This window comes from Streptomyces sp. NPDC002104, assembly GCF_053593795.1.
Map to the genome: position 1 here is coordinate 55,387 of NZ_JBSFDF010000029.1, position 48,609 is coordinate 103,995.

Sequence of the window (48,609 nt, forward strand, 5' to 3'; positions counted from 1 at the left end):
AGCACCTGGGAAGGCCTGGCCACCGGCCGCAGCGGAGTGGGGCGGCTGACCACCTTCGACGCCTCCGGATTCCCGGTGCGCATCGCCGCACAGGTCAAGGACTTCGACGCGGCGGCCGCCATCCCGGCCAAGGTCGGGCGCAAGCACCTCTCGCGCGTCGGCCAGTTCGGCGTCGCGGCCGCCTGGGAGGCGGTGCGCTCCGCCGGGGTCGACGAGCTCTCCGAGGAGGTGTACGCCGCCGACGAGCGCGGCGTCGCCATGGGGGCCAGCGTCGGCCGGCCCGAGCTCCAGGCGCTGCTCGACATCGGGCACCTGCGGGCCACCACCGGCCAGGCGGACGCCTTCATCTGCCAGCCCCCCGCCCTCACCCTGACCGACGACCAGAACGTGCCCCTGGCCGCCATGGCCCGGATGGTCGGCGGCACCGGCCCGATGCTGGGCATCAGCACCGCCTGCGCCGGATCCGGGCACGCCATCGGGGAGGCGTACCGCGCCATTCAGGAGGGCGACGCGAAGCTGATGATCGCCGGCGGCTACGACTCGCTGACGACCTGGCTCGACCTGCTCGGCTTCAGCCTCCTGGGAGCCCTGACGGACCAGTACAACGACGACCCCGAGCACGCCTCGCGCCCCTTCGACGCGGACCGCAGCGGCTTCGTGGTCGGCGAGGGGGCCGTCGCCGTCATCCTGGAGGACATGGACGCGGCCCGCGAACGCGGCGCCACCATCCTCGCCGAGGTCCTCGGCTACAGCTCCACCCTCAACGCCTACCGCATCACCGACTCCCCGCCGGACGGCTCCGGAGCCATCCAGGCCATGGAGGGTGCCATCGCCGAATCCGGCCTGGGCACCGAAGGCATCGACTACGTCGTGGCGCACGGCACCAGCACCCACGGCAACGACCAGTCCGAGACCACCGCCATCAAGAAGGTGTTCGGCGCCGAGGCCCAGCGGATCGTGGTCAGCGCCCCCAAGTCCATGGCCGGACACCTGACCTCGGCCAGCCTCGGACTCGGCGTGCTCGCGGCCGTCAACGCGATGCAGCACTCCCTGGTACCGCCCACCCTCAACCTCGACCGGCCCGACCGCGGCCTCGACCTGGACTACGTACCGCACACCGCGCGCCCCATGCCGGTGTCGGGAGTCCTCATCAACGCCTTCGCGTTCGGCGGCAGCAACACCAGCATCGTCATAGGCGCCCCGCAGGAGGAGGCGTGAGCACCGCGACGCAGGCGGGCCCCCCGGCCACCGCGACCACGCCGCCCGAGGTCCCCCACGGCTTCGACCGGCTCGTCGAGCTCGTCCCCGGCGAACGGGCGGTCGCCGTACGCAACATCCCCGCCACCCTGCCCGTCTTCGACCACCACTTCCCCCGCCACCCCATCCTCCCGGGCGTACTGCTCCTGGAGAGCATGGCCGACCTGGCCAAGGCCGTGGCGGGCGGCGACCCGGCCGGATGGCGGCTCGCCTCCGTACGGGGCGTGCGCTGGAAGCACTTCGTGGCCCCCGGCGACCAGGTCGAGATCACCGTCGAGGTGACGGGCCGCACGCAGCAGACGACCGATGTACGGACCACCGCCCGCGTCGAGGGCCGTGTGGTTGCCGCCGCTCGCCTCCTCGCCCTGGTGAGCGCCGAGAAGCCCAGGGAGGGCACAGCATGAGCGACGACAGGCGGCGCGTGATGGTGACCGGCATCGGTCTGATGACCGCGATCGGCCAAGGCGCCGCACCCACCTGGGAGAACCTCCTCGAAGGCCGCAGCGGGATCGGCCCGCTGCGCGCCTACGACCCGGCGCCGCTGCGCACCGGCATCGGCGCCGAGATCCCCGACTTCGACCCCCGGCAATGGGCCGGCCGGCGCACCCTGCGCATGCTGTGCCGCGGCGACCAGCTGGCCCTGGCGGGCGCCACCCTGGCACTGCGCGACGCCGGCCTGGACGGCGAGAGCGACCTCGGCCAGCGCACCGGGCTGTTCCTCGGCAGCAACAAGGAAATGCCCCGCATGGACGAGCTGATCGCCCAGCTCCAGGCGGTCCGCGCCGAGGACGGCACCCCCGACCTGTACAAGCTGGGCCAGACCGCCTCCTCGGTGATCGCCCCGCTGTTCTTCGTCGAGGGGCTGCAGCCCGCGGCCGGCTTCCACATCTCCGAGAAGTACGGCATCCGCGGCGCCAACGCCTACTTCGCGGGCACCGCCGACGCCGGCGCCATGGCCATCGGCCGCGGCATGCGCACCGTGCGCCGCGGCGAGGCCGACATCGTGCTCGCGGGCGGGTACGACGACGCCACCGGCTGGTGGGCCATGTCCAAGATGGACGGCCTCGGCGTGCTGTCCACCCGCACCGACCTCGGCCAGGAGGCCTTCCGGCCCTTCGACCGGGACCGCAGCGGCTCCGTGTTCGGCGAGGGCGCCGCCCTCCTCGTCCTGGAGGAGCGCGAACACGCCCTGGCGCGCGGCGCCCACTGCTACGCCGAGGTCACCGGCTACGGCGCGGGCAACGACTGCGTCCGCCCGCCCAGCCCGCAGGCCAGGGCCCGCGGCCTGTCCCGGGCCATCGTCCGCGCGCTGGACGACGCGGGCGGCGTCTTCCACGACGGCGGCTACATCGCCGCGCACGGCTGCGCCACCGTCCAGGGCGACGCCAGCGAGACCCTCGCCCTGCACGACGCGCTCGGCACGTCCGCCAAGGCGGCGCAGATCAGCAGCGTCAAACCGCAGACCGGTCACCTGGTCGGCGGAGCCGGGGCACTGAACGCGGCCGTCACCGCGCTCGCCCTGAACTCCGGCGTCGTCCCCGCCACCCAGAACCTGCGCAACCAGGCCGACGAGTGCGACCTGGACTACGTACCGCTCACCCCGCGCGAAACGCGGCCCGACAGCGCACTGGCCCTCGCCCGCGGCCTGGAAGGCCAGGCGGTGGCCATCGCCATGGGGCGGGCCTCATGACGGACATACGGACACCCCCGGACGGAGAGCGGACATGACCGACGACGTGTACGAGCACGACACCGCGCCGGACGGCACGGGCGGCCGGACCCGGACCGTGGTGGTCTGCGGGGTCGGTGCCGTGACCGCCCAGGGAGCCACCGCCACGGCGCTGTGGGAGGGCGTACGGGCCGGCTACTCGGCCATCGGACCGGTGCGCGGCATGCCCATGGACGGCTACGGCACCGACATCGGCGGCGAGGTCCAGAGCGAGCTCGCCCCCGGCTACGACTACCTGGCCGCCTTCGGCGGACGCGAACGCGAACCCGCCGTCGACTTCGCGCTGGCGGCGGCCCAGGAGGCGCTGGAACAGGCGGAGCTCGGCGCGGTGCCCGCCGCCCGCTGGGGCGTCTCCTTCGGCTCCTGCAACGGAGGGCTGCGCAGCGCCGAGAAGCTCGCCCGCCGCGCCCGGGCCGGCGGCGCGCCCGAGGACGACGGCCGGCACTACCTGCTGGTGCCGCCGCAGGCCATCGCCGAGGCGCTCAGCAGCGCCTTCGGCCTCAAGGGGCCGTCCCTGTCGGTGAACACGGCGTGCGCCTCGGGCGCCCACGCCATCGCCCACGCCGTCGAGTCGATCCGCTCGGGACACTCCGACGCCATGCTCGTCGGCGGCAGCGACGCCTTCACCGAGACGGCATGGGCCGGCTTCACCAGCCTCCAGTCCCTGTCCAGCAAGCCGGCCGCCCCGTACTCCAAGGACCGCGACGGCCTCTCGCTGGGCGAGGGCGCGGGCATGCTCGTGCTGGCCGAGGAGTCGGTGGCCCGCGCCGCGGGCGCCCCGATCCTCGCCGAGGTGCTGGGCTACGGGCTCTCCGCCGACGGCTACCACGCCACCGCCCCGCACCCCAAGGGCGAGGGCGCGGCCCGCGCGATCCGCGGCGCGCTGCGCTCCTCCGGGCTCACACCCGAGGACGTCGGCTACATCAACGGCCACGGCACCGGCACGCCGAAGAACGACTCCGCCGAGAGCAACGCGGTCCGCGCCGCGCTCGGCGAGGCCGCCGAGAAGACCCCGCTGAGCAGCTCCAAGTCGATGATCGGGCACCTGCTGGGCGCCGCCGGGGCGGTCGAGGCCATCGTCACCGTCCAGGCGCTGGTCGAGCAGATCGCCCCGCCGACCGCCAACTTCACCGGCGTGGACCCCAAGTGCGGCCTGGACGCGGTGCCCGACGCCGGGCGCCCGCACGCCATGGACGCCGCGCTGTCGAACAACTTCGCCTTCGCCGGGGCCAACGCCTGCGTCGCCTTCGGCCGTCCCGACGGCCGGCGCTTCACCGCCGAGGTCCCGCCCGCCGCGGAGAAGGTGGTCGTCACCGGCTTCGCCGCGATCACCGCGGCCGGTACCGGCGCCGACGCCCTGTGGCGGGCCTGGAGCGAAGGCAGCCCGCTGGGCGCCGACGAGGACGGACTGCGCGTGGCGCGCGCCGACTTCGACCCGGCGGCGCACACCACGCCCGCCGAGCGGCGCCGCGTGGACCGCCTCGGCCAGCTCGCCGTGGCCTCCTGCCGCGTCGCCCTGGAGCACGCCGGGCTCACCGCCGACGAGCGGGTCGGCGTCGTCCTGGGCACCGGGCTGGGCCCGATGCGCAGCATCGAGGACTTCCTGCAGCCCGTCCTCGACATCTGCCCCTCCTACGGCAGCCCCGCGGTGTTCCCCAACACCGTCTTCAACGCCGCCGCCGGCCAGGTCGCCATGAACGTCGGCGCCAAGGGCCCCACCTCCACGGTGACGACCGGGCACGCGGCCGGCGCCTCGGCCCTGACCGTCGCCTACGACCTGCTGCTCCAGGGCCGCGCGGACGCGGTGCTGTGCCCGGCGGTGGAGGACCTCTCGCCGGGCGTACTGGAGGCCTACCGCGGCCTGCCCCTCTTCCTCGACGGTGGCTACACCCTCTCCGAAGGGGGCATCGCCCTGGTCCTGGAGCGCGAATCGACCGCCCTGGCCCGCGGGGCCCGGGTCCTGGCCGAGTTCGCGGGGCACACCACCACCTGCGACGCCCAGGGCATCGGCCGCTGGGACGCCGACGGCGAGGGCGTGGAGCGGGCCATGCGCGGGGCCCTGGCCCACGCGGGCGTCCAGCCGGGCGAGCTGGCCGGGATCTGGGCCAACGCGGCCGGCCTGGAACGCGCCGACGGCCCCGAGGAGCTGGCCGCCGGCCGGCTCGAAGGGGCGGGCTCCGTCCCCGTCCACACCCCCAAGCGGACGCTCGGCGAGCCGGCGGGCGCGGGTGCGCAGCTGGCGGCCGTCCTCGCCCTCACGGGCTGGGACAACGGCCTGGACAGAGGGCCGGTCCTCATCAACAGCTCCTCGCTCGGGGGGACCCACATCAGCCTCGTCCTGCGTCCCGCTACGGAGAACTGACCATGTCACCCAGCACCGACCGCCACGTATCGATCCTCGCCACCGGCGCCCACCTGCCGGGCGATCCCCTCGACAACGACGCCCTGGCCCGCGTCGCCGGGCCGCTGCCCGACGACGTCCTGGAGGGCATCCAGGTCAAACGCCGCCACTGGATGGTGGACCCGGTCACCGGTGAACACCGTACGACCACCTCCGCCATGGCCACCGCCGCCGCCAGACAGGCCCTGGAGCGGGCCGGCGTGGAAGCGGCCGAGGTCGACCTGATCGTGCTCTCCACCGCCAGCCCGGACTACCTCCTGCCGGTCGCGGCGACCTATGTCCAGGAGCAGCTCGGCCTGGCGGACTGCGCGGTGATCGAGGTCCGCGCCGGCTGCGTGGGCGCCGTGCAGGCCTTCGACATCGCCCGGCGCCTGCTGGCCGACGGCACCTACCGCACCGCCCTGGTCATCGGCGCCGAATCGGTCTCGCCGCTGCTCGCCCCGGTCTTCCTCGGCGTCGACCCGCACAAGGTGCGGATGCGCGACCGGCTCACCGTCTACACCTTCGGCGACGGCGCCGGGGCCGTGGTGCTGCGCGGCGGCGAGGAGGGCTCGGCCCACGAGGGCAGCCGCCAGGTGTTCGCCACGCGGTCCATGGGCGGCGCCCGCAAGCCCGGCATGCTCATCGTCGGCGGCGGCACCGACGCCCCGCTGCACGAACAGCAGCAGCGCAAGCGGCTGATGGACATCAAGCTCGACATCCCCGGCACCGCGCAGTTCGGCCCCAGGGTCTTCGTGGAGGGCATCCACGACATGCTGCGCCGCTCCGGGCTCGCCCTCTCGGACATCGACGCGTGCGTGCTGCCCGAGGGCAACGCCGAGTACTTCGCCAGCGAGTACGGCACCGCCGGACTGTCCGCCGAGGACCAGGTCACCCTCAGCAAGATCATCGTGGAGAACCTCACCGACGTGGGAGCCACCGGCTCCGCCGCGGTCCCCCTCGCGCTGGACGCCGGCTGGACCGAGGGCCGCATCCGGCCCGGGGACACCGTGCTGCTCCTCGCGATCGAGGCCAGCCGCTACCTGTACGCGGGACTCACCCTCACCTGGGAAGCGCCCTTCCCCACCAGTTAAGGACGGAACGTGTCGATACAAGAGACGGTGCGCAGCGCGGTGAGCGTGGAGGAGCGCAACAAGGAGACCATCCGTGCGGTCTTCGACATCTTCGTGAACCGGGGCGACTTCTCCATCGTCGAGAAGATCTACAGCCCCGGCATGATCGACCACCAGCCGCTGCCGGGCGCGCCCGAGGGGCTGGAGGGCGTCAAGTACACCATCGCGGGACTCCGCGAGGGCTTCCCCGACCTGCACGTGACCATCGAGGACATGAGCGCCCACGGCGATCACGTCGTCATCCACAACACCTGGCGCGGCACGCACCGGGGCGAGTTCCTCGGCATGCCGCCCACCGGGCGCTACATCGAGTTCCAGGGCGTGGTGGTCTGGCGGCTCCTGGACGACGGCCTCATCGCCGAACGCTGGGGCATCGGCGTCGAGTCCAACATGCTCTCCGTGCTCGGCATGCGCCGCCTGGCCCCCGCCTCGCGCACCGCCGCCCGCGCGTCGGCGCGCCGGAGCGTCGAGCCCGCCACCGTACTGCTGCCGCTGCCCGAGGGCGGCGCCGCGCGCTGGAAGGACGTACAGGCGGAGTTCTCCGGGCCGCGCCTGAGGGAGTACGAGGCCTCGCGGCGCAGGGCCGGCATCCTCCAGGAGTCCTTCGGGATCCAGCGGCTCGGCGACCGGGACGTGCTGGTGCACCGGGTGGAGGCGCGCGATCCGGCGGGAGCCGCGAAGCGGCTGTCGCAGTCGGGCGACGCCTTCGACGTGTGGCTGCGCGGGGCCGCGGCCGGGGCGCTCGGCGCCGACCCCTGGGTGGCGTTCGCCGCGGAGCACGCCGGGAACACGGCGGAGCGGGAGCACACCTGGTCCTCCGTCACGAGCGAACTGACCTCCGCCGTCTGACCACGGCACCAACGGGTTGCCGCCCTCCTGCGCCTCGGCCTCGAGGGCGGCTCCAGCAGCTCTCCAGTCTAGCTACGCTAGTATTACTAGTGTCGATAACTACCGCGGAAGGTGCATGATGATGCGGCAACGAAAGCTCGGCAGCCAGGGCCTGGTGGTGTCCGAGCAGGGTCTCGGATGCATGGGCATGACCTTCGCCTACGGTCCGGCCGACGACCAGGAGGCCCTGCGCACGGCCCACCGGGCCTTCGAACTCGGCGTGAACCTCCTCGACACCTCGGACTTCTACGGTCCGCACACCAACGAGGAGTTCGTCGCCAAGGCCATCGCGGGGCGGCGCGACCAGGTCGTCGTCGCCTCCAAGGTCGGCAACGAGGTCACCCCCGACGGGACGATCACCGGCAAGCAGAACGGCCGCCCCGAGTACATCCGCGCCTCCGTCGAAGGCAGCCTGCGCCGCCTCGGCACCGACCGGATCGACCTCTACTACCTGCACCGCGTCGACCCCGGCGTCCCCGTCGAGGAGACCTTCGGCGCCCTGGCCGAGCTGGTGGCCGCCGGCAAGGTCCGCCACCTCGGCATCTCCGAGGCGGCCGCCCCGACCATCCGCCGCGCCCACGCCGTCCACCCGCTCACCGCCGTGCAGACGGAGTACTCCCTGTCCACCCGCGACGTCGAGGTCAACGGCGTCCTGGCGACGGTCCGCGAGCTCGGCATCGGCTTCGTCGGCTACAGCCCGCTCGGCCGGGGCCTGCTGACCGGAGCCATCCGCAACCTCGACCACCTGGCCGCCCACGACTTCCGCCGGATCGCCCCCCGCTTCCAGGAGGGCAACCTCGACGCCAACCTGCACGTCGTCGAACAGCTGGAGGCCCTGGCCGCGGCCAAGGGGATCACCACCGGACAGCTCGCGCTGGCCTGGGTACTGGCCCAGGGCGACGACGTCGTCGCCATCCCCGGCACCAAGCGGGTCAGGTACCTGGAGGAGAACGCGGCCGCCAGTGCCGTCGCGCTGAGCGCCGACGACCTCGCGGCCCTCGACCGGATCGCCCCCCACGGCAGCACGGTGGGCGACCGCTACCCCGCCGGCGCCATGGCCACCCTCGACGGCTGAACCCGTCCATCCCACACGTGAGTGAGTGAATGACCATGGCGAACATCACGATCATCGGCGGCGGCCTGGCCGGCCTGGCCGCGGCGATCACCGCCGCGGAGAAGGGCGCCCGCGTCACCGTCCACGAGGCCCACTCGCACCTCGGCGGGCGCGCCCGCTCGGCCTCCGCGCCCTACGTCACCAACGACGGCCCGCACACCATCATGGACAACGGGCCCGTCTGGCACTGGCTGCTCCAGCGCGGCCTGGCCGGCCGCTACGTACGGCTGTCGTTCCACGAGTGGACCCGGATGCGCTTCCGCCACCAGGGCAGACTCCGGATGACCCTGCCGAACGGCTACATGAAGATGTGCTGGCTCCACCGGGACATCGAGGTCCCGATCGACCGCTCCTTCCAGGACTGGGCGAGCGAGCGCTTCGAGCAGCAGACCGTCAACGAGGCCCTCGGCTTCCTCGGCCCCATCCTCTTCGACGGGGACCCGGGCCGGCTGTCCGCAGCCTTCGTCTGGGAGCGGCTGCTGCGCGTGGGCACCCCCCGCTTCCCGCTGCCCAGCCGGTACTTCATCGGCGGCTGGGGCACCGTCGTCGAGCGCATGGAGCGGGTGGCCAAGCGGCACGGCGTCGTCATCGAGACCGGCTCGCGCCTCACCGAACTGCCCACCGACGGACCGGTGATCGTCGCCACCTCCCTGGCCTCCGCCCGCAGCCTGCTCGGCGACAGCTCGCTGGACTGGCCCAGCGGCACCTCCGCCCTGCTGGACATGGCCGTGACCCGCTCCAAGAAGGACGGCAACGTCTCCTTCGACATGGACGAGGGCGGCTTCACCTCCCAGTACTCCGACCACGACCCCTCGCTCGCCCCGAAGGGCGAGGCCCTCTTCCAGGGAGCCATGCCGCTGCGGCCCGGCGAGTCCAAGAACGAGGCGCTGGCCCGGCTGGAGAAGCTCTTCGACCTGACGACCCCGGGCTGGCAGGACCGCATCCTGTGGCGCCGCGACGGAGTCTCCCGCGGCCGCACCGGAGCCCTCGACCTGCCCGGCCTGAGCTGGCGCGACCGCCCCGCCGTCGACCGCGGGGACGGCGTCTACCTGATCGGCGACGCCGTCGCCGCCCCCGGCATCCTCGCCGAGACCTCGATCAACAGCGCCGTGCACGCCGCCGGACTCGCCGTCGCCGCCAAGCCGGTGACCCGGCGCACCGCCGTCGGCAGCCTGCGCTGACCACCCACCCGCTGACCACCCCACCTCTCCTCCCACTCCACCCTCCAAAAGGGGCGGCACATGAGAATCACGCTTTCCGAGCGCGGCACTCCCGACTGGCTGGTCGCCGCAGACCTGTCCCAGAAGGTGTTCGCCAAGCAGTACCAGGCCAGCATCGCTCCCGACCCGGACAGCTTCCTCGCCTTCTTCGAGGACTCCGAGGACGGCACCGAGGAAGCCCTCGCCTGCGCGGGCCTGACCTTCCCCGAAGGGGAGGGGAGCACCATCCTGCTGGAGCGCTATCTCGACGCCCCCGTCGAGGAGGTCATCAGCGCCTCCGTCGAGGCGCCGGTCAAGCGCTCCCAGGTGATGCAGGTCGGCAACATCTCCTCGGTCCGGGCCACCGCCGGCGCCGAGATCATCAAGGCCATCCCGCTGGTCATGGCCTGCCTGGGCCGGCCCTACGCGGTGATGACGATGACCCACCGGCTCGCCGCCCTGATGAAGCGACTCGGCGTGGTCTTCCACCCCCTCGCCGACGCCTCGCCCGACCGGCTCTCCACCGAGGAGGCCGCCACCTGGGGCTCGTACTACGAAACCCGGCCGATGGTCGGGTACGCCATAGCCGCCGAGCAGAGCACGCTGCTGCTCGCCGCGATCGGCCGCTACTGCTTCGAGACGATCGACATGCGGTTCGTCAGCAACCGCCCGGAGGCGAAGGTGCTGACCCGTGCCGCGTGACACACCCCGGGTGTCCCTCGCCGGGGGACTGCTGGAACAGGCCGGCAGCGACGCCGTGATGGTGCGCGTGCTCGCCTCCGCCGGACCGGACGGCGCCCCCGCCCGGCCCGCCGCCACCTGGAGCTACCGCGAGATCATCGGCGCGGGCCTCGTCTGGGCCGCACGCCTGGAGCAGTGGGCCGCGGAGCACGGCCGCCCCGCCCGGGTGGGACTGCTCGCCGAGAACTCCCCCGAGTGGGTCGTCGCCGACCTCGCCCTGCTGTTCGGCGGAGCCGTGGAGATCCCCGTCCCCACCGCCTTCACCGCCGAACAGGCCGCCTCCCTCCTGGAGAGCGCCGACCTCTGCCTCGTCGACGACAGCGGCGCCCGCGCCCTGGAGCGCTGGACGGCGGACACCACGGCGGACACGACGACCGCCGTCCTGCCGGCCGGCTGCCCCGTGACCCCCGTCGACCTGCCGGCCCTGCTGGCCGGGCCGCCCGCCCCGGGGCCCCGCCCCGAAGTCCCCGAGCAGGACGCCGTCGTCAAGGTCATCCACACCTCCGGCACCACCTCCGCCCCCAAGGGCGTACGGATCCGCCGGCACGGCCTGGACGAACTGCTGACCTCCCTGCGGGCGCGGGCCAGGCCCGCCCTCTTCGAGAGCTACCTCTCGATCGTGCCCCTGAGCCTGCTCATCGAGCAGGTCGCCGGGCTCTACATGCCCTTCCTCGCGGGCGGTTCGGTCTCCTTCCTTCCGCCCGGCACCGCCCTCGTCGGCACCGCCGCCGACGCCGGCCCCCGGATGCTCACCCTGCTGCGCCAGGCCCGGCCCACCGCCCTGGTCGTACCGCCCACGGTCGCCGCCCTGTTCCTCGCGCTGTGCGAGGAACAGCCCCGGGAGACCGTCCGCGAGCGGCACCAGCGGATCTTCGGCCACGACGGCCCGGTCTTCATCGCCTGCGGCGGAGCCCCCGTGCCCGCGGAGGTCCTGGAGCGCCTGGACGCGTACGGACTCACCGTCCACGAGGGCTACGGGCTCAGCGAGAACTCCTCGGTGGTCTCCTGGAACTTCCCCGGCGAGGTCCGCTTCGGCACCGTGGGACGCCCGCTGGACCACGTGAAGGCCGAACTGGCCGAGGACGGCGAGCTGCTGATCCACAGCACCTCCCTGTTCGCCGGGTACACCCGGGAGGACCCCTCCAGCGTGGTCGTGGACGAACAGGGGCGGCTGCACACCGGCGACCTCGCCGAGATCGACGAGGACGGCTACCTGCGGATCACCGGGCGCAAGAAGAGCATGGTGATCACCGCGAGCGGACGCAACGTCTCTCCGGAGTGGGTCGAGTCGCGCTACAGGGAACTCGGATTCATCCGCGAGGCCGCGATCGTCGCCGACGGGCTCGAACAGGTCCACGGCCTCTTCGTCGTCGAAGCCGGCCTGGACCCGGACACCGCACGGCGCCGGATCGAGGAGTTCGGCCGCGAGCGGCTCTCCGCCATCGAACGCGCCGCCGTCGTCCACCTCATGCCCGAGGACGACCCCGGGTACGCCACCTGCTTCACCGTCACCGGCCGCCCGCGGCGCGACGTCGTACGGGCCCACGTACTGCACCACCACACCGCACCGGACCGCACCGCATCAGACCGCACCGCATCAGACCGCACCGCGCCGGACCACACCGCACCGGACCACACCGAGAAGAACCTGGAGCACGCATGACCCCCGCGCTCACCACGACCGCCGTCGCGACAACCGCTGTCAGAACCACGCCCTACGGCACCGGCACCGGACTGCTCGTGGAGCCCGCCGAGGGCGGCAACCTCGCGGACATCGACCCGAAGGCCCTGCGCGACCTGCTGGCGCAGGCGGGCTTCCTGCTGCTCCGCGGCTTCACCGGCTCCGACATGGCCGGCTTCACCGCCCTGGTGCAGTCCACCTCCACCTCCACCACCCTCGACCCCGCCCGCGACTTCTACTCCGAGGTCGCGCAGAAGGTGGACGCCGGCTTCGACGAGGTCGGCCTGCACACCGAGAACGGCAACAGCCCCTTCCGCTCCCACCTGGCCTGGTTCTTCTGCCAGAAGGCCGCGTCCTCCGGCTCCCAGACCACCGTCTGCGACGGCTACCGCGTCTGGGACGCCCTCAGCCCCGCCGCGCGCGAGGCCTTCGCCGCGCAGGACATCGTCTACAGCCGCTACGTCGGCGAGGCGCAGTGGCGGGCCATGGCCCACCACCTGCTCGGCGGCACCACGCCCGCCGAGGAGATCGACGTCGCGGACCTCGTCGCGCTCGGCGACCGGACCCCCGGCACCAGGATCGTGGCCCAGGAGGACGGCGGGGTCCGCTACTCCTTCCGGACCCCCGCCGCCGGCCCCACCGTCTTCGCCGAGCGCCCCTCCTTCGCCAACAGCATCCTCGGCCCCTCCTTCAACTACGAGAAGCCGAGGATCACCTTCGCCGACGGCACCGAACTGTCCGCGCAGCTGCTGGCCGAGGTCGAATCGGTGACCGCCCGCCTCACGGAGAACCTCGACTGGCAGGACGGCGACGCCGCCCTCATCGACAACACCCGGGTCATGCACGGCCGCCGGGCCATCACCGACCCGAACCGCACGATCTTCAACGCCCTCAGCTACATCGAGGCCCCCGCAGCCTGACCCTCCGGACCGATGGGAGAAACATCCGATGGCACGCTCCGGAGACACCCTGCACATGGGGGCCGACCGGCTCACCTTCCTGGCCACCGCGGCCGACACGGACGGCGCCTACCTCGAAGTGGAGGTGGACTACGCGAGCGCCGCCCACATGCCGCCCGCGCACTACCACCCGAAGCAGACCGAGCTCTTCCGCGTCCAGAGCGGGCAGATCAACGTCCGGCTCGACGGCACCCTGCACACCTACGGCGCGGGAGCCGAGTTCCACATCCCGCCGGGCGTGGCCCACTCGATGTGGAACGACGGCCCGGAGCGGGCCCGGATGACCTGGCGCGTCACCCCCGCCTACCGGACCGAGCAGCTCTTCGAAACCCTGTGGGGCCTCGCCGGCGAAGGCCGCCTGCGCCCCGACGGCACCCCCTTCCTGCAGATGCCGCTGCTCGCCCTGGGCTTCCGCGACGAGTACCGGGCCGTCACCGGCCGCCCCCACGCGGTCGACATGGCCCTGTCCACCCTGCTCGCACCGGTCGGCCTGGCCTGCGGCTACCGCCCCACCTACCGTCCGCCGCAGCGCTCCGAGCAGAGCCGGACCGCGGCCTGACCGACCCGCACGTCCGCCCGTACATCCGCCCGTACGTCCGCCCGCACGAACCGGCATTCGAGCGGGACGCGAGGGCGCGCCGAGGCGCGCCTCCTAGCGTCAGCCGCATCAGAAGACGGTCAATGCGTGGAGGAATGTCATGGCCATGGAGCACGAGTTCATCCTGCCCGGTGCGGATCTGCCCCAGCCCGATGCCGACCTGCGCAAGAAGCGCGAAGCGGTCATCCTGGAGCACACGGTCGCCGAGATCGCCTGGGACATCGACGGTGTGCTCGCCACCTTCCCGCGCGGCGGCATCTACCGCATCCAGGCCTTCGAGGAGGGCCCGCTGATCGGCGCGGAGGCCATCAAGAAGGGCTACTTCGCCGAGCTCCAGGCCGCGTTCCCCAACCTGGAGCACGAGCTGCACCACGTGCACCACACCCCCACCGCGGTCATCCTCGAAGCGCAGGCGCGCGGCAAGCAGGAGGCGGACTGGCGGGGCATACCCAACCTCGGCAAGTCCATCGACGCCCCGGTCGCCGTCTTCTTCCACTTCGACGGCGACGTGCTGGTCGACGAGACCCTCTACTTCGACATCGCCACGTTCCAGCGTCAGCTCGGCTGACCCGGTACGCCCTTCGCGCTGACGCGGGGCCCCGTACCGAAGCCGGTACGGGGCCCCGCAGCGTTGCGGCGCCCGACCGGAACTCAAGTTGAACTTGAGGTTCCGTCCGTAGCGTCATGAGCGCCGGCTCGGCCTGTGTCACCCTCCAGAAAGGAAGCTCTGAATGAGCGCCGTCAACCCCCCAGCCTCGGGCGGTGGGAACAAGAAGGTGGTCTTATGGGCCATCCTCACCACCAGTGTCGCCTCCTTCATGGCGGGGCTCGATCAGCTAGTGATCATCACTGCGCTGCCGACCATCAAGGACAAACTCGGCGGCAGCCTTTCGGATCTGGAATGGACGGTCAACGCCTACACGCTGTCCTTCGCGGTGCTGATGATGTTCGGCGCCGCACTGGGTGACCGCTTCGGCCGGCGCAAGGTCTTCGTCCTGGGCCTGCTGCTGTTCACGGCCGCCTCGGCCGCCGGGGCGCTCGCCCCGGGCATCTCGGAACTGATCGCGGCGCGCGCCGTCCAGGGCGCGGGCGCGGCGATGATCATGCCGCTCTCGGTGACCCTGCTGACCGCCGCGGTACCCGCGGAGAAGCGCGGTACGGCCCTCGGTATCTGGGGCGCCGTCAACGGACTCTCGGTCGCCGCCGGACCGCTCGTCGGCGGTGCCATCGTCGAGCACCTCTCCTGGCAGTGGATCTTCTGGCTGAACGTGCCGATCGGTCTGATCCTCGCGCCGGTCTCGCTGCGCATGCTGGGGGAGAGCAAGATCTCCGGCTCCCGTCTCGACGTGGTCGGCACCATCCTCGGCGGCATCGGCCTGTTCGGCATCGTCCTCGGCATCGTCAAGGGCAACATCGACGGCTGGACCTCGCCGCTGGTGCTCGGCTCCCTGATCGGCGGAGTCGTCGTCATGGTCTTCTTCGTCCTGTGGGAGAACCACACCGAGCACCCGATGGTGCCGATGCGGCTGTTCCGGACCAAGGCGTTCACCGCGATCAACCTGGCCGGCACCCTGATGTCGGTCGGCATGTTCGGCGCGATCTTCCTGATGACCCAGTTCTTCCAGAGCATCCAGGGCTACAGCGCCATGGAGACCGGCGTGCGGCTGCTCGCCTGGACCGCCATGCCGATGGTCGTCGCCCCGCTCGGCGGCATGGTCTCCGACCGCATCGGCGGCAAGCCGGTGGTCACCGTCGGCCTCGCCATGATGACGGCCGGCATGGTCTGGTGGGCCTTCGTCCTCGAACCGGGCACCTCCTACGTCGCCCAGCTGCCCTCCCTGATGATCTGCGGCGCCGGTATGGCGCTGTTCTACGCGCCGCTGATGAACCTGACGATGACCTCGGTCAAGGAGCACGAGCAGGGCATCGCCTCGGGCGTCACCGCCGCCACCCGCGAGGTCGGCGCCGCCCTCGGCGTGGCCCTGCTGGCCTCGATCTTCAGCGCCAACGGCGGCTACGCCTCGGCGGAGAACTTCGTCGACGGCCTCGTCCCCGCCATGTGGGTCGGCGCCGCCGCGGTGGCCGCCGCGACCCTGTCCATGCTGATCGCCCCCGGCCGCAAGGCGGCCGGCCCGCCCGTGGCGCAGTCCGCGTCCCCGTCCGTCTCCCAGTCCGCCCCGGCGCCGGCCCCGGCCGCTCCGGTCGCCGCCGAGGAGTCCGCACCGGCCGCGGTGCGCTAGCCCGCAGCCCCGTACCCCGCAGCCCCGTACCCCGTAAGCACGTCGACGTCGACGGCCTCCGCGCCCGCGCGCGGAGGCCGTCGCCATGTCCGCTCCAGCCCGCTCCGAGCGGCGCCGGAGCCGGCCGTCACAGACTCTGACCGGCCCGCAGTCCACGACCCACGACAACGAACCGAGGAATCATGCCCATTGAGGAGATGAAGATCCAGGACGCCTTCCGGATCACGCCGTCACCGCTCTCGGACAACCGCGGCAGGTTCTTCGAGGCCTGGCGCATCGGCGAGCTGACGGAGCTGACCGGCCAGCCGTTCACCGTGCGGCAGGTCAACTTCTCGGTCTCCCACCGCAATACGCTCCGCGGCATCCACGGCACGCTGCTGCCGCCGGGCCAGGCGAAGCTGGTGACCTGCGTACGGGGCGCGGCCCTGGACGTGGTCGTGGACCTCAGGGTCGGCTCGCCCACCTTCGGGATGTTCGACACCACCCTCCAGGAGGCCGACTCGGGCATCGGCGTCTACCTCGCGGACGGCCTCGGCCACGCCTTCCTCGCCCTCACCGAGGACACCTGCATGAACTACCTCTGCTCCGAGGAGTACGTGCCGGGCACCATGGTGGACATCCAGGCGCTCGACCCGGAGATCGGCATACCGTGGAACAGCTCGGAGCCGTTCATCAGGTCCGAGAAGGACGCCGCCGCGCCGGGCCTCTCCGAGGCCGCCGCCCTCGGACTGCTCCCGACCTACCAGCAGGCCGTCGCGTCCTACGGGGCCTCCCACGCGCACCGCTCCACCGGCTGATCCGGGCGTACGAAGAGACGCGGCGGGCACGTACATCGCCCGCCGCGTCTCTTCGTCCCCGCGTACGTCCCCGCGTACGCCCGCCCGCCCGCCGGTCAGGTCAGGGCGGCCCGCTGCTGCAGCGGTTCCCACCAGGCGCGGTTGTCCCGGTACCAGGCGAAGGTCTCCGCGAGCCCCTCCGCGAAGTCCTTGCGCGGCCGGTAGCCCAGCTCGGCCGAGATCTTCGAGCAGTCCACCGAGTAGCGCAGGTCGTGCCCCAGCCGGTCGGCCACGTGCTCGACGCTGTCCCAGCCCGCACCGGCCAGGTCCAGGAGCAGGGTGGTGAGCTCCTTGTTGCTGAGCTCCGTGCCGCCGCCGATGTTGTACACCTCGCCGGGCCGGCCGCCGGCGCGCACCAGCTCCAGGCCCTGGACGTGGTCGTCGATGTGCAGCCAGTCCCGGACGTTGAGCCCCTCCCCGTACAGCGGGACGCGCAGCCCGTCGAGGAGCCGGGTGGCGAACAGCGGGATGACCTTCTCGGGGAAGTGGTGGTGCCCGTAGTTGTTCGAGCAGCGCGTGACCCGTACGTCCAGGCCGTGCGTGCGGTGGTAGGACAGGGCGACGAGGTCGGAGGAGGCCTTGGAGGCCGCGTACGGGGAGTTGGGCTTCAGCGGATCGGTCTCCGGCCAGGAGCCCTCGGACACCGAGCCGTACACCTCGTCCGTGGAGACGTGCAGGAACCGGGCGCCGCCGCCGGGGCGGCGCAGTGCCGCGTCCAGCAGGGTCTGGGTGCCGAGCACGTTCGTGGTGATGAACTCGCCGGCACCGAGGATGGAGCGGTCCACGTGGGACTCGGCGGCGAAGTGCACGATCTGCTCGTGCCCGGCGACCAGCTCCCGCACCAGTTCGGTGTCGCAGATGTCGCCCCGCACGAAGCGGAAGCCGGCGTGCCCGCGGACCGGGTCGAGGTTGGCGGGGTTGCCCGCGTAGGTGAGCTTGTCCAGCACCGTGATCTCGACGTCGCCCGGCCCCTGGGGGCCCAGCAGCGTACGGACGTAGTGGGAGCCGATGAACCCGGCTCCGCCGGTCACCAGGATGCGTGTCGTCGTCATGAGGATATCTGCACCTTGCTGTGGTCTCCGAGGACGAGCCGGTGGGCGGCGGGCACCGGCGGGGCCGGGGTCACCTCCGCGTGGCGTCCGATGATCGAGGCCTCCACACGGCTGACGCCGCGGACCGAGGCCCCGTCCAGGACGATGGAGAACTCGATCTCGCTGTCGACGATCCGGCAGTCGCGCGAGACGGAGGTGAACGGGCCGATGTAGGAGCCCGAGACCACCGTGCCCTGCCCGATCACGGCGGGCCCCACGATGCGCGAACCGGTCACCCGGGCGCCCTCGTCGATCTGGACCCGCCCGATGATCTCGCTCGCCTCGTCGACCTCGCCGAGGGTGTGCGGTTCGGCGAGTTCGAGGACGGAGCGGTTGACCTCCAGCATGTCGGCGACGTTCCCGGTGTCCTTCCAGTACCCGGAGATCGTCGTGGAGCGGACGTCCTCGTCCGTGTCGATCAGCCACTGCAGTGCGTGGGTGATCTCCAGCTCGCCGCGCCAGGAGGGTTCGATGGCCCGCACGGCCCGGTGCACGGCATCGGTGAAGAGGTAGACCCCGACCAGGGCGAGATTGCTCTTGGGGATCTCCGGCTTCTCCTCCAGGCCCACGACCCGGCCGTCGGGGCCCAGCTCGGCCACCCCGAAGGCCCGGGGGTCCGAGACCTCCGTGAGCAGGATCTGCGCGGCCGGCCGCTCCGCCTGGAAGGCCGCGACGAGGTCGCGGATGCCGCCGACGATGAAGTTGTCCCCGAGGTACATGACGAAGTCGTCGTCGCCGAGGAACTCGCGGGCGATCACCACGGCATGGGCCAGGCCCAGCGGCGCGGCCTGCGGGATGTAGGTGACCTGGAGCCCGAACTTCGACCCGTCGCCTACGGCTTCCCGGATCTCCTCGGCGGTGTCCCCGACGACGATCCCGACCTCGGTGATGCCGGCGTCGGCTATCGCCTCCAGGCCGTAGAAGAGCACCGGCTTGTTGGCCACGGGAACGAGCTGCTTGGCTGATGTGTGGGTGAGGGGGCGCAGGCGGGTTCCGGCCCCGCCGGAGAGCACGAGAGCTTTCATGGCACCGAAGGCTAGGAGCGGGCACTTGAGCCGGGATGGGGGACCGGCCGGGCGCACGTCACCCGGGCGCACGTCACCCGGACGCGGCGATGAGTTTTCCCGGTCCGCACGGTCTGGTCTCAGTACGGTCGTCGAAAACCCAGGAGGAACACGTGGCTCAGCTGCTGAGGGTCCAGAACTTCAACGTCTCCAGTGACGGGATCGGTGCCGGCGAGGACCAGACCCTGGAGAGGCCGTTCGGCCACGTCGATCCGGGCCGGCTGTTCGCGTGGGCCGGCGCCACGGCGAGCTGGCCCATGCGCACCGATCCCGGCGGGAGCCGCGGCCTGGACGACTACTTCACCCGGGACTACGACCGCAACATCGGCGCCGAGATCATGGGCCGCAACAAATTCGGTCCCCAGCGCGGGCCCTGGCAGGACCACGAGTGGCAGGGCTGGTGGGGTGAGGAGCCCCCGTTCCGCACCCCGGTGTTCGTCCTGACGCACCACGCGCGCCCGTCGATCACGCTGTCCGACACCACGTTCCACTTCGTCGAGGGCGAACCCGCCGAGATCCTCCGGCAGGCCCGGGAGGCCGCGGGCGGCAAGGACGTCCGGCTCGGCGGCGGGGCCACCACCATCCGCCAGTTCCTCGACGCCGACCTCGTCGACACCCTGCACGTGGTGGTCTCCCCGCTGAAGCTCGGCTCCGGCGTGCGTCTCTGGGATTCCCCCGACGAACTGCTCGACCGCTTCCACCAGGACGTGGTCCCCAGCCCGAGCGGGGTGACGCACCACCTCTTCTGGCGGAAGTGACGGCCCGGGCGGCGGGCCAGGCGTCCTCCAGAACGGCTCGACCGGGCTTGTGGATCCTCGGAGCGCCGACCATCCACCGGCCACCGGCGACGAGAGCCCGAGAGAGGCACCCCGATATGTCTGACAACCACCGCGAACTCATCCAGCGCTTCGTGGACATGATCAACAGTCACGACGTGAGCACCATGGCCGAGCACACCGCTCCCGGACACATCGACCACAACCCGATCGTCGCGGACGGCATCGAGGCGAACACGGCCTTCTTCCAGCAGATCTTCGACGCCTTCCCGGACGTCAAGATCATCGTGCACGACCTGATCGCGGAGGGCGACCGGATCGTCGGCCGCTTCGAGTACTCGGGCACCCACCAGGGCGTCTTCTTCGGCATACCGGCCACCGGCCGCACCCTGACCTTCCAGACGATCGACATCTGGCGCGTCGAGGACGGCCTGCTGGCCGAGCACTGGGACCAGCTCGACGTGGCGGGCATGTTCCACCAGCTCGGCGCCGACTTCTACGCGGGCCAGGGCGAGTAGTCGTCCACGGACGGGTGATGGCCGATGGGCCGGTGCGTGCGGTGAGGTCCACCGCACACGCCGGCCCATCGGCCGTTGCGCCCGTCAGAACGAGGCGGCGCGCTCCACCTCGTCCACGAGCCGGGCGTGGGCCAGGATCGCCTCCGTGTGCGGGGTGAAGTCCTCCCCGCACAGCACGGCCCGGGCGAACACGCCGGCGATGTTCGTGAAGTGCCGGTCCGGCCGGAGCGGCATCTCCGTGACGGTGCCCCCGCGCTCGACCCGGAGCACCGGCGTGAGCTCGTCCGGCGTGCTGAAGGCGCGCTCCAGACGCAGCCGTCCCTCGCTGCCCCACAGCCCGTAGCCGCTGAGGTACCCGTGCTCGACCCCGTAGGCGAGCTGGGCCGCCACCCCCGACGGCGCGACGAGCAGCGCGCTGCCCGCGGGCCGAGGGCCGTACGGGCCGTCCGGGCGCACCTGCGCACCCGCGACCCGCAGTCCGTCACCGAGGAAGAGCCGGGCGGCCCGGATCGGATAGGCGGCGACCTCCGGCAGGGTGCTCGCGCGCCGCGGCAGCCCGCCGGGCCCCGCGTCGGGGCGCAGCGGGATGCCGAACTCCGAGCTGAAGAGCTGCACCTCGCCGATCAAGCCGTCGGCCACCAGGCGGCGCACCTCCGCGTGCTGGGAGTGGTGGAGGAACATGAAGTTCTCCATCAGCAGCAGGCCGCTCTCCCGGGCGAAGGACACGGCCTTCTCCGCGTCGGCCAGGCTGGTGGCGAACGGCTTCTCGCACAGCACGTGCTTGCCGGCGGCCAGCGCCCGCAGGGTCCACTCCACGTGCAGCTCGGGCGGCAGCGGCACGTACACCGCGTCCACGTCGTCCCGCTCCAGCAGCCGCTCGTACCCGGCCACGGCGGCGCCGCCGAACCGCTCGGCGAAGTGCCGCGCCCGCTCGATCCCGCGGCTGGCCACGGCCGTCACCTCGACGAGCGGCTGCGCCAGCATCGAGGGCAGCATGCGGCGCTCGGCGATGTCCGCGCACCCCAGCACGCCGATCCGCAGCCTCCCGGCCCCGGGCCCCGCACCGCCTGCGTTCCCGCTCACAGGCCGTACTCCCCGTCCAGCGCCCGGGTCGCGCGCAGGCTGGTCAGCAGCGTCCTGGCCTCGATGTTCAGGTAGTTGCTGTGCCGCAGCAGGCCCGCGAGCTGGCCCGGGGTCACCCAGAGGAAGTCGTCGGGCACGTCGAGGGGGAAATCGTCCCCCACCTCGACGAGCACGTACCGGTTGCCCGCGTGGTGGAAACGGCCGCCCTCCTCGGACTGCACGGTGTCGTACAGCAGCCGGCCGTGACCCCGCAGGACCAGTTCGAGGTAGCGCGGCCGCTGCTCCGGGGGCAGGGTCAGCGCCCGGGCCGGCTGGCACTGGACGGTCGGGCCCAGCTCCGCCACGTCCAGTACGCCCGCCTCGGACCTGGCCTGCGCCAGCAGATGGGTCACTCCGCCGATCCGGCGGACCAGGAAGGCGGCGAGCCCCTGCTCGGCGGGGGCGATCAGCGGCTGGGTCCAGCTCTTCACCTCGCGGTTCGCGGCCTCCACGGAGGCCGCGATCACGCTGAAGTGCTGGCCCGTCTCGTGCTGGATCGCGTACTCCGTGCGCTGCCACCGCTGTACGTCCGACAGCGGCATGGTGGTCTGCACGAGCTCCCGGAGCGCCTTGATCTCGGTGAGCCGGTTCAGCAGGGTTTCCGTGCTGTGCAGCGGAGTGCCCTCACTGGCGAACGAGGGGATCAGCGACAGCACCGTACGGGCGTCCATGTTGACCACGTTGGACTCGTTCAGCAGCTGGTGGATCTGGCCGAGCGTCAGCCACATGAAGTCCTCGTGCTCCGGCACGTCGCCGATGGCCTCCACGACCATGTTCCGGTTGCGCTTGCGCAGGAACCAGGAACCCTGCTCGGACTGGAGCGAGTCGTAGAGCACCCGCGAGCCCACCCGCGGCGGCCGGAAGTACTCGATGTAGTTGACGGCCGCGCCCTTGTGCACACCGGTGTAGTTGCTCCGGGTGGCCTGCACGGTGGGGGACAGCTGCACCGTCTCGATGTTCCCGGGCTCCATCTTGGCCTGCATCAGGCAGTGCAGGACGCCGTCGAACTCCTTGACGACGATGCCCAGGATCCCGATCTCGGGCTGGTTGATGATCGGCTGCGACCAGGACGCGCCGTAGCCGTTCCACTCGGAGCGCACGTCCAGGCCCACGACGGAGAAGAACCGTCCGCTGTCGTGGACGAGGTTCCCCGTGGAGTCCTCGAAGTGCCAGCCGACCAGCTCGGAGAAGGGGATGCGCCGCACGTCGTAGCGGTTGGTGCGCCGCTGCTCCGCGAACCACGCGCGGAACACCGCGTTGGGCGTCACCGTGCTGTCGAGGGTCTGGGCCGACAGCGTGAACCGTCGCCCGAGACTCGGAACGAGGCCCGCGGGCACCGTCTGGGCTGTGATCATCAATGGCTCCTTCGGCTTGTTCCGCATGCCCAGGGGCAGGCGGCCGCATCGCGAGGATGGGGGAGCCCGATCGGCCGCCACTGGAGCGAGCCTCGACAGAAAATAGACCGACGATAAAATTTCTAGCAGCACTAGACATGCTCCGAAGGTGTCCCTACGCTGAGGCCTCATGAGAATCCTCTTTGCCAGCGTGGGCAATTTCGGGCACGTCTTCCCCTTGCTTCCCTTGGCGAGGGCCGCACGGGCGGCCGGCCACCAGGTCGCGTTCGCCACGGGTGAGCAGTTCCACCAGACCCTCCGTGAGGCGGGGTTCGAACCGGTGACGGCAGGCCGGTCCGTGCCCGAGGCATTCATCGAAGCAGCGGGCGGTCAAGCCTTCCTCGAGGCGCACGGCGGCGAGGTGGGCGCTCAGGACGTTCCGGCGTCGGTCCTCGCGGACCTGCACATCAAGGTGTTCGGCTCCGTCCTGCCCCGGTGGATCGCCGCCGACCTGGCCACGGCCTTCGCCTCCTACCGCCCCGACCTGGTGGTCCACGAGGTGCTCAACCCGGGCGCCGGCTTCGCCGCGCGGCTCGCCGGCATCCCCGCCGTCGCGCACGACGTGGGCCTGCTCGCGCAGGACCACGAGGCCGACCGGCTCCGCCAGGAGATCCTCGCCACCGCGGCCGACCTCGGCGTCGACGTTCCCGCCGACCGGGTCAGCACCCTGGGCAACACCCTCATCGACATCTGCCCGCCCTCCATCCAGGACCGGGGCGTCCTGGAGTCCGGCCACCCGCGCATCGAGCTGCGCCCCGTCCCGTACGCGGAGCAGGGCGAGATCCCCGGCGGACTGGGCGCCTCCGGCGACCCGTTCGTGTACCTCACGCTGGGCACCGCGCTGGGCTCCGCCGAGAACCTGCGCACCGTCATCGACGGACTGCGCCCGCTGGGCGTACCGGTACTGGTGGCCACCGGCTTCCGGATCCAGCTCGCCGAGCTCGGCGAACTGCCGCCCCACGTGATCGCCGCGCCGTGGGTTCCGCAGTCCGAGGTCCTGGCGCGCGCCTCGCTGGTGGTCCAGCACGGTGGCAGCGGTACGACCCTGGCCGCGCTCTCGGCCGGACTGCCCCAGCTGATCATCCCGCAGGGCGCGGACGGCCCGGCCAACGGCCAGGCCCTGTACGCCGCCGGCGCGGGCGAGTTCGTCTCCGACCTCGCGGACGACGCCGTGACGGACAAGGCCCGCCTCATCCTGGCCGACGAGAGCTACCGGGACGCGGCCCGCAAGGTCGCGGCGGAGATCGCCGCGATGCCGTCCCCGGACGAGGTCGCCGCCCGCCTCCCCGGCCTCGCCGGCTGACACCGGACTCCCGGACGTCCATCCCCCGTCGTCCGGGCCCACGGCATCCGGTGTGCGCGGACCATCCCCCGTCGCGCGCACACCGGATGTACTGTGGCCCGCCGTCAGACCAGGGGCGTGGCCCGGGGAGCGTCCTCCCGGCCGGGCCGGGCGGCACCGGCCCGGGCCGCCCCGGCGCCGGCGGCGGCCGGCAGTTCCTCCACGGGATCCTGCGGGTCCGCGCCCGTCAGCGCCTCCAGGCAGTGCCGCAGCTCGCCGGCCAGCCCCGCCGCCTCGGCCCGGGTGAACACCCCGGAGGCGAACTCCAGGCTCAGCAGCGGATCCTCTCCCCACCGCAGCACCCGCAGCGCGGCGTCCGCGGTGGTGCCGCCCAGGTGCCCGTGGTGGAAGCGCGAGGTGAGCGCTCCCGCCTCCAGGGTCTCGGGCAGCAGTTCGTCGCAGGCCGCGAAGACCACCTGCGTCAGGGCGGGCCGGGACCGGTCCCCCGGGACTCCCAGCTCGCGCGCCAGGGCCGCCGTATCGAGGTCCGCGTACCCGAGGGCCTCACCGAACGCGCAGGCGACACCCCGCAGGAAGTAGTCGACCCCGCCCTCCAGCTCGCAGCACACCGGCACCGTCGCCGAGCACGGCGCGACCGTGCCCAGCAGCTCGGCCGTGGGGCGCCGCGGCATCTCGGTGCCCACCAGCAGCCGTTCGTGCCCGGAGCGCCGCCCCGCGGTCAGCGCCCACGCGGAGAGCAGGACCACCGCGTGCGGTACCCCGGCCCGCGCGGCCGCCGCGTCGACCGCCTCGCGCAGCCCCGGGCCGAGGCCGAACAGCACCCGGTCGCCGCGGAAGTCGAACACCGCCGGCCGCCGGCCCGGTTCCGTCAGGTCCACGACGGCGGGGAAGTCGCGCAGCCGCTCCACCCGTTGGGCCGCCAGCGCGCGCAGGGCCCCGGACCGGTCGAGCCCTTCGGCCCGCCGCAGGACCGCGTCCCCGCCGGAGCGCTCGCTCCGGTCGAGCGGCCGGCTCCGTACGGCGCGCCCGTAGTCGGCGAGCAGCTCCCGCCAGACCAGCGAGACGGACCAGCAGTCCACGGCGGCCTCGTGGTAGAGGAAGGTCAGCAGGTGCCGGCCGGCCGCCAGCCGGGTCAGGGCGAAGGCGAGCGGCGGCCGCTCCGGATGCCCGGCCAGGTGTTCCACGTCCACCGCCAGCCGTGCGTGCGCCGCGGCCACCGGGTCCCCGCCGAGGCCGGCGGGCACCTTCGGCATGACGACCAGCGGCAGCGTGTACGCGTCGAGCACCCGCCGTACGGGGCCTCGCGGCGAGGACCCGAACGCGGTGCGCAGCCCTTCGTGGCGCGAGCCCAGGGCGTCCAGGGCCGTGCGCAGGGCGCCCAGGTCGAGCGGCCCGGTGAGCTCGGCGCTGAGCATGCGGTGCACCGCGGCGGCGCCGGTGTACTGCTGCGCGGTGAGGGTCGCCAGCTGCCCGGGCAGCAGGGCCCGCGGCCCGGAGTCCGCCGCCCGGGGCGCGGCGGCGCGCGGGACGGCGACGGCCCGCGCGAGGACGTCGGCGAGGGGGACGGGGCCGAGCAGCTGCGGTATGTCCAGCGAGAGTTCCAGCTGTTCGCCGGCCAGGGCCTGCAGCCGCATGGCCTGCCCGAGGCCACCGCCGAGGGTCATGAACGGCGATCCCGAGGCCCGCGCGGGCAGGGTCCGCCGGTCGTGACCCAGCAGGTCCGCCGCCAGGTCGAGCAGCTGCTCCAGGGGAGTCGGGGTCTGCATGGGGGTGGCCTCTCCGTGGGCGGTCTTGCCCCGCATGCTGCCGACCGCACCTAGAGACGCACTGGACGACCGCTGCCGGCACCGGCCGAAAAGAGCCCCCGTACAAAGACAGAAACCCTATCACTGACAACTAGAATTTCACCGACAGTGCTACCGTAGTTCCCATGACCCTGAAAGAGCGCCGAGTCCGCGAACAGGCCCAGCGCCGCCAGCTGATCCTCACCACGGCCCGCGAGATGGCCGAGGCGGAGGGCTGGGACTTCGTCACCACGCGACGGCTGGCGGAGCGCATCGAGTACAGCCAGCCCGTGCTCTACCAGCACTTCAAGAACAAGGACGCCATCGTCAACGCGGTGGCCCTCGAAGGCTTCACCGAGCTGGCCGCGGCGCTGCACTCGGCCCGAGTCTCCTCGCAGGACCCGCACACGGCCCTGGACGCCGTCGCGCGCGCCTACGCCGACTTCGCGGCCCGCGGCCCGGTCCTCTACGAGGCCATGCTCACCCTCGACGTCGGCCTGGAGCAGGCCGGAACCGAAACTCCGCAGCCGCTCCAGGCGGCCTTCGCCGAGATCCGGCAGGCCGCCCTGCCCGTCGCGGCGGACCGCGACCCCGACCTCGTCGCCGAGGTCCTGTGGAGCGCCTGGCACGGCCTGGCCACCCTCACCTGGGGCCGCCGCCTGCGCCCGGACCTCGCGCGGGAACGCCTGGCCGCCCTGACCGGCATCCTGACCGGGCCGGCGGCCTGACCGGCCCGGCATTCTGACCGGGCCGGCGGCCGGCGCACCGTAAGGCGGCCTTCAGACGGAGCTGTTCACCGTCTCGGACCGCTCTTCGCCCTGTCCGCCCTGCCCGGGCAGGGCGCCCTCGTGCTCCTTGATCCGCTTGCCCAGCAGGATGAAGAGCAGGACGAGCCCCACCGTCAGGATGATGTGGCCCAAGCCGCCCACCAGGGCGAAGAGTTCGGGAACCTCGTTGCCGAGCACGGTCTGGGTGCCCCGGTAGAGCATGCTGAGGCAGGTGATCGAGAGGCCGGCGTTGTAGAACCAGAAGAAGTACGTGAACTGCTTCGTCCCGGAGAGCCCGAACACCTTGTCGAGGCCGAGGACTATCAGGAAGACGAGCATGCCCAGGGCGAGCAAGTGGGTGTGCAGGACGCCGAGCTGCGTCTCGCCCTCGAAATCGTTGATCTTGGTCAGCTCGCGGTAGTACAACCCGGAGATCACTCCGACGATCATGTAAACATGCGCCGCGACATACGACTTACGCATCCCCGTGCCCGCTCCCTGCTGATCCGATCGAGCCCCTGACGGTCGCCATTGAAGCATCTCGCTTCGTCTGTTCGGCGGAATCGGAAGGATCACTCGAGCCCGATTCGAGTGACATTCCACGCCCCCTGTAGCGCCACCGCGCGTGCGTGGCGTAGAGGTCCGCCATTTCCGGCCACGCACCGGGGCCCGTCGCCCGCCGACCGCACCCCGCCCGCCGGAGGTCCGGGCGGGACGGGGGGTTCCGTCATGCCCGCAGGAAGGCGAGGACCGCCAGGACCCTGCGGTGGCCCTCGGTGTCCACCGGCAGGTCCAGCTTGGCGAAGATGTTGCCGATGTGCTTGTTCACGGCCGCCTCGCTGATGAACAGGTGCGCGGCGAGACTGGCGTTGGTCCGGCCCTCCGCGACCAGCCCGAGCACCTCGCGCTCACGCGGGCTGAGCCGCTCCAAGGGGTCCTTCTGCAGCCTCACGAGCTGGTGGATCACCTCGGGGTCCACCACGGTCCCGCCGGCGGCGACCCGCTCGATCGCCGACGTGAAATCGGCCACCGCGCTCACCCGTTCCTTGAGCAGGTAGCCCACCCCGGCCCCGCCGCCCGAGTCCAGCAGGCCCAGCGCGTAGGAGCGTTCCACGTACTGGCTGAGGACGAGCACGGGCAGCCCGGGGAACTCCTCGCGCAGCCCCACCGCCGCCCGCAGGCCGTCGTCGCTCATCGACGGCGGCATCCGCACGTCGGTGACGATCAGGTCCGGCCGGCCGGCGCGTACGGCACGGACCAGGGCGCCGGCGTCACCGACCGCCGCCACCACCTCGTGGCCGACCCGTTGCAACAGCCCGACCAGGCCCTCGCGCAACAGGACGGCGTCCTCGGCCACGATCAGGCGAAGTGACACGGAACCTCCACGTGCAGCAGGGTCGGACCACCGGCCGGGCTCGACACCCGCATCCGGCCGTCGAGCGCCGTGACCCGGTCGGCGAGCCCGGTCACCCCGCCGCCCGCCTCCGGATCGACACCGCCACGGCCGTCGTCCGAGATGTCGAAGATCAACAGATCGGCATGGTAGCGACCCCGCACCTCCGCGGTCGTGGCCCCACTGTGCTTGGCGATGTTCGTCATGGCCTCGTTGATCAGGTAGTACATGGTCGTCTCCAGCTTCCTGGGCAGCCGTTCGGGCAGCCGCAGGTCCACCGTGACCGGTATCGGGAACCGGCCGGCGTAGTCCTCGATCGCCGCGACCAGCCCGTGATCGGCCAGCACCGGCGGATTGAGCCCCCGGATCAGGGCCCGCAACTCCTGGTGGGCGGTGGAGAGCTGGCCCTCCGCCTGGGTGAGCAGCTCGGCCTGGGGGGACCCGTCCGGGGTGTCCAGCCGCAGCATCGCCAGGGTCATCCCCAGGGAGACCAGCCGCTGCTGCGCCCCGTCGTGCAGATCGCGTTCGATCCGCACCCGCTCGGCGTCGAAGGAGTCCAGCAGGCGGGACTGCGAGGCGCGGACCTCGCGCAGTTCCTCGCCGAGCTCCCGGTCGCGCGGGGCCAGGAAGGTGCGCGCCATGGCGGCCCGCGCCCCCGCCCACGAGGTCACGGTGTAGGGCGAGGCGAGCAGCACGATCCCGCCGAAGACCGTCCAGGGCCAGGTGTCGCCGTCCACCGAGGCGATGGTCACGGCGGGCACCCCGAAGGAGAAGCCCAGCACGAGCAGGTCCAGCCACCACAGCGCGGCCGCCGAGACCAGCGTGAACACCAGCTCGCGCCAGGTCACCGGCTCCTTGAGCCGGGTGGCCACCCAGTCCCGCACCCCCCGCCCGTCGGGCCGGCGGTGCGGATCGGGCAGGTGGCCGAGGTCCACCAGCCGCAGCCTTCGGCGTTCCACCGAGGCCACCACGGTGGAGGCCAGGACCAGCCCCACCAGGGGCGCGATCCCGATCAGCACCACCAGCAGGACGAGCCCCGCGGCCAGACCGGCCGCGAAGACCGCGACGGCGGCCGAGCCGACCAGGACGCCCCCGGTCAGATAGGCCAGGGACCGCCATGGCCAGGTCGAGGTCAGGAAGCTCACAGGGCGCTGAGCCATGGCCTGCCAGGCCGTCGTGGGACGCATGGGCCCCACCGTAGCCCGGCCCTTCCGACCTGCGCGGTAGAGCTGCCTCTACCTCGGGAGTAGAGGCTGGATCAGTGCCCGGACACCCCCTCGTGGCATGGAATCGACCCATGACGACGACGAGCCGAACCCCCGTGCAGGACGCGGTCGAACTCCACGCGGTACGCAAGGTCCACGGCACCGGTGACCGCTCCGTGACCGCCCTGGACGGCGTCTCCACCGGCTTCCCGCGCGGCACCTTCACCGCGATCATGGGCCCTTCCGGCTCCGGGAAGTCCACCCTGCTGCACTGCGCGGCGGGGCTGGAGCAGCCGACCGACGGGCGGATCGTCCTCGCGGGCGTGGACATCGGCCGGCAGACCGAGAGGGAGCGCACCAGGCTCCGCCGCGACCACATCGGCTTCGTCTTCCAGGCCTTCAACCTCGTCGAGTCGCTGACGGCGGCCCAGAACGTCGAACTGCCGTCCCGGTTCGCCGGCCGCCGGGCCGCCCGCGAGCAGGTCGCGCACGCGCTCGCCGCGGTCGGCCTCGCCGACCGCGCCGGCCACCGCCCCAGCGAGCTCTCCGGCGGCCAGCAGCAGCGCGTCGCCCTCGCCCGCGCCCTGGTCACCCGGCCCGACGTGCTCTTCGCGGACGAGCCCACCGGCGCCCTGGACACGGTCACCTCCCAAGAGGTGCTGCGGATGATGCGGATGCTGGTCGACGAGGAGGGCCAGACCACCCTGATGGTCACCCACGACCCGGTCGCGGCGGCCGTGGCCGACGTCGTCGTCTTCCTCAAGGACGGCCGCATCGCCGACCGCGTACCGCTGAGCCGGGCTCCGGGCAGCGCCAACGCCGCCGCGATCGCCTCCCACATGGCCGGACTGGAGGCGTGATGCTGATCCTCGCGAACGTCCGCGCACGCCGGTCCGGATTCCTCGGCGCCTTCATCGCCGTCCTGGCCGGCGTGGCCCTCATCACCACCACCCTGGTCCTCTACGACTCCTCCCGCCCCACCGTCCAGCCCCGGTACGCCGGCGCCGCCGCGCTGGCCCTGCCCGAGCAGGCCCTCGACGCCGACGGAAGCCCCGGGGACCGGATCCCGTGGAGCAAGGAGGAGGCCGCGCCCCTCCTGGCCGGACTCGACGCGGTTCCCGCAGTGGCCTCCGTCGTGGTGGACCGCTCCTTCTATGCCCAGGCGATCGTCGGCGACGAGCCCGTCACCGACGAGGGGGCCCTGGAATCCGGTCACGGCTGGGGCAGCGCCCGGATGGCGCCCTACGAGCTGGTCTCCGGCCGGGCCCCGCGCGGCGACCGCGAGGTCGTGGTCGACCGGGCCCTGGACGCGGCCGTCGGCAGCGAACTCACCGTCAACATCACCCGGGGCCGCGAGCGGTTCACCGTCGTCGGCACCGTCGACGGCCCCGGCTTCTACTTCAGCGAGGCGTTCGCCGCCGGACAGCAGCCCGGCGTCCGCGCCATCGCCCTGATCGCCGACCAGGGCGCCGCCGCCTCCTCCGCCGCCTCCGCGATCGCCGCCGGAGCCCGCGAGGTCCTCGACGGCCGGGGCACCGTGGTCACCGGGGAGGGCCGCTCCGCACTCCAGCCCGCGAACATCGAGCACAAGCGCTTCCTCGGCGTCCAGCTCATCGGCGCCATGGCCATCCTCGGCCTGTTCACCACGGTCTTCGTCGTCGCCTCCATGCTGGTCCTGGCGACCGGCATGCGCCGCCGCGAGATCGGCCTGCTGCGGACCATCGGCGCCGGACCCGATCAGATCCGCCGCATGATCCTCGGCGAGGCCGCCGTGGTCGGCGCCCTCGGTTCGATCGCGGGATGCCTGGCCGGGATCGCCGCCACGCCACTGCTGCGGGGCCTCCTGAACGACCTCGACGTGATCCCGCCGGACATGGACATCACCGTCTCCGCCTGGCCGCTGCTCACCGCCGCCGTGATCGGTGTCGGGGTCAGCGTCATCGGGGCCTGGGCCGCGGGCCGCAAGGCCGCGCGGGTGGCCCCGATCGAGGCCCTGCTCGACAGCCGGTCCGCCAACAACGGCATGGGGCGCGGCCGCTGGATCGCCGGCCTGGCACTCCTGGGCGCCGGTGTGGTCCTCGCCATCGGCACCGCCACCACCGCTGCCGACAGCCGGATCAACACGGCGATCTTCGCCACCATGACGCTCATCGTCGCGGCGGCCCTGCTCACCCCCGTCGTCATGGGCCCGATCGGCCGCGCCCTGACCGCGCCGTTCCAGCACGGGGGATCGGCCGGTCCGGTTCTGATCCGGGCCGAACTCGTGGCCAACTCCCGCCGCGCCGCCTCCCTGGTGGCCCCCGTGATCGCCGCCGTCGGGTTCGCGGTCCTGCTCAGCGGCATCGTGGAGACGATGCGGGTGGCCTACCCGGCGGGCGAGGCCCTCAAGGTCGCGGGCCAGACGATCGTCACCCCGGCCGGCACCCCCGGCAACACCGACGAGGCCGTCGCCGCCAACCCGGTGGGCAAGGCCGCCCTGCCGACCCGCGCCTTCGTCTCCACGGCCGCCGACCGGCCGACCGTCCTGGACGTCCTGGGCACCCGCGACCAGCGGTGGAACCAGCCGGGCGAGGCCGTCCTCGGCGAGCGGACCGCCAAGGAGCTGGGCCTGAAGCAGGGCGCGAGCGTCCCGGTCCGGTTCGCCGACGGCGCGAGCGTCACCCTGACGGTCGGCGCGGTCCTGCCCGACGACCCGGCCCGCGGCGACTTCGTGGTCGCCCGAGACCTGGTCCGGGCCCACGACCCGGCCGCGCTCACCGACGACATCTTCGTCCCGGCCGGCGCCGAGGCGTCCGGCGCCGTCCCCGGCACCGCCCTGCACGACGCCACGCGGTACGCCCTCGCGGACTACGACACCGACTCCAAGCTCACCGACAGCCTGGCCGGCCTGCTCATCTTCATCGCCGTCGGCTACAGCGTGATCGCCGTCGCCAACAGCATGGCCATGGCGGCCCACGGCCGGCGCCGCGACGTCGCGGTCATGAAATCCGCCGGCGGCACCGTCCGCCAACTGCTCCTCCTGTCCGTCGGCGAGAGCGCGACGGTCGTCATCGCCGGCGCCGCCCTCGGCATCCTGGTGACCCTGCCCCCGCTCGCGGGCATGGCCTCCGGCCTCTCCCAGGCCACCTCCTCCGACGTGGGCCTGACCCTGAACACCGGAGCCATCACCTGGGCGGTCATCGCCACCCTGCTCGCGGCGATCACCGCCGGGGTCACGGTCACCTGGCAGATGATGAGGAGCACGACCCCATAGACCCTCCGCACGCCCGCGCGGGCGGCCCCGGGGACATCCTCCCGGGGCCGCCGCCGGTGTGCGCGCGACCGGATCAACCGTAGGAAACATCCGCTGTGACCCAGGTCATGCGGCCCGGCCTGTCACACGGGCCGGGGGACCGGTGTCTTGTGCCCAGAACCCCTCGAGGCGATGGAGACACGAGATGAACCAGAACGTGAACACCGCAGTGGTCGTCATCGGTGGCGGATACGCGGGCGTCATGGCCGCGAACCGTCTGACGCAGCGCGGCGATGTGACGGTGACGCTGGTCAATCCGCGTGCGGACTTCGTTCACCGGGTCCGTCTGCACCAGCTGGTCGGCGGATCGGACGCCGCGGTCATCGCCTACGAGGACGTCCTCGCCGAAGGGGTCACCCTGGTCGTCGACGCGGTGGAGCGGATCGACGCGGAGGACCGCGGCCTGGCCCTGGCCTCGGGCGCCGCGCTCGCCTACGACTACCTCGTCTACGCGGTGGGCAGCGGCAGCGCCGACCTGGGGGTGCCGGGAGCGGCCGAGTTCGCGTACCCGATCGCGACGCTGGAGGACGCCCAGCGCCTGCGCCCGGCCCTGGAAGCGGCCCCGCGGGATGCGGTGGTGACGGTGGTGGGGGCGGGGCCGACGGGTATCGAGACGGCTGCCGAGCTGGCCGAGCAGGGCAGGGCCGTGACCCTGGTCTGCGGCGGGGTCCTCGGCCCGTACCTCCACGCGCGGGGCCGGCGTTCGGTCGCCGCACGGCTCGCCCGCCTCGGCGTGGAGGTCGTGGACGGCCCCGGCAGCAAGGTGACGGCGGTGACCCGCGAGGCCGTGCGCCTTGCGGACGGCCGGGAGCTGCCGGGCACGGTGACGATCTGGACGGCCGGGTTCAGCGTGCCGGACCTGGCGGTGCGCAGCGGTCTGACCACGGACCTGCTGGGGCGCCTCCTGACGGACGAGACGCTGACCAGCGTGGACGACGTACGGATCGTGGCGGCCGGGGACTCGGCGGCTCCGTCGGGGGCGCCGCTGCGGATGAGCTGCCAGGCCGCGATGCCGATGGGTGCCCGCGCGGCCGACACGGTCTTGAGCCGGATCGCGGACGAGGCGCCGGCGACCCTCAACCGGCCGTTCGCCGCCCAGTGCATCAGCCTGGGCCGGGGCGCGGGCATCTTCCAGTTCGCCAACCGGGCGGACGTGGCCGTGTGGTTCAACATCGACGGCCGTCCGGGCGCGAAGCTGAAGGAGCTCGTCTGCAAGGTGATCCCCAAGCACCTGGCCGACGAGGCGGGCAAGCCCGGTTCGTACAGCCTGCACCTCACGTCGGGCGGCGAGGCACGCCGGCGCCAGCTGGAGAGGGAGAGCCCTGCAAGAAGTCCGCAGGTAGTGACGGGTGGTGCGGCCGGGGCAGATTCACCCTCGTGTTGAAACTGCAACCATCTGGGGGGTTTCATCCCCGTACCGGAATTTGGCACCATGATCCAGTCCTGCATCGGCAGGACCTGATTCTGGGGGGAATCCCGATGTCCCGCATGCACCTTCTCGCCGCGCCCGTCCTGGCCGCCGGCCTGGCATTCGTCGCCGCCCCGAGCGCGAGCGCTGCCACCACCGCCACCATCAGCAAGGCCGAGTACGACCTGATCAAGCTCGGCACCACCACGTCCACCATGCACAGCATCGCCGACAGCGGCGCTTGTAAGCTCAAGAGCAGCGACAACTCCGGTGGCGTGTCCTACCGCCACTACGAGTGCAAGGGCAACAAGTCCTACAGCAGCGCTTCGTTCGACTTCGTCAACGGCAAGCTGGAGATCAAGGGCCAGTTCGGCCTGGACGGCCTGACGTCCAACGGCAAGATGACGAAGACCAAGTACGGCAAGATCAAGGTCGGCTCCACGATCACCCAGATGCACGAGATCGCCGGCAAGGGCACCTGCGTCCGCACCGCCCAGTCCCAGAGCCGCACCGACAGCATCTCGATCTACGACTGCGAGCAGTCCAGCACCTTCGGCGTCGCGAGCTTCCTCTTCGAGAACGGCAAGCTCACCACGCGCAGCCAGGCGGGCCTGCGCTGACGCGCCACGCCCTGAGATGACATGAGGGGGTGGTGGCGCCGCGGCGCCGCCACCCCCTCACGCACACCCGCGGCCCGCCCCCGGCAGGACCCGGGCCCGCCCGGCGCAGTCGTCGTCGAGCCACGCGCCGACGCGCGGCCGGTCAGTCCGCGTCGACGACCTTGACCGTGACCGGGGTTCCGGCCTCCACGGTGCGGCTCACCGTGCAGAGCTTGTCGTGGGAGGTCTTCACGGCGCGGGGCAGGATCGCACGGGCCCGGTCGCCGCCCTCGCCCGCGGGGAAGCCGACGCTGAAGGCGGCTTCCAGATCCGTCATGAGGTTGCCGCCCGCGTCCTCGGCCTTGTGCCCCTGCACGGCGACGGAGAACCCGGTGGGTTCGGCGTGCCGGCTGGTGGCCACGTCCACATCGGCCGCGGAACAGCCGCCGATCGCGGCGAGGAAGAGCTCGACGGGGGTGAAGCCCCCGCCGGACCCGGTACCGAAGGTGATCGTGTCACCCCGGGAGTTGGTCGCGGTGAACAGGCCCGGACCGGTCCGCTCGACGGTGACGGAGCGCAGGGAATCAGCAGTCATGAACCCGACGGTAGCCCCGCGGCCCCCCATGCGCCGCACCACACGGCGGAGCGCCTCCCGGTGCCGTGTCACACGCCTGTGACACGGACCGGACCATTCCACCCGCACAAGATCACTAATTTTCTTCTTGCAGCCAGCAGCCCGAACTCAACGGCCTCCACCGGAAGAGACCACGGCATACGGCTCTCCTTCACCCACAGCAAAGCTCCAAGGAGTCGTCATGCGCACCACCCTCCGCGCCGCCACCGCCACCCTCGCCCTCCTCGGCGCGGCGCTCGCCGTCCCCGCCACGGCGTTCGCGTCCTCTTCCCCGGCCCAGCAGGCTTCTCCCGCGCGCACCGAGGTGATCGCCGAGAACTGCGTCACGACCAAGGTGATCCCGTCCCTGTTCGCCGGCCTGACGGTCAAGCTGACCAACAGCGCCCACACCGGTGCCACGGCGCAGCTGCGCGACGAAGACGGCAAGGTGCTGGGCACGGTCGACCAGTCCAAGCCGCTCGACCTCTCCTCCGGCCTGCGGATCGACGGCGTGCTGTCCACCGCGCCCGTCTTCAAGCAGCGCACCCAGGGCGGCGACACGCCGTGGACCGCCACCGCGTTCCCGAAGCTCCCCAAGGAGTGCTTCGCCTCCGGCAGCCTCCACTCCACGAAGAAGTACGGCAGCCTGACCGTCAAGACGTACAAGTCCGGCCCGCAGGCCTTCAGCTCGTACATCATCGAGAACGGCAAGCGCGTGGGCTTCCTGCACCCGGCGCCCAACCGGTACCAGGACGTCCGCAAGGTCGGCGACCGCTACGTCCGCCTCACCATCGACGGCGGAACCCAGAGCTGGACCGGCGCCACCACCGCCTCCCCCAAGCTCGGCGTCTACAAGCTCGCGGGCGGCGAGAAGGTCCGCCTGGTCAAGAAGGACGGCCTGTACGGCGTCCGGATGACCTCGCACGGCGAATGGTTCAACGAGACCACCTACGCCAAGGGCAAGTCCGTCATCCTCCAGGACAACAACACCATCCTCGTCCTGAACGCGAACGGCACCCTCTCCAACTACATCTACGGCGTGGCCCGTCAGACCGCCCCGGTCTGGATCCAGGCCTGATCATCGCCAGAAGGGCCCTGCCGAACCGGCAGGGCCCTTCTCGATCTTGTCGACGCCGAGCAGGTCGGCTTCCTTGCCCCCGCCGGGCCTCAGACGACGTGCCGTCCCCCGTCGCCGACGTACGGCAGCGAGGCCAACTGCCTGGTCCGCAGCGGAGCCCGCCAGTCGCCGGTGCCCCCGTAGAGGTATCCGCCGGCCGGGCCGAGCGCCACCAGGTCGGGGCGGCCGTCGCGGTCCCCGTCTCCGATGGCGACGAGGTGCTGGTACTGGCCCCAGCCGGCGCCGACCCGCGTCGGCGCCGTGAACGTACCGTCGCCCTTGCCCAGGTACAGCCACAGGACCCCGGCCTTGTCCCGGGCCAGCAGATCGCCCGCCGGGCCGCCCGCGACGTTCCCGACGGCCGTCAGCTCGTTGAAGTTCTGCCAGCCGCCGCCGATCTTCCGACGGGCGGCGAAGGGGGCGGCGGCCGAGCCGGTGCCCTTGTAGTACCAGAGCACACCGGCCTTGTCGGCGGCGAGCAGGTCGGGGCGCCCGTCCCCGTTCAGGTCGCTGCCCGCCGCGATCCGCTCGTACGTGTTCCAGCCGCCGCCGATCTTCGTCCGCGCCGCGAACCCGCCCCGCCCGTTGCCCTGGTAGAGCCACAGCACACCGGTCTTGTCCCGGGCCACGAGATCGCCGACCGCCGTCCCGCCGACGTTCCCCGTCGCCTCGATCCGGTCGTACGCGTTCCAGCCCGAGCCGATCAGCCGGCGCGACTGGGCCGTCAGCTGGCCGTACTCCTTGTAGTACGCGGTGTCGCTCAGCCACAGCCGGCCGGCGGAGTCCCGGTCGATCACGTCCGGGCTGCCGTTGTCGTCGAAGTCGTGCGGCACGGCCTTGCGGGCCACCTGGAAGGTGCCCGACGCGGAGGTCGACGGACCGATCCCGTTGAGCGGCGCCGCCGTCATCTCCCACGTGTACGCACCGTTGTACGCGCTGGTGAAGTCCGCCCCGATCGTGCCGTCCCAGGCGAACGTCACCGTCGGGCTGTGCGGGTGGGTGACGCCGAACTCCCGCGTCTTCCCGGTCCGGATGTGCCGCAGGGTGACCTTCACGTCCACGCTGTGCCGGGAGAGCTGCCAGGTGAGGTCCGCCTTCCCGCCGTTCTCGTCCAGGTTGACGACGGCGGGGACGCTGTTGCCCTCGATGACGACACGGGTCGGCTCGCCGGTGCCCGCCGCCATGCGGACGACGGGAGCGGCGCCGCCCGCGCCGGGCGCGAGCTCGTACAGCCCCTCGCCGAGGCCGACGGTCCCGCCGCGCACGTACAGGCTGTCGGGGGCCGCCGCGAGCGAGGTGAGGTGGTCGAGCAGTTTCACCGTCTTCTTCGTCGCCGGATCGTAGGCGCTGACGGCGTACAGCGGATTGCTGTCACCGTTGTCGATGCCGCCCGCCTCGCCGTACACCACCCACCCGCCGACCAGCCCGATCTTCAGGTTGCCGGCCCACGCCTTCGGGAGCGGGACCCGCTCCACCGCCCCCGTGGACCGGTCCAGCAGGAACAGCGCCGGACTGTCCGTCCCGCCCGGCTCCGTCTCCGTCCAGGCGACGTGCGTCCGCGAAACGGCCATGGCGCCATCGAAGGCCCGCGCCGTCCGCGTGCGGATCCCGCTGACGGCGCCGGTGGTGAGGTCGACCAGCCCCCACCTCGCCGCCGCGCCGGCCTTGAACGTCACCAGGGCGTCCTCGGGGGTACCGGGGGAGAAGTCGACGGCGCTCGCACCGGCCGGCAGCCCGGTGACGGCCACCGTGCCACCCTCCGTGGCGTGCCGGTGCATCTGCACCGTGCTCCCGTCGCCGGTCAGGGTGAACAGGGCGTTGCCCGCCGACCCGAGGTACGTGGCGTTGTCCCGCTCCACCGGGAGGTCCAGCCTGGCCTTCGTCGACAGGTTCTCCGATGTCACGGAGAAGCCGTCGTAGGTGACCAGATAGTCCGCGGTCCGCGAGGACCGCAGCTTGACCCCGTCCGCGAGCCCCTTCGAGGACCCGTCGGAGTACCGGGTCCACCGGCTGTCCCCCCAGGCGTCCTTCGCCCGCGACACGAACCCGGTCAGCCCGGCCCCCGTCACCACCGCCCCCTTGCGGAACGGCACCGGGGCGGCCACATCGGCCACCCCGCCGACCGCGTACGCGGCCCCCGCGTCACCGGCGACGGGCCCGACCACGCCGAGCGTGACGGCGAGAACGGTGGCGGTGGCGGCGAACAGACCCACCTGCCGGGTGGAACGGGCTCGAAGCACGGACGGTTCTCCCTCGAAGACACAACACGACGCAGCGCACCAGGCGCTGCACAAGGAGGACCCACGACACCGCACAAGGGTTGTACGCGATCCACAACAACAGGCCGGAGAAGTGGTTCGCGGCGAGGAACGGGTCCTCGATGCGGAGCAGCCCCTGCCCGGCCAGGCGCCGGAAGGTCTCCGCCAGCGTGGCGAGCCCCCGCTGGAAGCCCCGTTCGTACCACTCGGTTCCCAGGTCGGAGAAGATGTTGAACGCGGGGCTCGATCGCGCACCGCGCACACTTCAGGAGTGGTCTCCCATGAGCATGGACAAGGTGTTCTCCGCAGACGGCACGGCCATCACCTACGAGCAGCAAGGCGCAGGCCCTGCCGTCGTGCTCGTCGGCGGCGCATTCATGACACGCGGCGACTGCGCCACCCTCGCCGGCCTGCTGGCCGAGCACTGCACCGTCATCACGTACGACCGCCGGGGCCGCGGCGACAGCGGTGACAGCCCGGAGTACGACGTCCAGCGCGAGGTCGAGGACCTGGACGCCCTCATCGAGCGCGCCGGCGGCGAGGCCATGCTCTTCGGCATGTCCTCCGGCGCCGTACTCGCGCTGGAGGCCGCGGCCCGGGGCAGCGCCGTGACCAGGCTCTTCCTGTACGAACCGCCGTTCATCACCGACAACAGCCGCCCGCCGCTGCCCGCGGACTACGTCACCCACCTGAGCGAGCTCGTGCGGCAGGGCGAGTACGGCGACGCCGTCGCCTACTTCATGACCGCGGCCATCGGCATGCCCGCCGAGGCCGTCGCCGGAATGCGCCGGGCCCCCTTCTGGCCCGCCATGGAAGCCACCGCCCGCACCCTCCCCTACGACGGCCGCATCATGGGCGACACCATGTCCGGCCGCCCGCTGCCCGCCGACCGCTGGCAGTCCGTCAAGGTCCCCGTCCTCGTCGGCACCGGCGACGCGGGCGCCCCGCACATGCTCACCGGCGCACGGGAACTCTCCGCCCTGTCCGGCAACTTCTCCCTCCACGTCTTCCCCGGCCAGCAGCACGACATCGCCCCGGAACTCCTCGCCCCCGTCCTGACCGGCTTCTTCACCACGGCGGAGACCGCAGGCCCGGGATGGCACGGTACGGGTTCCTTGTGAAGAATCGGGGGCAGTCGCAGGGCACTGGAGTTCCGCCAGTTTCGCCCTAGGTGAGGAGTTGCTGTGACCAGTTTCGTCATCACGGTCCCCGGCACGTTCGTGTCGGACGTCGCTGATTCCGTGCCCTCGGTCATCGAACGGAAGTTGGCACCGCGCCATACGGAGGTCAGCGAGAACGAGGGGCTGCGCCTCCTCACCCTCAACGACGACGGCACGTTCTCCATCCGGCTCGAGGTCGAGGCCCCGGACAAGTACGAGGCGGAGCTCGACGCCATGCGGATCGTCACGCGCGCGCTGGAGGAGTCGGGCCTCTCGGAATCCGACGCCCCCCTCGGCCCGCCCGCGGTGACCGGCATCGACAGCGACTTGTGACGCCCGAAACCTGAAACGATCATCACCCTGGAGGGCTGATGGAGGCGAAGAACGAGTGGCCGGAGCTGGCGGGGAAGCCGGCGGAGGAGGCCGGCGAGCAGATCCGGGCGGAGTTCCCGGGGATCGCGGTCCATGTGGTGCCCGAGGGCAGCATGGTGACGATGGACTTCAACGAGCAGCGCGTCAGGCTCTTCGTCAAGGACGGCAAGGTGGTGAGGGCACCCCGCCGCGGATAGGCCTCCCAACGGAGCCACCGGCCCGGCGCCAACGGCCACCGCTCCTCCGAGGAGCGCCGGCCCCTGCGGCTGCGGCACGGTCCGGTCGCGCGGACCGTGTTGTGGCGTGCACAGCCCAGTGAGAAGCTGCGGCGGTGTCCGGCACCGGCCGGGCGGGCTCCTCGGGGGGAAAAAATGAAGGACTGGATACCGTTCTTACAGGCTTTGATCTGGCCGGCCCTGGTGCTGATCCTCACCTTCAAGTTCCGCGCCGGACTGGGACGACTCGTCGAGGCGATCAACAGCCGGGTCGAGCACGGCGACTCCTTCGAGGCAGGAGCGTCCGGCATCAGGCTCGGCCCCTCGTCCCCACCGACCCCCACCGGGGCCGAACCCCAGCCGGGCGCGCAGCCCGTTCTCGAGGTCCCACCGTCACAGGCCGAACTCACCGAGGTCCCGACCGAACTCGCCCCCCGCGTCCATCTGGTGCACAGCGCCCACCGGGCCGGCGCGATCGACCGAAACGGCTACCGGTACTTCCAGCTCCGTATCTCCCTCGAAGGCGACAGCGACGCCGATCTCGACCGTGTCACCAAGGTCGTCTACCACCTGCACCCGACGTTCCGGGACCCCGACCGCACCATCACCGATCGCGCGGGCGGATTCGAACTCACCACCGCGGCCTGGGGAACGTTCAACCTGACAGCCGACGTCTACGTGCGGGGCGCCACCGAGCCCATCCGGCTGGAGCGCTACCTGAACTTCTGACGCCCCGCGCCGCGCGTTCCCACTCGTCCTCCGTGGGCAGGCGCACCTCGAGGCCGTCGAGCCGTTCCCCGAGCCACCGGCAGTAGGCCGTTGCCGCTTCCCAGGTGGCCCCGATGACCGGGTGGTCCGCGGACGCCCGTGTGACCGGTCGGCCGGTGGCCGCCGCGAACCGCGCCCACTGGCCGACCGTGACCGGCGTACGGGCGATCCGGAACGCCGGTACGTGGATCTCCGCGCGCGGGACTTCCTTCGCGTACCACTCCACCGGCACCCCGGTGTCCGCATAGCGGCGGGCCACCTCCCCCACCTCGTCGGCCGGCGTACCCGGACGCGGCAGCACGGCCGTACCGACTCGCCCGCTCGCCGGGTCGGAACCATGTCCGTTTCCCGTTCTGATCCGGGGGCATCCGGCCGTCATGGACACCACAAGGGACATGAGTGAAGAAGCGATCGAGACCCAGGGCGACGAGCATCATGTGGTGCTCAGCGCTGACGCGAACGGTGATGGGAAGCCGGATGTCTGGATGATCGATACCACGGGTGACGGGAAGGCCGACCTGTATCAGTTCGACACCACGGGTGACGGCCGGATCGACGTCACCATCGCCGATCGCGATGACGAGACCGGGAGCGACCGCGTGGTCGTCGAGGGGGACGGCGGCCACCCGCAGGAAGCATGACCTTCCTGTGAGCGGCGGGTTCAGAGCCATCCCATGTGGGCGGCGCGGAGTCCGGCTTCGAACCGGCTGCGGGCTCCGAGTCTTTCCATGATCGCTGCCATGCTGCGGCGGATGGTGCTCAGGGAGACACCCAGTCGGCCTGCGGCCGTCTCGTCGGTGAGGCCCTTCGCCAGCAGCATCAGGAGTTCACGTTCCTGCGTGGTGAGTCCTGCTCGACGACAATCCCGAGATGAGCTGCGACTCCCGCGACCTGGGCCTCATCCCCACTCACCGAGTCCTCGGCGCGGCACCGGCATCATGGCGACCTGCCACGCCACGGCCCCAGTAAGCCCAACGGCGCCCAACACCCCGGCAGCCTGACCACCCGAAACGCCTCCTCCCTGCGCGGCCCCCAAAAACCCATCAAACCAATGAACAACCTCCGCCCCAAGGTCACCGCGACCACCACCGAGCGGCCCCAGTCGCAGCGCGCGACGGCCACGCCAAGGTCGGCTCCCTTCGCCGCACCCGCGCCGCGCTCCCCGACAACGCCGTCCGAGAGCTGGCCCGTGCTTCAGGACGGAGGATGATCGCGAGCAGGCATGGAACACACGCTCGACGTACCATCCCTGCAAGGTTGTCCGGCCGATAAGTCCCAACCTCCATGTCGTAGCCGAAGGACACAGGACAGAGGGCAGAGGACGATGAGTGTGACGAAGAGTTGGTCGCGCGTGATGAGTCTTCTTCGGGAGCACGCGCCGGCCGATCACGCGGATCTGCCAGGGCCCGCTACGGAGCAGACGCTCGCGGCAGCCGAGGAACGGATGGGGATCTCCCTGCACGGGGATCTGCGGACGTGGCTGTTGCAGAACAATCTGGATCTGCCGGACGAAGACGTCGACGACGAAGTGCAATGTTGCGGCTTCGACGGGTTCCCTGACGAGGGAAGCTTCTTTCTGGGCATCCGGGCGATGGAGAGGCTCTACGCGAACCGCTCCACGTCTTGTGGATTCGACCCTCCGGACCAGCCGGACTACCCGTTCTGGCGCAACGAGTGGATCCCGTTCCTGTCGGACCAGGACGGCTGGATGGGAAAGTTCGTCGATGTGCGGGACGGGCGCGTCGGCAGATGGTTCGTGGGTGCCCCTACGGTCACGGGCGAGTACGAATCGATGGCCCAGTACTTCGACTCCCTGGCGAAGACACTGACGAGGATCGCCGAGGGAAGCTTCCCGGTCTGCCGGTTCGCCGAAGGCCGACTTGCCTGGTCGTGAGCCGGTTTTCCCAACGGGATGACGGCCATCCGGCTAAGACTGCAGCCGGCCCGGCGGAGGATCTGCCAGAACGTAAGTCGCGCGACGCTTCGTTCGACCGGTGCCCGTGCCGCGCTGCACTCGGCGAGCGTCCCGTCCAGCAGTGGGCGCCTTATCTCTATAGATACTTGAGCCCAATCCGTACCAACCCCTCGATCCCAGAGTCTATCCACTCTTAAATTTGAGTCATGCGGGTAGACGAGGGTCACCTCGGAGGAGCAGGCGGGATTCGGCCCGCCCAGTACCCGGTCAGTCGGTGTGAGAAGGGGTCTTCCTCACGCCGATCGCAATCGGCCGCTCTGCCACGACTCCGGCAGTCAGTGACCGCGGCTGCTCTCACTTCGAACACGGTGGAAGGACCACCAGGACAGAGCGAACTCCCTTCCGTCGGGCCCTGCTCTGGAGGCACAGCTGGAAGGGCCTGGGGTGGACGGAAGGGGGTCAGCCCGGTACTCCCGGCCGAGGGCTGGCCCTACTCGGGGAATGGGGGAGCGGGACATCTTCCGGGCGAGGCTCAACGCCACCCGCAGGCAAGGGGCTTGGGGTCTCGGTTCAGGGGCATCGGGTGGAAGGTGGACTTCTCGGCTTGTGTTCCTCTGCGGAATGGGATGGCGATGCGCAGACTTCTCGGCCTGATGATGGCGGCCTTCGGTCTCTCCTTCGCGGTGTTCGCCGTGCCCTTGAGTCGGTCCGGCCTGCGGATTGGCGGCCGGCTGGGCAAGGGGATGGATTCCTGGAATGTCAAGGCCTTCCGGATCGGCGGCTCTGTTGTCGCGCTCCTGGGGATAGCCCTCGCCACAGGCCTGGTGGGCGGCTCCACCGGTATGTCGGCCACGGACCCTGACTCGCCGGTACCGCCGTGGCTCCTCGTGGTGATTGTCGCCTTGGGCTTCCCGGTGATCCTGTTCCTGCTGGTACGCCGGGGGCGCCAGCGCGGAAACTGACTTCGGCCAGCTGCCCGCGAAGCGTCTGCTTGATGGGTCGGCCACGGCTTGGAGTGGAGATATCAGGCACCGAAGATGTTTCTGGCTTGTCTTCTGCGGACTTTCTGACGGTTCTGAGGCGTGGGACGGACCGTCTGTGGCCTTTGGAGGCAGCGGTTTGGCTGCTGGAACGGACGGGCGGCTGGCTCGAGGACCCGCGGTTGCGTCAGTACGTTGTCGGCGGAACCGACCATGAGGACGAGAGATGGGCGGGCTTTGAGGTCTCGAAGCTTCGCGCTGCGGTAGAGGCAGGAGACCTCGGAGAGCACGGAGAGGAGCTGACAGTCCTGTGCTTCGCCCTCAGCCTGTACGGCGACTTCCCGATTTCTCTGCGTTACGACTGCGACGGCCTTTCTGAGGAGGTTGTGCAGCTGATGGGGAAGGCCCTGCTCATCGCGAACGGCTACGCCGAACGTGACTGACGCCCCGCTCCCCTTACTGCTGCCCGCATAGCGGGCTGGTCCTGAAGGCGGAGCCGGAAGGACCCCGGGTGGGGGAGCGAAGCGGACCCGCCCAACGGGCCGAAAGCCCGAACCCCGTGAAACGGGGTCACCTCCCGCGCACAGCGCGGGAGCCTCCCCAGAGCCAGTCCGCAGCGAAGCGAAGGACTCCGGCCCCAAGGGCCGGCCCACGGCACGCCAGCCAGGAGCGGGTCCGCGTACGCATGTACATACGTCCCACATCTGCGTACAACCGTCGGGTGGTGCGGGTGGTCTATTGAGCAGTCGGTCCGGTGACCGGTCGGCCGGTGAACGGATCCCTGGGGGGACACATGAACAAGCGCATCCTTGCTCTGCTGTGTACGGCGACCGCTGTGGGGGCTGTCATGGCCGCGCCCATGGCGGCCCACGCAGCGGACCCGCACAAGGAACTGTTCGCGCAGATGGAGTACGAGAGGGTCGTCGTGGGCTTCGGCACCATGACGCAGCCCGCGGGCCTGAAGGTGCACGTGCGCAAGAAGGGCACGACCGAGCGGGTCGCCACGCTCACGAGCTTCGAGAGGCGGGAACACTGCGACCTCGGCTGCGACATCGGCGGAGTCGATTCGCAGCGCTTCTTGACGGACCCGCTGAAGCTCCCCGAGCTCGGCGAATACACGGTCGACGTGGAGTACAACGGCACCGAGGGCGAGCCCGTCCTCCGTCAGGACCAGGTCGCCGTCAACTACCGTCTCCGGCCGGTCTTCGAGAACGTGAAGGTCTCGAACGAGGTGTCGCTCCAGAGCCGCAGCGCGGTGGTCTCCGGCGACATCAAGATCCACGACCCCCGCGATGAGTCGCGGAAGCCGATCGAGGGCGGCACGATCACACCGCGGTTCGGCGCCGTCACCACTCCCTTCAAGGCGGATGCGAAGGGCCACTTCGAGTTCGAGGCCGCTTTCACGGGTGCCGAGGACGTCCGGACCTCCTACGAGGAGGTCGACTACGGGCAGAGCTTTGCGAGCGTCGATTTCGCGACCACGCTGAACGGCGTGAAGATCGAGGCGTCCGACCGTATCTATGTCCTCAGCACGCCGGCCCGCATCGCCCTGGACCTTTCGAAGGCCACGGGCGCCTACGGGACGCGCGGCAAGATCAGCGGCGCGGTCACCTGGAAGGCCGCCGACGGCACGTGGAAGCCGGCCCCGGCCGGCAGTCGGGTCTTCGTCGGCACGATCGGAGAACTGACCACGGACAGCGCCGGCCGGTTCACCGGAAGCCCCACGTTCTTCAACGACGGCTACTTGGGCGTCAAAGAAACCTCGGACTGGCTGACCGCATCCGACCGGGCTGTGAAGATCGACACCACGGCGGGGACCCGCTTCTCGCACCCCACCGCCTCCGTTGACCGGAACAAGACCCTGTACGTGCGTTCCGCCTTCGAGCGCTTCGAGATGCCGGCCGGCACCACCTCCCTGAAGGTGGAGATCCAGCACTCGGCGGACGGCAAGACGGGCTGGACCACCCGCAAGAGCGTCGACGTCCCCACCAAGCCCGGCACCAACCCGGTGGCTCAGGTCAGCACGACCCTGCCCTACCCGGGCGCCGGCTACATCCGCCTCCGGCACGCGAGTACGAAGGCCGTCCACGGCTGGACCACCGCGGGGATGAAGGTCTCCCGGACCATGACCGCCATCCCCCAGTTCAACGCCTCGCCCGAACCGGTCAAGAAGGGCCAGCCGCTCACCGTCACCGGCAAGCTCAACCACTCCGACCCGACCTGGAAGCCCTTCACCGGCCAGGCCATCAGCTACTACTTCCGGCCCGCTGGATCCACCACGTGGAAGCTCATGGGCGACTCCAAGACCGCCGCGGACGGCACCTTCACCAAGGCCTTCACCGCCGACCGGACCGGCTCCTGGACCGCCCGCTATGAGCAGACCGACGACACCCATTTCTACGCGACCAGCCGCATCGACGAGGTGATCGTCAACCCGTAGCCTGCCCCGGCCGCGATGCCCGCCTTCTTCCCCGTCCTCACCCGTGCCCTGTCGCCCGAGGTACAGGCCCCGGCCCGAAGGGTTCAGGCTGAGATTCGTGTCCAAGTGTCTCCTGCGAGGCCGCAGGTGATTGTCGTTAGGTCGAGGCGGTAGTTGTCATCGTGGGTTGCCGAGAAGAGTAGGCAGCACTCCTCATGCACCAGTCGTGAACCCATGGAGCCGGGCCCTCGCTCGGGCGGCCGCCGGCGAGCCGGCGACTGAGCGCATGTCGGACCCGAACGAGGAACGGGGAAGCCGGACCGTCCATCAGGGATTTGATCACCGCGAGTATCGATTTACTCGTGTGGAGCAGTGCCGGATTGACCCCGATGGACGGCCTGGATCACGCTATGTGAGTTCGTTTGCTCGGGCTACGACTTGATGGTCGCGCGCTGATGGCCGGCCCCGGGTAACCGAGCCCCGCACCGGGCGGGCATCACCCTCCTTTCGTCGACGCAACCGGCGTCTCTGCAGGGCCCCTGAGCCCACAGCCCCCGCGCGGTCGGGCACGCAACCCGCTTCCTCAAGTTCGGCTCAATTGGATTGCCGACGGTCTTCGTCGAGTGCGAGAGTTCACTCGTGCCCGGCAGATGTAGGGCACAACTGGTCTACGTACGGGGGTATTTCACAATGAATGCTGTTCGCATGGGAGCCAAGATCACGGCCCTCGCGGTGCTTGCTCTTCCCGCACTCGGAAGCACTGCCTACGCTGCGCCGCAGGCTGACGTTTCCGCTACTCCGCTGTCCGTGGTGAGGACCTCGTGGGGCTGCAACAACAACCCGACGGTTAATCGCTTTAACACGTCGTACGAGCCCGGAAACAACACCGTCACCGTCTACTACAACAACCACTGCAACCACGCCGTGAATTTCCACGTGGACTTCTTCGACACCAAGAACCAGCAGAATCACTCCTCGGGCTGTGTGACGATTCCTGCGGGCGCGAACGGCAGCAAGAAGTTCGACAAGAGCGTCTTCGACGACGTCAGGGGTGTCTGGAGCGGATGCTGATCCAGACCTGACGTCTGAGCTTCCAGACGGAAGGCTTTCGCCGGTGAACTCTGGCCAAGATTCACCGGCGAAAGCCTCTCCTCCACCAGCGGGCTCTCCCCTGTTGGGGGTTGTAGTCAGGATGATCGGCGTAGAGCCACCGCAGGGCACTGGCAGTCACCGCGGTTGTCGGGCGAGCACGCGTCGCTCGACCTCCCGCGGGACGCAAGCCGGGTCGTGCAGGGCGATCGTGGGGTGAAAGCCGGAGAGTCCCCCGACCCAAAGCCGACCGTATGCCCGTCAGCGGTCCACTCCCCGCGGCCGTCACCGTCGGGCCAGGCCCGCCTCCTCGTCCAACCGAGCGTGGAGGAACGCCACAACCTCTTGGCTCATGTGGTCATCCCGGACGATGCGCCAGGCCCGGCCGCTTGGACAGCGACAACGGAATGATCTGGACGTGGCTGGCGTGATCACGGCGTCCGAGCCGTCCCGGCCAGCCCCCTCGGCACGAGGACGCGGAGGCAGTCCGTTGGGGCAGGCCTTCTCGGCGTACCGGCACACGAACCTGACCACGCGGCAGCTCGCCCCGCCGTTCGGAGTCTAGAAGTCGGCGGCCCGCGACAGCCGCATGCGTGGCATGCGAGCGATGTCCTCGTGCACCCGACCGGACCTCACTGACTGCAGGCCGTCAATGAGTCCGTGCTGTTTGAGTAGCTGGCGCGTTGGATGACTTGGACCGCCTGACCCGAGCCACGGGTCCGGTGACATGAGTAGTTCTCTGCTGCTGGTCCTGGAGGCGGAGCCGAAGGCCCCCGGGTGGGGGAGCGAAGGGGAACCACCCAACAAACCAAAAACCCGGACCCCGTGAAACGGGGTCACCTCCCGCGCGAAGCGTGGGAGCCCTGAGGCCGGCGAAGCCGGCCTGCTCCGGTGGCAGACAGCGGAAGTTGGAGCCTGTCCGGAGCGAAGCGGAGGACTCCGGGCCGAAGGCCCGGCTATCGCTCGGAGCGAAGCGGAGAGCTAGGCCCGAAGGGCCCCGGGCGAGCGCAGCGAGGTGGCTAGTCCGGAGCGAAGCGGAGGACTACCTCCCCGAAGGGGAGGCTCTGGCCGCGAAGCGGCCCCGCCGAGCGCAGCGAGGCCAGCTTTCTCTGGTGGAGCGCAGCGGAGCCAGAACCAGTCCGGAGCGAAGCGGAGGACTCCGGGCCGAAGGCCCGGCTATCGCTCGGAGCGAAGCGGAGAGCTAGGCCCGAAGGGCCCCGGGCGAGCGCAGC

The 48,609-nt window shown here is 71.2% G+C and carries 45 protein-coding genes and 2 pseudogenes (1 of these 47 only partly in view); 34 read left to right on the plus strand and 13 right to left on the minus strand.

All coding sequences use genetic code 11. The features are described from left to right. The 15 genes from ACWCP2_RS23590 to ACWCP2_RS23660 form a co-directional block, all read left to right on the plus strand. On the plus strand, positions 1 to 1,218 hold the 3' portion of the coding sequence (locus ACWCP2_RS23590; protein WP_450910550.1) for a beta-ketoacyl-[acyl-carrier-protein] synthase family protein. 60 nt of this gene lie to the left of the window's left edge; only the last 1,218 of its 1,278 coding nucleotides appear in the window; its start codon lies off the left edge, out of view; it ends in the stop codon at positions 1,216 to 1,218. Then, positions 1,215 to 1,661 carry a 3-hydroxyacyl-ACP dehydratase FabZ family protein gene (locus ACWCP2_RS23595; protein WP_450910551.1) on the plus strand — a complete coding sequence of 149 codons (447 nt, stop codon included), beginning with the start codon at positions 1,215 to 1,217 and terminating at the stop codon, positions 1,659 to 1,661. The genes ACWCP2_RS23590 and ACWCP2_RS23595 overlap by 4 nt, the downstream gene beginning before the upstream one ends. Further along, positions 1,658 to 2,947, plus strand: a complete 1,290-nt coding sequence (locus ACWCP2_RS23600) for a beta-ketoacyl-[acyl-carrier-protein] synthase family protein (RefSeq protein WP_450910552.1) — start codon at positions 1,658 to 1,660, stop codon at positions 2,945 to 2,947. Before ACWCP2_RS23595 ends, ACWCP2_RS23600 begins: the two co-directional genes overlap by 4 nt. Positions 2,948 to 2,981: 34 nt before the next feature. Beyond that, positions 2,982 to 5,348, plus strand: coding sequence for a beta-ketoacyl synthase N-terminal-like domain-containing protein (locus tag ACWCP2_RS23605; protein ID WP_450910553.1), 2,367 nt, complete (start codon positions 2,982 to 2,984; stop codon positions 5,346 to 5,348). A gap of 2 nt (positions 5,349 to 5,350) precedes the next feature. After that, entirely contained in the window at positions 5,351 to 6,460 is a 1,110-nt protein-coding gene (locus ACWCP2_RS23610; protein ID WP_450910554.1) for a 3-oxoacyl-ACP synthase III family protein, read from the plus strand. Positions 6,461 to 6,469: 9 nt separating this feature from the next. Next, complete coding sequence (locus ACWCP2_RS23615; RefSeq protein WP_450910555.1) at positions 6,470 to 7,348, plus strand: ester cyclase; 879 nt, start codon at positions 6,470 to 6,472, stop codon at positions 7,346 to 7,348. 121 nt (positions 7,349 to 7,469) lie between these two features. Further along, complete coding sequence (locus ACWCP2_RS23620; protein ID WP_450910556.1) at positions 7,470 to 8,462, plus strand: aldo/keto reductase; 993 nt, start codon at positions 7,470 to 7,472, stop codon at positions 8,460 to 8,462. Between the two features lie 35 nt (positions 8,463 to 8,497). Then, the gene (locus tag ACWCP2_RS23625; protein ID WP_450910557.1) at positions 8,498 to 9,682 is read left to right on the plus strand and encodes an FAD-dependent oxidoreductase; all 1,185 of its coding nucleotides are present in this window, start codon (positions 8,498 to 8,500) and stop codon (positions 9,680 to 9,682) included. A gap of 60 nt (positions 9,683 to 9,742) precedes the next feature. Then, on the plus strand, positions 9,743 to 10,402 hold the full coding sequence (locus tag ACWCP2_RS23630; protein WP_450910558.1) for a thermostable hemolysin: 660 nt from the start codon (positions 9,743 to 9,745) through the stop codon (positions 10,400 to 10,402). Next, positions 10,392 to 12,104: an AMP-binding protein gene (locus tag ACWCP2_RS23635; protein WP_450910559.1), complete on the plus strand. Its 1,713-nt coding sequence runs from the start codon at positions 10,392 to 10,394 to the stop codon at positions 12,102 to 12,104. Before ACWCP2_RS23630 ends, ACWCP2_RS23635 begins: the two co-directional genes overlap by 11 nt. Further along, positions 12,101 to 13,042 carry a TauD/TfdA family dioxygenase gene (locus ACWCP2_RS23640; RefSeq protein ID WP_450910560.1) on the plus strand — a complete coding sequence of 314 codons (942 nt, stop codon included), beginning with the start codon at positions 12,101 to 12,103 and terminating at the stop codon, positions 13,040 to 13,042. The genes ACWCP2_RS23635 and ACWCP2_RS23640 overlap by 4 nt, the downstream gene beginning before the upstream one ends. A gap of 28 nt (positions 13,043 to 13,070) precedes the next feature. Continuing rightward, positions 13,071 to 13,640, plus strand: a complete 570-nt coding sequence (locus tag ACWCP2_RS23645) for a cupin domain-containing protein (protein WP_450910561.1) — start codon at positions 13,071 to 13,073, stop codon at positions 13,638 to 13,640. 139 nt (positions 13,641 to 13,779) lie between these two features. Further along, a complete protein-coding gene (locus ACWCP2_RS23650) occupies positions 13,780 to 14,247 on the plus strand; it encodes an ester cyclase (protein ID WP_250745285.1) in 468 nt (155 codons plus the stop codon). Positions 14,248 to 14,410: 163 nt separating this feature from the next. Then, positions 14,411 to 15,919, plus strand: a complete 1,509-nt coding sequence (locus ACWCP2_RS23655; RefSeq protein WP_450910562.1) for a DHA2 family efflux MFS transporter permease subunit — start codon at positions 14,411 to 14,413, stop codon at positions 15,917 to 15,919. A 182-nt stretch (positions 15,920 to 16,101) separates the two neighbouring features. Next, positions 16,102 to 16,716 carry a dTDP-4-dehydrorhamnose 3,5-epimerase family protein gene (locus tag ACWCP2_RS23660; protein WP_450910563.1) on the plus strand — a complete coding sequence of 205 codons (615 nt, stop codon included), beginning with the start codon at positions 16,102 to 16,104 and terminating at the stop codon, positions 16,714 to 16,716. 95 nt (positions 16,717 to 16,811) lie between these two features. Here the strand turns inward: ACWCP2_RS23660 and rfbB are convergent, their stop codons facing one another. Together rfbB and ACWCP2_RS23670 are read right to left on the minus strand one after the other, a co-directional pair. Continuing rightward, positions 16,812 to 17,807 (minus strand): dTDP-glucose 4,6-dehydratase, encoded by a 996-nt coding sequence (gene rfbB / locus ACWCP2_RS23665; protein WP_450910564.1) that lies wholly within the window; start codon positions 17,805 to 17,807, stop codon positions 16,812 to 16,814. Next, complete coding sequence (locus ACWCP2_RS23670; protein WP_450910565.1) at positions 17,804 to 18,871, minus strand: glucose-1-phosphate thymidylyltransferase; 1,068 nt, start codon at positions 18,869 to 18,871, stop codon at positions 17,804 to 17,806. The genes rfbB and ACWCP2_RS23670 overlap by 4 nt, the downstream gene beginning before the upstream one ends. A gap of 152 nt (positions 18,872 to 19,023) precedes the next feature. Between ACWCP2_RS23670 and ACWCP2_RS23675 the strand changes: the two genes are divergently transcribed. After that, positions 19,024 to 19,668, plus strand: coding sequence for a dihydrofolate reductase family protein (locus ACWCP2_RS23675; protein ID WP_450910566.1), 645 nt, complete (start codon positions 19,024 to 19,026; stop codon positions 19,666 to 19,668). A gap of 116 nt (positions 19,669 to 19,784) precedes the next feature. Beyond that, positions 19,785 to 20,204: an ester cyclase gene (locus ACWCP2_RS23680; protein WP_450910567.1), complete on the plus strand. Its 420-nt coding sequence runs from the start codon at positions 19,785 to 19,787 to the stop codon at positions 20,202 to 20,204. Positions 20,205 to 20,288: 84 nt separating this feature from the next. Here the strand turns inward: ACWCP2_RS23680 and ACWCP2_RS23685 are convergent, their stop codons facing one another. Continuing rightward, a complete protein-coding gene (locus ACWCP2_RS23685; protein WP_450910568.1) occupies positions 20,289 to 21,287 on the minus strand; it encodes a Gfo/Idh/MocA family protein in 999 nt (332 codons plus the stop codon). Continuing rightward, positions 21,284 to 22,681 carry an NDP-hexose 2,3-dehydratase family protein gene (locus ACWCP2_RS23690; protein ID WP_450910569.1) on the minus strand — a complete coding sequence of 466 codons (1,398 nt, stop codon included), beginning with the start codon at positions 22,679 to 22,681 and terminating at the stop codon, positions 21,284 to 21,286. Before ACWCP2_RS23690 ends, ACWCP2_RS23685 begins: the two co-directional genes overlap by 4 nt. A 169-nt stretch (positions 22,682 to 22,850) precedes the next feature. On the opposite strand from ACWCP2_RS23690, the gene ACWCP2_RS23695 reads away from it, so the two are divergent. Further along, positions 22,851 to 24,023 (plus strand): glycosyltransferase, encoded by a 1,173-nt coding sequence (locus ACWCP2_RS23695; RefSeq protein WP_450910570.1) that lies wholly within the window; start codon positions 22,851 to 22,853, stop codon positions 24,021 to 24,023. Between the two features lie 104 nt (positions 24,024 to 24,127). Here ACWCP2_RS23695 and ACWCP2_RS23700 read toward each other — a convergent pair whose 3' ends face one another. After that, a complete protein-coding gene (locus ACWCP2_RS23700) occupies positions 24,128 to 25,825 on the minus strand; it encodes a condensation domain-containing protein (protein ID WP_450910571.1) in 1,698 nt (565 codons plus the stop codon). Positions 25,826 to 25,953: 128 nt separating this feature from the next. On the opposite strand from ACWCP2_RS23700, the gene ACWCP2_RS23705 reads away from it, so the two are divergent. Beyond that, positions 25,954 to 26,535, plus strand: coding sequence for a TetR/AcrR family transcriptional regulator (locus ACWCP2_RS23705; RefSeq protein ID WP_450910572.1), 582 nt, complete (start codon positions 25,954 to 25,956; stop codon positions 26,533 to 26,535). Positions 26,536 to 26,586: 51 nt separating this feature from the next. On the opposite strand, the gene ACWCP2_RS23710 is transcribed toward ACWCP2_RS23705, so the two are convergent. The 3 genes from ACWCP2_RS23710 to ACWCP2_RS23720 form a co-directional block, all read right to left on the minus strand. Then, complete coding sequence (locus tag ACWCP2_RS23710) at positions 26,587 to 27,057, minus strand: DUF2871 domain-containing protein (RefSeq protein ID WP_450910573.1); 471 nt, start codon at positions 27,055 to 27,057, stop codon at positions 26,587 to 26,589. A 244-nt stretch (positions 27,058 to 27,301) separates the two neighbouring features. Further along, positions 27,302 to 27,949 (minus strand): LuxR C-terminal-related transcriptional regulator, encoded by a 648-nt coding sequence (locus ACWCP2_RS23715; RefSeq protein WP_450910574.1) that lies wholly within the window; start codon positions 27,947 to 27,949, stop codon positions 27,302 to 27,304. Further along, the gene (locus ACWCP2_RS23720; RefSeq protein WP_450910575.1) at positions 27,934 to 29,154 is read right to left on the minus strand and encodes a sensor histidine kinase; all 1,221 of its coding nucleotides are present in this window, start codon (positions 29,152 to 29,154) and stop codon (positions 27,934 to 27,936) included. The genes ACWCP2_RS23715 and ACWCP2_RS23720 overlap by 16 nt, the downstream gene beginning before the upstream one ends. A gap of 110 nt (positions 29,155 to 29,264) precedes the next feature. Here ACWCP2_RS23720 and ACWCP2_RS23725 point away from each other — a divergent pair, with 110 nt between their 5' ends. The 4 genes from ACWCP2_RS23725 (at position 29,265) to ACWCP2_RS23740 (ending at position 34,492) form a co-directional block, all read left to right on the plus strand. After that, entirely contained in the window at positions 29,265 to 30,032 is a 768-nt protein-coding gene (locus tag ACWCP2_RS23725; RefSeq protein ID WP_450910576.1) for an ABC transporter ATP-binding protein, read from the plus strand. After that, positions 30,032 to 32,425 (plus strand): FtsX-like permease family protein, encoded by a 2,394-nt coding sequence (locus tag ACWCP2_RS23730; RefSeq protein ID WP_450910577.1) that lies wholly within the window; start codon positions 30,032 to 30,034, stop codon positions 32,423 to 32,425. Before ACWCP2_RS23725 ends, ACWCP2_RS23730 begins: the two co-directional genes overlap by 1 nt. Before the next feature lie 184 nt (positions 32,426 to 32,609). Continuing rightward, positions 32,610 to 33,848 (plus strand): NAD(P)/FAD-dependent oxidoreductase, encoded by a 1,239-nt coding sequence (locus ACWCP2_RS23735; protein ID WP_450910578.1) that lies wholly within the window; start codon positions 32,610 to 32,612, stop codon positions 33,846 to 33,848. 95 nt (positions 33,849 to 33,943) lie between these two features. After that, positions 33,944 to 34,492: a hypothetical protein gene (locus ACWCP2_RS23740; RefSeq protein WP_450910579.1), complete on the plus strand. Its 549-nt coding sequence runs from the start codon at positions 33,944 to 33,946 to the stop codon at positions 34,490 to 34,492. Between the two features lie 142 nt (positions 34,493 to 34,634). Here the strand turns inward: ACWCP2_RS23740 and ACWCP2_RS23745 are convergent, their stop codons facing one another. Next, on the minus strand, positions 34,635 to 35,066 hold the full coding sequence (locus ACWCP2_RS23745; RefSeq protein ID WP_450910580.1) for an OsmC family protein: 432 nt from the start codon (positions 35,064 to 35,066) through the stop codon (positions 34,635 to 34,637). Between the two features lie 220 nt (positions 35,067 to 35,286). Here ACWCP2_RS23745 and ACWCP2_RS23750 point away from each other — a divergent pair, with 220 nt between their 5' ends. After that, positions 35,287 to 36,162: a hypothetical protein gene (locus ACWCP2_RS23750; protein ID WP_450910581.1), complete on the plus strand. Its 876-nt coding sequence runs from the start codon at positions 35,287 to 35,289 to the stop codon at positions 36,160 to 36,162. An 89-nt stretch (positions 36,163 to 36,251) separates the two neighbouring features. On the opposite strand, the gene ACWCP2_RS23755 is transcribed toward ACWCP2_RS23750, so the two are convergent. Further along, on the minus strand, positions 36,252 to 38,441 hold the full coding sequence (locus ACWCP2_RS23755) for an FG-GAP repeat domain-containing protein (RefSeq protein WP_450910582.1): 2,190 nt from the start codon (positions 38,439 to 38,441) through the stop codon (positions 36,252 to 36,254). Continuing rightward, a complete protein-coding gene (locus ACWCP2_RS23760; RefSeq protein ID WP_450910583.1) occupies positions 38,344 to 38,721 on the minus strand; it encodes a TetR/AcrR family transcriptional regulator C-terminal domain-containing protein in 378 nt (125 codons plus the stop codon). The genes ACWCP2_RS23755 and ACWCP2_RS23760 overlap by 98 nt, the downstream gene beginning before the upstream one ends. Before the next feature lie 19 nt (positions 38,722 to 38,740). On the opposite strand from ACWCP2_RS23760, the gene ACWCP2_RS23765 reads away from it, so the two are divergent. The 4 genes from ACWCP2_RS23765 to ACWCP2_RS23780 all read left to right on the plus strand — a co-directional run bounded on the left by ACWCP2_RS23765 (position 38,741) and on the right by ACWCP2_RS23780 (position 40,935). After that, positions 38,741 to 39,580 (plus strand): alpha/beta fold hydrolase, encoded by an 840-nt coding sequence (locus ACWCP2_RS23765; RefSeq protein ID WP_450910584.1) that lies wholly within the window; start codon positions 38,741 to 38,743, stop codon positions 39,578 to 39,580. Between the two features lie 63 nt (positions 39,581 to 39,643). Continuing rightward, entirely contained in the window at positions 39,644 to 39,952 is a 309-nt protein-coding gene (locus ACWCP2_RS23770; protein ID WP_450910585.1) for a hypothetical protein, read from the plus strand. Positions 39,953 to 39,990: 38 nt separating this feature from the next. Beyond that, positions 39,991 to 40,188, plus strand: a complete 198-nt coding sequence (locus ACWCP2_RS23775) for a serine protease inhibitor (RefSeq protein WP_450910586.1) — start codon at positions 39,991 to 39,993, stop codon at positions 40,186 to 40,188. Positions 40,189 to 40,362: 174 nt separating this feature from the next. Next, complete coding sequence (locus ACWCP2_RS23780; RefSeq protein ID WP_450910587.1) at positions 40,363 to 40,935, plus strand: pYEATS domain-containing protein; 573 nt, start codon at positions 40,363 to 40,365, stop codon at positions 40,933 to 40,935. A 1-nt stretch (position 40,936) separates the two neighbouring features. Here the strand turns inward: ACWCP2_RS23780 and ACWCP2_RS23785 are convergent. Further along, positions 40,937 to 41,275 (minus strand): annotated as a pseudogene (locus ACWCP2_RS23785) (formylglycine-generating enzyme family protein); the annotation flags it as partial. Positions 41,276 to 41,369: 94 nt separating this feature from the next. Between ACWCP2_RS23785 and ACWCP2_RS23790 the strand changes: the two are divergent. Next, on the plus strand, positions 41,370 to 41,615 hold the full coding sequence (locus tag ACWCP2_RS23790) for a hypothetical protein (protein ID WP_450910588.1): 246 nt from the start codon (positions 41,370 to 41,372) through the stop codon (positions 41,613 to 41,615). A gap of 20 nt (positions 41,616 to 41,635) precedes the next feature. Here the strand turns inward: ACWCP2_RS23790 and ACWCP2_RS23795 are convergent. Continuing rightward, positions 41,636 to 41,821, minus strand: a pseudogene (locus ACWCP2_RS23795) (response regulator transcription factor); the annotation flags it as partial. 477 nt (positions 41,822 to 42,298) lie between these two features. Between ACWCP2_RS23795 and ACWCP2_RS23800 the strand changes: the two are divergent. From ACWCP2_RS23800 to ACWCP2_RS23820, 5 genes are all read left to right on the plus strand, one after another. Next, the gene (locus ACWCP2_RS23800) at positions 42,299 to 42,868 is read left to right on the plus strand and encodes an SMI1/KNR4 family protein (protein ID WP_450910589.1); all 570 of its coding nucleotides are present in this window, start codon (positions 42,299 to 42,301) and stop codon (positions 42,866 to 42,868) included. 653 nt (positions 42,869 to 43,521) lie between these two features. Further along, positions 43,522 to 43,851, plus strand: coding sequence for a hypothetical protein (locus ACWCP2_RS23805; protein ID WP_450910590.1), 330 nt, complete (start codon positions 43,522 to 43,524; stop codon positions 43,849 to 43,851). A gap of 86 nt (positions 43,852 to 43,937) precedes the next feature. Further along, entirely contained in the window at positions 43,938 to 44,312 is a 375-nt protein-coding gene (locus ACWCP2_RS23810; protein WP_450910591.1) for a hypothetical protein, read from the plus strand. Positions 44,313 to 44,716: 404 nt separating this feature from the next. After that, a complete protein-coding gene (locus tag ACWCP2_RS23815; protein ID WP_450910592.1) occupies positions 44,717 to 46,309 on the plus strand; it encodes a hypothetical protein in 1,593 nt (530 codons plus the stop codon). A gap of 789 nt (positions 46,310 to 47,098) precedes the next feature. Beyond that, complete coding sequence (locus ACWCP2_RS23820) at positions 47,099 to 47,359, plus strand: hypothetical protein (protein ID WP_450910593.1); 261 nt, start codon at positions 47,099 to 47,101, stop codon at positions 47,357 to 47,359. Positions 47,360 to 48,609 lie beyond the last annotated feature (1,250 nt).

Excerpts from the sequence above, each read along its gene's own strand:
- ACWCP2_RS23600 (WP_450910552.1), top strand. The coding sequence starts at position 1,658 with ATGAGCGACGACAGGCGGCGCGTGATGGTGACCGGCATCGGTCTGATG.
- ACWCP2_RS23605 (WP_450910553.1), top strand. The coding sequence starts at position 2,982 with ATGACCGACGACGTGTACGAGCACGACACCGCGCCGGACGGCACGGGC.
- ACWCP2_RS23610 (WP_450910554.1), top strand. The coding sequence starts at position 5,351 with ATGTCACCCAGCACCGACCGCCACGTATCGATCCTCGCCACCGGCGCC.
- ACWCP2_RS23620 (WP_450910556.1), top strand. The coding sequence starts at position 7,470 with ATGCGGCAACGAAAGCTCGGCAGCCAGGGCCTGGTGGTGTCCGAGCAG.
- ACWCP2_RS23625 (WP_450910557.1), top strand. The coding sequence starts at position 8,498 with ATGGCGAACATCACGATCATCGGCGGCGGCCTGGCCGGCCTGGCCGCG.
- ACWCP2_RS23630 (WP_450910558.1), top strand. The coding sequence starts at position 9,743 with ATGAGAATCACGCTTTCCGAGCGCGGCACTCCCGACTGGCTGGTCGCC.
- ACWCP2_RS23640 (WP_450910560.1), top strand. The coding sequence starts at position 12,101 with ATGACCCCCGCGCTCACCACGACCGCCGTCGCGACAACCGCTGTCAGA.
- ACWCP2_RS23645 (WP_450910561.1), top strand. The coding sequence starts at position 13,071 with ATGGCACGCTCCGGAGACACCCTGCACATGGGGGCCGACCGGCTCACC.
- ACWCP2_RS23650 (WP_250745285.1), top strand. The coding sequence starts at position 13,780 with ATGGCCATGGAGCACGAGTTCATCCTGCCCGGTGCGGATCTGCCCCAG.
- ACWCP2_RS23655 (WP_450910562.1), top strand. The coding sequence starts at position 14,411 with ATGAGCGCCGTCAACCCCCCAGCCTCGGGCGGTGGGAACAAGAAGGTG.
- ACWCP2_RS23660 (WP_450910563.1), top strand. The coding sequence starts at position 16,102 with ATGCCCATTGAGGAGATGAAGATCCAGGACGCCTTCCGGATCACGCCG.
- rfbB (WP_450910564.1), bottom strand. The coding sequence starts at position 17,807 with ATGACGACGACACGCATCCTGGTGACCGGCGGAGCCGGGTTCATCGGC.
- ACWCP2_RS23670 (WP_450910565.1), bottom strand. The coding sequence starts at position 18,871 with ATGAAAGCTCTCGTGCTCTCCGGCGGGGCCGGAACCCGCCTGCGCCCC.
- ACWCP2_RS23680 (WP_450910567.1), top strand. The coding sequence starts at position 19,785 with ATGTCTGACAACCACCGCGAACTCATCCAGCGCTTCGTGGACATGATC.
- ACWCP2_RS23690 (WP_450910569.1), bottom strand. The coding sequence starts at position 22,681 with ATGATCACAGCCCAGACGGTGCCCGCGGGCCTCGTTCCGAGTCTCGGG.
- ACWCP2_RS23695 (WP_450910570.1), top strand. The coding sequence starts at position 22,851 with ATGAGAATCCTCTTTGCCAGCGTGGGCAATTTCGGGCACGTCTTCCCC.
- ACWCP2_RS23700 (WP_450910571.1), bottom strand. The coding sequence starts at position 25,825 with ATGCGGGGCAAGACCGCCCACGGAGAGGCCACCCCCATGCAGACCCCG.
- ACWCP2_RS23705 (WP_450910572.1), top strand. The coding sequence starts at position 25,954 with ATGACCCTGAAAGAGCGCCGAGTCCGCGAACAGGCCCAGCGCCGCCAG.
- ACWCP2_RS23710 (WP_450910573.1), bottom strand. The coding sequence starts at position 27,057 with ATGCGTAAGTCGTATGTCGCGGCGCATGTTTACATGATCGTCGGAGTG.
- ACWCP2_RS23720 (WP_450910575.1), bottom strand. The coding sequence starts at position 29,154 with ATGCGTCCCACGACGGCCTGGCAGGCCATGGCTCAGCGCCCTGTGAGC.
- ACWCP2_RS23725 (WP_450910576.1), top strand. The coding sequence starts at position 29,265 with ATGACGACGACGAGCCGAACCCCCGTGCAGGACGCGGTCGAACTCCAC.
- ACWCP2_RS23730 (WP_450910577.1), top strand. The coding sequence starts at position 30,032 with ATGCTGATCCTCGCGAACGTCCGCGCACGCCGGTCCGGATTCCTCGGC.
- ACWCP2_RS23735 (WP_450910578.1), top strand. The coding sequence starts at position 32,610 with ATGAACCAGAACGTGAACACCGCAGTGGTCGTCATCGGTGGCGGATAC.
- ACWCP2_RS23740 (WP_450910579.1), top strand. The coding sequence starts at position 33,944 with ATGTCCCGCATGCACCTTCTCGCCGCGCCCGTCCTGGCCGCCGGCCTG.
- ACWCP2_RS23745 (WP_450910580.1), bottom strand. The coding sequence starts at position 35,066 with ATGACTGCTGATTCCCTGCGCTCCGTCACCGTCGAGCGGACCGGTCCG.
- ACWCP2_RS23750 (WP_450910581.1), top strand. The coding sequence starts at position 35,287 with ATGCGCACCACCCTCCGCGCCGCCACCGCCACCCTCGCCCTCCTCGGC.
- ACWCP2_RS23765 (WP_450910584.1), top strand. The coding sequence starts at position 38,741 with ATGAGCATGGACAAGGTGTTCTCCGCAGACGGCACGGCCATCACCTAC.
- ACWCP2_RS23775 (WP_450910586.1), top strand. The coding sequence starts at position 39,991 with ATGGAGGCGAAGAACGAGTGGCCGGAGCTGGCGGGGAAGCCGGCGGAG.
- ACWCP2_RS23780 (WP_450910587.1), top strand. The coding sequence starts at position 40,363 with ATGAAGGACTGGATACCGTTCTTACAGGCTTTGATCTGGCCGGCCCTG.
- ACWCP2_RS23790 (WP_450910588.1), top strand. The coding sequence starts at position 41,370 with ATGAGTGAAGAAGCGATCGAGACCCAGGGCGACGAGCATCATGTGGTG.
- ACWCP2_RS23800 (WP_450910589.1), top strand. The coding sequence starts at position 42,299 with ATGAGTGTGACGAAGAGTTGGTCGCGCGTGATGAGTCTTCTTCGGGAG.
- ACWCP2_RS23805 (WP_450910590.1), top strand. The coding sequence starts at position 43,522 with ATGCGCAGACTTCTCGGCCTGATGATGGCGGCCTTCGGTCTCTCCTTC.
- ACWCP2_RS23815 (WP_450910592.1), top strand. The coding sequence starts at position 44,717 with ATGGCCGCGCCCATGGCGGCCCACGCAGCGGACCCGCACAAGGAACTG.